This window comes from Nostoc sp. JL31 (assembly GCF_017114965.1).
Lineage (GTDB): Bacteria > Cyanobacteriota > Cyanobacteriia > Cyanobacteriales > Nostocaceae > Nostoc > Nostoc punctiforme_A.
This window is the reverse complement of record NZ_JABXKO010000042.1, coordinates 57,672-115,342: the sequence shown is the minus strand read 5'-3', so window position 1 is coordinate 115,342 and position 57,671 is coordinate 57,672. Positions and strand designations below refer to the sequence as shown.

Here is a 57,671-nt window from a genome sequence, read left to right as displayed (position 1 = left end):
TTCTAGGTTGGTGGCAATAAATGCTGCCAGTACACACCAAGCGACTCCCAATAGATCGATTAAACCAACTCCCCAACCCACAAGTGCGATCGCTACAGAAGCCACAATCCCGGCTAAAGTTCCCTCCAAGCTTACCGCTCCTTCTGTACCGCGAGGCACTGGTTGGAGTGTGGTAATCAAAAAGGTGCTTTTGCCATAAGCCTTACCGACTTCGCTGGCAGTGGTATCAGCTAGCTTGGTACTGAAACTCGCTACATAAGCTAGTAATAGTAGGGACTGGGGATTGGGGATTAGCGACTGGGGATTAGGTACGAGGAATCCCGAATTTATTATTCCTACTCCTAAAGCACACAATGCCCCAGTTAAAGCCGAACCCCAAACATTTTCTGGGCCTCTTGCCCCAGAACGCTTTTCGGCAATTCCCTCTGCCTCCTTCTGCGCCATACCGATGCGGGTAACGCCAGAACCAACCAAAAAATAGAACATTACTACTGCATATCCTTGCCAGCCTAGAGTTACCCAAATTAAGATGGCCAGGAACCAGGCGTGGAATAATCCAGCAGGGGTAAGTAGCTTTTTCGGAGCAATCCAAGCTACACCCAATAAAATTGTGTTTAATACTACTGCTACTAACCAGGGATTTACAGAATAAATTGAGGAAATTGAGGATGACATCAGCAATTAATCATGAGTAATTTTGTCTGAATATCAACAGAATAACGAATTTGTGATGCTTAGTGCTTTATTTTTGAAACCTCTCTAAGTAAAGTAATATGTTTGTATTATTAACTAAATTCCGTAGGCATTGCTCTGAAAGCTGAGTGGCAAACCATCAATGATGTCTTAGATAAAGACTGAAATATTGACTAAAGAACGTGGATTAAACAAAATGCAAAACTTCTTTTGAGTTAGGTAGACTCTTCTCCGTCACCGCAGATTATAGTGGCTGAAGTATTACTCAATCCCCAATCTTAGTCATAAGGATAAAGAATATAAGTTAATGTCAGTAAAAACTGTGTTCAAGTTAACCACAATCAAAACTTAATAGCATAAATTGTAGATAGCATCAACTACTAGTATTTGCACACAAGCTATGAGCCAAACTTTATTCCATCTAGCTTTCCCTGTAACTGACATTGCCCAAACAAAAGCATATTATGTAGATGGCTTGGGCTGTATTCCTGGTCGTGAAAACCACCATGCCCTGATTCTCAATCTCTACGGTCATCAATTAGTGGCTCATGTCACCAAAGAACCTTTGACACCGCAACAAACTATCTATCCCAGACACTTTGGGCTAATTTTTACTCAAGAACGTGACTGGCAAGACTTACTACAAAGGGCACAACAACAACAGCTACTTTTTCGTGAAGAAACCAAAAATCGCTTTGTCGGTTCTCCTCTTGAGCATCGCACTTTCTTTTTAGAAGATCCCTTTTATAATCTCATGGAGTTCAAGTATTATCGTCACCCAGAGGCGATTTTTGGGAGTTACGAATATACGCAAATTGGCGATAGGACTTAAAAAATTAAAAATTAAAAATTAAAAATCAAGTAATGCAAGCCTAACAAGCATCCTGGTTACTGACTGGATTTTTTATTCAGCAAGGGTAGCTTAATAGGCTTTGCTAAAGCTGCTGTGACTACCGCTAAACTCCTGGGATCTGTCAGCATCCAAGGATGTAGAGTAACTGGTACTATTACTTGGCTTCCTACGGGCATTTGTGAACTATTTGCTGGGACAATCATTAAATCATAAGGTGTCCAGATAGACGTAAAATCTAGCTGCCCCAACATTACAGCATCAGAATTTAAATCCTTGAGAAAAATGCTGTCGGGGCGCATTTGTAGGCAACCAGGACGCTGGGAACCATAAGCAACCACAGTTCCATAATGGGGCGAAGAGATGGTAATAAACCGCTGCACGCGGTTAATTCCTCCTAATCGCTGAACATAGTAACGGCTGACAATTCCTCCCATACTGAAGCCTACTAAATCTAGGCGTTGTTCTGGTGCAAAGGTTGCTGTAACATAATCGGCTACCTGTTTTGCCAATTCATCAAGACCCACTACACCATTATTAGGAATCAGATTCAGGCTATATACAGACCAACCCCGTTGTATGAAGTATGCCCTCATTTTATGGAAAACTGCCTCTGTATCGTCAATGCCGTGTATTAACAAAACGGGATTGCGTTGTTGAATTTCAATGTTCATTTACAAAATCTAACTGAATTAGGGGGTGTATTTCACTTTTGTAGGTGCATACTGCTCTACAAACTGAAGTTATTGCTTTTCAGATTCTTTCTTTTAAAAATATTGTGGCAAACAAAACTGAAATGCTTTGAAATATACTTTGTATGAAAATTTGTATAAAATTTAACTAATTTGTCTTGCCATCTGCGATTCGGCTATGACACTCTTCCCACTGGTTGAGAGTAAACTGCTTGTTTAACTTCAATTGGGTATTTACCAAACAAAGAAATGTTAATTCTTGTAAAGCTTGCTTTCAGAATCTTGCTCTTAGCTACAGTAAAATTTAATAATTAGTTCTCGGTGTATGCAGGTTGCAAATGCTTGCAATAGAACATTTTGCCCTGTGGTTTTACTACAATGTTAATTAAGCACAAGCCTATAAGGGTTGTCACCAGGATGGGGTGACGCCAAGTAGATAATGTAACATTTTGTCGTAATTTTTAACAATTACGGTCGAGTTCAAAATATAAAAGGTAAAAGGCAGGAGTAATTTTCATGGATTTTATCAAAAAGTTAATTTCGGGTATTCAGGGTTTTCTTGGCGGTATTCTGGGCTTCATTACCGGACTGTTACCGGGGAAGAAGAAAAGCAACGGCTACTTCTTAGAATTGGACGAAGCCAAAGATGCTGCCAAAGATGCTGCTAAAGAGGTAGCATCGAGCGCGAAGAAAGTAGCAGATACAGTTACATCGACAGTTGCATCGAATGCTAAGAAAGTAGCAGAGACAATTACATCAGAAGCACCAACTTCATCCAAGCCAGATTCGTTAAATGGAACAAAAACCGCTGCTACTAAGACTAAGGCTAAAGAAAAATCAGCTAAAAATCCCAAACCAGCTGACGTTCAATTAGTCCAGACTGCTGAAGGTCTTAAAATTGAACCAGGCAAAAAAGCAAAGGCGGCGGCAGCGAAAGTACTCAAAGAAGAGCCAACTGAAACAACCTTTGCACCAAAATATCTTGCTCCTTCGACTACTAGCTCTAATGGTCGTCGTCGTCCAGGGGCGAATATGAGTGCTTATCTAGATATGGCACGTCAGATTAAAACACCTAAATAATTCATAGAGACCGTAAATTTACGGTCTCTATAGATTAAGCGTGAAGATGCAAGGTTAAGATAACTTTGCCAGTTGTAGATGGGGGAACTCTCCAAAGTAAGAGCGATCGCTTAATTTTCTCCACTACAACTGGATCTTTTAGGGTCGAGGTTTCCTCATCCAAAACTATTCGTTCTACCCGACCTTTCTTGACGGTGAACTCAAAGACGATTTCACCACTGAAGCCGGAAGGAAAGTTTAATTGCTGAAGGTGTCTGGTTAGATCAGCAATTTCTGTATTATCCAAGCCAGTGACGCTGATGACCTCTAACTGATGGTTGATGGCTGCGTCTAATATTTCATATTGTGCCATCTCCTCTAAATCAAAGCTCAAAGATGTCTCGACTTCTTTGGCTACAGGAGATTGTGGCGATCGCTTTTGCCGGAGAAAATCTGGAGCTTCTTCTAAAGCTGGCGCTGATGGCATTGAGAGTGATGTTTTACGTGCAAAACCACCAGCCGGAGCATTGCCAAACACTCCTTGGTAACTAACTGCTTCAGGCATTTCCACTGGCACCTGCATAGACAGATATTCGTTTCCTGGTTCAACTCGCACGTCATCGCTGACAGCCACAAAAGCGGTGTATTGAGAAAGCAGTTGATAAGTTAAGGCTGTTTCTGTAACCGCTTCCACATCAGCTTTAGTTTCAAAACTCACCATTTGATTCATCAAATCTTTGATGCAAGCACGTCCCCATAACTGCGCTACAGCAAGATTTCCTGTTTCCTCAAATTTGAGGTTAAACGTTTTTTCATAGTGCTTATCGCCCGCAGCAATGCCGGAAATTTGCAGATTTCCGCTAACTCTATCCTGTTTGCGACCAAATAAAACTAATGGTTGTTCGCAAAATAAATCAGGCGCTATGGCTGGGTAAATCACAGGCGATTCTGTGTCACCTTGCCAATAAATTTGAATATTTGTGAGTACAGGATTGTTAATTTGCCTGTAAAACTTTTCGGCAACCTCTTCCGTGGGTTCATCATGACGAATAATTCTAGATATTCCCCGGCCAATTTCGGCGATGCGATTCAATAAAAAACGGTTAACTGAACTACCAGCACCGAAACTATAAAGGCGATTTGCTGGTTGGAGGTGCTGTTGTACTTCTGCTAAAATCTCATTTTCGTTGCCGATATAGCCATCAGTTAAGAGTACAACGCTGCGTAATCTTCCGACTGGTGTGGGGAAATTTATGGCTGTACGAATGCCACTGAGCATTTCTGTGCTGCCATCAGCTTGTAAATTGTTAATGTAAGCGATCGCTTTGGTACGATTTTCTAATGTATTCGGCAGAGGTGTTGGCGATAACTGTCTGACTCTATCGGAAAAATCGATAATTGTGAAAGTATCGTTGGGATTCAAACCATTGATAAATCGCCGCATCAATTCCTGACACTTTTGCAACGGATCGCCAGATTGTGAACCGGAAGTATCCACCAAAAATACGACATCTTTAGGCACAATCTCATCAGTGGAATATTCCAAAGCTGGAATCAGATATATTGCAAAATGTCCGCCGCGATCGTCGGTTTGGCTTAATACTGTGGATTGAGTTTCTTTACCAGAAACTTGATAGCGGAGAATTAAATCTTTGTTGGGAATTGTATCTTCTCCAGCTAATTGAATCCGCACAATTTGACCTGAGTGTTCAATTTTTAATTGATGGGAAGGAGAACGCACTTCGGAAATTGGCAAACCCGCATCAATTTCGACTGTGACATTAATATTGTGACGCGATCGCGTTCCTTCTAAGACTACAGGCGGTGTAATGCGAGAAGCATCAGGAACTTGGTCTGTATCACCGCTACCATCTATCGGCGTTCCCGGAATATATCTTGGCCCCACCACCATCGGAAAAACAAATTCGTAGTTTCCCGCCTCAAATTTTAAACTTTCGGTGTAACGAATTGTGACATCAATTTGTTCGCCAGGTTTGATGTTAGCCAGAGATTGCGTGAAAATGTTGTCTCGTTCCTGTTCTAGAAGTCCGGCGGTGCGTCCTTCTTGTTTTGCCTTTTCGTAGATGGCTACAGCTTCTTCACGTTTTTTAATATTACCTTTGATGATGCGATCGCCTATTTTAATTTCCATGTCATCCACCGCCGCCTCATCGGGTAACGGAAAGATATAGACTGCTTCTAAAGACTGTGTGAAGGGATTTTCAAAGCTTTGGATGACCTCAACTCGTGATAAATTACCGACAATTTTTGCGATAACTTCTGTATGCTTGAGTGGAAAAACTAGTTGTTCTCCTTGAGGTGATTGAACATACAAACCCCCTAAATGTAGGTTTTTAGGACTTACTGTATTCATAGAAAACTCCTATTTTATTTGTGAACTTACTTCTTAAAGTAGGTAACAAGTAACTTAATTACGAATTATTTAACAAACACCAGTCCACTATACAAATGAAAAGCTGAATCCCAATTAGTCTGTTCCCTACGAAACAGATCGATATGAGACTTGATATGACTCAACATTTCTGTTTGATCTAATGTTGTATCTGCAAAAGACGTGAAATCTGACCAGATTTTGACTTGAGGTAGTTGCTGGTCAATCCAACTTGATAAACTATTCCAATTAATTCTGATTGTATTTTGGCTAGCTTGAGGAATGATTTCTAAACCTTTCTGAAATTCATAGCCGTTATCATAAAGTCGGAGAATGGAACGTCTACCAGGTATGTGTAAATCACAAAACTGAGCATAGTCTTGTGTTTGAGTTTTCCATTCCAGTTTACGGCGGGCATTAACATCTACAACTTGTTCAAAAATGGGCAAAAGTCCCACTACTCTTGCTGTGACTTCTGACCAGTCAAAAGTCAGAGAACCGAGTTGATTTACCTCGTTTCGGCAAACAACAGTAACTTGTGGGGTAGATGCTTGGAAATGTTTGACTTGATAAACTTGAATTTGCTGAATTTGCGCTATTGTTGCCCAAAAGCAAGGAATACCAGCCTGCTGTAGCTGTTTCCCATAAAATTTTAGTTCTCCTACTTGGCCAGTGCGATACAATCTCCAGCCACGACTTGGGAGTACCAGCCGGGCAGTGTAGGGATCTAGCTGCATAATCTGAGCAAATTTTCGAGATGCTTCTGTTTTCATCTCGGTACTGAGTGGCTCTAAAACTAGTACGCCAAGTTCGGTGTTATTTGGTTCAGATTTTGCTTGGGAAATAGCTCTTTGTCTTTCTTCTAGTTCAATTTCTTGTAGCCGTCGCAAACCTTGGCGTGCGAGCGTTACTATTTTGGCGTTCCTTGTATCTCGTAGCAGTTGCCGATAAATTTTTTCTGCATCTTGGTGCTTTTCAGATACTTCATGGAGCCGACCGAGATAATATTGTACCCAAGGATTTTCGGGTGATTCTTTTTGCAGCTGTTTGAGTAATTTAGCTGCTGTTTGATAGTCTTTATGCTCAAAGGCGATCGCAACTTGCTCAATCATCACTTACTTTAAATTACACGCTGGAGTGATGTCTCGCGCAAAAGTAATTTTGCGTGAGCTATAAATCATTTATACTTCACAACATGCGGTAATCAAGGATAATGCTACTACTGGGGCTGTAACTGCTCTCAGGATGCGGCGACCAAGGGAAACGGGTTGAAATCCGGCTGACTTCGCATTCTCAAGTTCTTCTGTTGTCCATCCCCCTTCTGGCCCAGTAGCAATGACAATCTCCTCAGAAATGCTACTCAGCACCTTGCTTAAATGGGGATATTCTCCACGAGCCTCACAAATGTAACGGTGACTTGTCTGATTCGCGGTGACGGCAGTATTAAAAGCAACAGGTTCAAAAATTGTCGGCACGAATGAGCGCTCTGACTGTTCAGCGGCTTCCGCAGCGATGCGCCGCCAGCGTTCAAGCTTTTGAGGACTAGGATGAAGCAAAGTGCGATCGCTCAATACTGGTGCAATACAAGCTACTCCCAACTCTGTACAACACCGCACCACTTCATCAAATCCATTACCTTTGGGTAACGCCACCATCAGCGTAATTGATATAGGTAATTCTGTTTCTACTAACAGCGGTTCTAAAACCTGTGCTTGTTCCCCTGCTAGCTGCGCTAACCACCATTTTCCCTTACCATCCATTGCAATAAAGCGATCGCCTTCATGCAAACGCAACACACGCCCCAAATAATGCTGTTGTTCTTTGGTGAGAAAAATTTGTCCTTGTTGGAGTTGGGAGGGTGCGATCGCAATTCTTTGCAGTTGAGACATGGGATTTGGGAATTTCAAGAATATCAAATCAAAGATGGACACAGATAAGTCCATCTGTGTCCATTCATGGTTCAGTTATTTATTTGACTTACGAAAGATTCTGGAAGTAAGCCTCTAGCGCTTCACTCACCAACTGAGTCATCGGCTTACCTTGACTTTCTGCTACTTCCTTTAATTTGCTATAAACCTCTTCTTTCAAATTCACCCGATGGCGCGATTTGTTTGCACCATTAGCTGTTTGCGGTTCGTAGCTAGCAGCAAATTCGCGGATGGCATCAAAACCAACGCGATCGCAAAAATCACCAAAGCTTTCCTTTGATTTCCGAGATTTCTTAAAGTAAACAAAAATCGGCTCTAAGAAGCTTTCCAAGTCATTATGGTGCAGCTTTTCTATGTAAGGTTGTGCCAGTCGAGTCTGATTTGGCGAACCCCCTAACCATAGCTGGTAAGATTCTGGAGCGCTACCGACAAAAGCCAATTCTGCCAAGTAAGGACGAGCGCAGCCATTGGGGCATCCTGTCATCCTTACCACAAAATGTTCTTTTTGTAAACCTAGTTTATTCAACAGAGCGCGAATCCGCTCCAAAATACCCGGTATTGCGCGTTCTGATTCCGTGATTGCCAAGCCACAAGTGGGTAAAGCCGGACAAGCCATTGCATACCGCACTAAAGGTTCGATTTTACTAGGGTCGTCTCCGACACCGTGACGGCTGAGAATGTCTTGAATAGCTTCTTTGCTATCTGGTTCGATATCGTAAAAAATCAGGTTGTGGTTGGCTGTCAGACGGATGTGTAAGTTGAACTGTTCAACAATTTCCCGCAAAGCGGTTTTCAGTTGAAACGAACCTTCATCCTTGACTCGACCATTGTCAATAGAAATTCCTAAGAATAGCTTGCCATCACCTTGTTCATTCCAGCCGAGGAAGTCGTAATATTTAAACTCTGGCAGTGGTTTGAAGGCTTCGATTGATTTACCGAAATATTCTTCAACTTGAGTGCGGAATTTATCTAAACCCCAATCGTTGATTAGATATTTTAATCTGGCATGACGACGATCGGTGCGATCGCCATAATCTCTCTGAGTAGCAACAATCGCTTTTACAATGTCGTAGACATCATCCTTAGCCACATAACCGATGGGGTCTGCTAACCTAGCGAAAGTTTCTTCTTTACCGTGGGTTCTGCCTAAGCCACCACCAGCAAAAATATTAAATCCTTCTAATTGCTTCTTTTTATTGGTAATTACTACCAAAGTCAGGTCTTGGGAATACAAATCCACCGAATTATCCCCTGGCACTGTCACGCAAATTTTGAACTTGCGGGGCATGTAATGCGTGCCATAAATAGGTTCTTCGTTGTCATGGATAATTGTGCCATTCCCGTTGCGTTGTCGCGCCGCCTTCACCTCTGGGTCTTCTTCAGCACTAATTGCCTTTTCCCCATCTAGCCAAATTTCGTAATAAGCACCCGTTTGTGCTGACAACAAATCAGCAATATTCTGGGCATACTCCCAAGCATACTGATACTCTGGGCGATTCTTAAAAGGGGCTGGTGGTGCCATCACGTTGCGGTTGATGTCACCGCAAGCTCCCAAAGTCGAACCCAGATTGTTGACAATTGTAGCGATCGCTGCTTTCAAATTCTTCTTTAAAATACCGTGCAGTTGGAAACCTTGACGGGTAGTTGCTCGTAACGTGTGGTTGCCATACTCATCAGCTATTTTATCTAAAGCCAGATACAGCTGTGGCGGTACTAAACCACCCGGATTTTTTGTCCGCAGCATAAACTGGTAATCTTTTTCCTGTCCCTTGGTGCGGTTATCGCGGTTATCCTGTTGGTAAGAACCATGAAATTTCAAAAGCTGCACCGCATTTTCAGTAAAATGGGTAGTGTCTTGAAGGATCTCAGTTGCTACAGGTTCACGCAAAAAATTACTATTTTCCTTGATTCCTTCTACTTTGGAAGGCTTACGGCTAGCGATTGGGGAAGGAGCAGATTTAACCATTAGACTTGTATAGTATTCTCAATAAAGCATTACGTAGACGCCGAATCAGCACCCTTCGGCTACTTGATCCCCGGTAATCCGGCCGGAATAATGAGGAATGTTTTAATTTTACCACGGCAAAAGCTGGCTTTGTCAGTGATGTAATACTTAGCAAAACCAGCTTTTGGGAGTAGTGAGTTTTTAGTGCTGAGTCCTGAGTACTAAGTAAAGTATAAACTGACTGAGGACTCAATAATCTTTTATTTGAAGCGATAACCAATACCACCATTGATGCTAACAGCAGAAGCATCACTATTTTGGTAAGCACCAAGTCCTACTTTGGCATTAGTGTAGACGAGGAAATTGTTAGCAACTTCCGATTCAACGCCAGCACCTACCACTACCGAATCTCTGTTACCTATAGGAGTTGGTGAGCCATCTTTCTCTACAAAAGAATAACCACCAGTTAAATAGGCGTTAGTTCTATTAGCGATAGGCAAATCTACAGAAAGTTCTGGGATGATGGCACTTGTTTTATCACTCCAAAGAACATTACCGCGTGCAGAAAACGGCGTAGTTCCTAATTTCACACGCCCTGTGACATTACCACCAAAAGTGGCATCATCATTAATGCCTTGTCCGCCACTGGTAACGCCAGCTGCAACACCAGCACCAACATAACTAGCATCAGTACCCTTTTTGATTTCAGCAGAAGCTTGACCAGCTGATAGAACAAAAGGAGCAACTATTAAGGAAGACAATGTAGAAATTGTCACGAAAGACTTGAGTAAGCGTTTCATAATTTGGACCAAATTTTGTATTTTTTACTTGTATATTCCAGGTCGAAAATAAATTGATAATGTTCCAAATTATTCCCAATTTTTATTCAATCTCTGTTGTTATTAATGCATGACGTTTACAGGACAATTACCCATTGAAGCTGTTATAATTACATTTCAATGTCTTTTCCTTCTGGCTCTTTGTTCCCCTGATAGACGCTTTTAAAACTGTCACAATAATTGGAACTAAAACTTAATCGGGATATGGTAAATAAAATACCCGATTAATAATTTTTGCCGAGCTTTTCACAACTCATGAAAAAGTAGGCCGTAGCATCTGTTGCAACAAGCTATAGAGGGAATCTATAAAGTTAATTTTGAGCAATTATTGTGGAGATTGAATAATGCTAACCGCTGCAAAAACGTTGTCTGGTTTGATGGGTTTATGTGTCGGTGATGCGTTGGGTGTGCCAGTAGAGTTTACTAGCCGCGCTGAACGAGTAAAATCTCCAGTGACAACGATGTTGGGTTATGGCACATGGAATCAACCCCCAGGAACTTGGTCAGATGATAGTTCCTTAAGCTTTTGCTTGGCTGAATGCCTTTGTAGAGGGTATTCGTTGGAGGCTATAGCTAATTCCTTCTGGCGTTGGTACAAGGAGGCTTACTGGACTCCTCGTGGTGATGTCTTTGATATTGGTCAAACTACCCACACAGCAATTATGCGCCTGAAACAGGGAGTTGTTCCCCATCAGGCGGGTGGTAAGGTTGAAAATAGTAATGGCAATGGTTCTTTGATGAGAATCTTGCCGATGGCTTATTGTCACAGAAACTTAACTTTAGGCGAATTGCTGGCGCGGGTGCATGATGTTTCGGCGATTACTCATGCTCATGCGCGATCGCAAATGGCCTGCGGCATTTATATTAGTATTGCAGTGGCGCTCTTGGAAGGGGCTGACCTTCAAACAGCTTATTTACAAGGATTGCAAGATATCCAAACAATTTATTCTGTCCGAGAATTTTTGTTAGAAAAGCCGCATTTTGGCAGAGTTTTCAGTGGTGAGATTGCCAAGATACCAGTAGAAGAGATTAATTCTGGTGGCTATGTGATTGATACCTTAGAATCATCCTTATGGTGTTTATTAAATAGCTCGTCTTATTCTGAGGCGGTGCTGAAAGCTGTCAACTTAGGCGGAGATACAGATACTACCGCCGCCGTTACTGGTGGGTTAGCGGGAATTTACTACGGCGTGGAAAATATTCCCAAACAATGGATGAACCAAATTGCTCGTAGACAAGACATTATTTACTTGGCAGAGCGTTTTGCAAGGGCTGTTTACAGCTAGTTTGGAATTAGAAATTATCATCCCAAGCGTTTGATCGGTGGCTTTTCGCAAGTAAAATCAGTTGTAGAAAAGTTTCATGCTGGTTGAACAATGCTAACCGCTGCAAAAACGTTGTCTGGTTTGATGGGTTTATGTATTGGTGATGCGTTGGGTGTGCCAGTGGAGTTCACCAGTCGCGCTGAACGAGTAAAATCTCCAGTCACATCGATGCTGGGTTATGGAACTTGGGATGTTCCTGCTGGTACGTGGTCAGATGACAGCTCGCTGACTTTTTGTTTGGCAGAATGTCTTTGTGAGGGATTTTCACTGGATGCGATTGCTAATTCCTTCTGGCGCTGGTATCACGAAAGTTACTGGACTGCTCAAGGCGAAGTATTTGATATCGGTAACACCACATTTTTAGCAATTGTGAACTGGAAACAAGGAACTCCACCCCTGAAAGCAGGTGGTACTAGTGAAAATAGTAATGCAATGGTTCGTTGATGAGAATCTTGCCGATGGCTTATTGTCACAAAAGTTTAACTCTGGATGAATTGATTGCACGGGTACATCAAGTTTCTTCCATTACCCATGCTCATCTCCGTTCTCAAATGTCCTGTGGAATTTATATTAGTATTGCAGTGGCGCTCTTGGAAGGGGCTGACCCCCAAACAGCTTATCTACAAGGATTGCAAGATATCCAAACAATTTATTCTGTCCGAGAATTTTTGTTAGAAAAGCCGCATTTTGGCAGAATTTTTAGTGGTGAGATTGCCAAGTTACCAGTTGAAGAGATTAATTCTGGTGGCTATGTGATTGATACCTTAGAGTCATCCCTGTGGTGTTTGTTAAATAGCTCGTCTTATCCCTCTTTTGTCACTTTGGTAGAACCCAATCGCTGAAAGCCTTTCAGGGCTTACATCTCCAGGTTTTGGCTACAAATTTGAGTTACTGTTAGAAAATAAAAGCTCAAAGCTGGGCTACATAAAAGTTTCAGAATGTTGCTTCGATTATTATTTTCTGAAAGTGACAAAAGAGGGTTATTCTGAGGCAGTGCTGAAAGCTGTCAACTTAGGCGGAGACACAGACACTACAGCCGCCGTCACTGGTGGGTTGGCAGGAATTTACTATGGCGTGGAAAATATTCCCAAACAATGGATGAACCAAATTGCTCGTAGACAAGACATTATTTACTTAGCGGAGCGTTTTGCAAGGGCTGTTTACAGTTAGTAGTCTGTCAAGCGAAGTATTGAAGGGTAAAGGAACGAACCGCGAAGGACGCAAAGAGCGCAAAGGAAGAAGGAAAGAAGAGAAATTGAAGAATTTATCTACTCGTCAAAATTAATGACATGGTTAATCAGTTTTTAAATTTCTCTTCTTTATCTCTTAACTTCGTGCTCTACCCTTCGGGAAGCCACTTCGTGTCTATGTGTACTTCGCGGTTCGTTCTCTTATGTCTCAAATTTAATGGGACAGACTATTAGTTTGTAATTTTAAATTATACAAAGAGTGAGGAGTTATGAAAATCCTAACTCTTCACTCTTTACTTTTAACTTGCTGAGAAACCCACTGCAAGTAGGCTTGAGAACTGGCAACAATTGGTAAAGCAATAATTTCTGGAACCTCATAAGAGTGCAGTTCCTTGATTTTGGCCTCCATTGCAGGAAATTGCGCCAAATCAGTTTTAATCACTAATTGCCATTCTTGCTCTTTATGCAGTTCTCCTTGCCAGGTGTAAATTGAGTGGATTGGTAACAGACTCACACAAGCAGCGAGTTTAGCTTCCACAAGGGCATTTGCAATTGCTTCTGCCTCCTGTATGTTGCCAGCTGTCACCAATACCACACCATAGCCAGCGGGTGTCTCCATGACCTCTAAACCGTCGCAGACAAGGAATACACCTGACCATCAATCAGTAGTCGTGTGATGCCCTTAGCTTGCAAATGAGTCCGAGCCTTATGGAGCATTTTACTATCAGGAACTTTAATCACGCGATCGCGCTTGGTAGAAAAGCGCTTGGCTACACGATGATTATCAAACACCGGCAGAGTTCTTTGCTGAGTTTCCAGGCTGGGAATTTGTCCCAAATCACCAAAGTCCTTCAAAGGTCGCGTAATTAATTCTGAGGAACGGTCAATTACCAAATAGCAAGTTTTGGGCAAATTGGCTATCGACAGTGGTAAAACTTCAACTGATGCTTCACCTGGTTTTCTTTTTGTAACTAAAGGTCTTTCCTCATCCAGGTCATCATCATCAAAGTCTTCCTCCTCAAAGTCATCATCTTCTAAATCATCATCTTCTAAATCATCCAAATCCTCTGATTCATCGAGCAAATCATCGCCCAGCATGTGCGCGATGACAGCCGCTCCTGGATGTTCGTTCTTTAGCGGTGGGATGGGAATGCTGACTATTTCCGGCGGCTTTGGCTCTGGAGTTTCTAATTTCTCAGTGACTCGGAGTTTGGGTTTCTCCGTCGCCGAGGGGCGTCGCCGCACTCGTCTACTAGCAGCGATTGACTCAGCCGTTTCCTCTGAGTAAAGTTCCTGCTCTACACGAATTATCTTACGTGCTAGTGGCTCAACTTTCGGCACTTCCAAAGGTTGGCTTTCGATGGGTGGAGCTTCTATCTCTGGCTCCGGTTGAGTCAGCAGTGGTAACTGCTCGTAGCTTACCTGCGCCCTACCTTCAGGAGTTCTCGCAGCCCGCTTTAAAGAGACTAAGTATTCATACTCATCTTCAGGCAAAGTGCTTTTGAGCAAGCGACTAATTGTCGAGTTACTCACACCATAGCGTTCTGCCAAAGTTGAGGTTGTTTCGGCAGTCTCTCGATATAACTTCAGAATTTCTTGCTTGTCAGAGTCTGTTAATTTTCTCACGGTAGATACCAAAAATCTTTACTAAGCTCGTTTCCGTCCGCTGGTACGCCGTGTTCGTCTTAGTGATGCGTCATATTCTAAGACAGCGCCCATGCCAAATAACACTCCACTAAACACCCAAAACACTTCTAATATTTCTCCACTTTGATAATTGGGGCCTTGGGCGTATTTAAACCACATATCTGCAATGTAGAGCGAAAAGGCCGCGGCTGCAATCATTCGCCAAGACTGGGAAACTCTTCCCCCCCAAAAGGCTAGTAGCAGAGTGGTAGCAATAATTAACAAAACCACATCGCTAACTACGTAAAACCAATTCAAAATAGCGACTAGCAGTTCTGAGGGTGTTTCCTGCTGCATAGAAATCCACCATGCCAACAAACTACCGAACACTGCAATTGCTAACACAATTAGCCACTGCCATTTTTCCAGATTGATTCGCCTGGAAGCCACAGCTAAAATCATGCCTGCGCCAAGTAATAGATAAGTCAGTACAAAAAATATATCGCCTATAGACACATCTGGTTCATCTTTTAAAACTATTTCGGTATATCCGAAAATTATCCCTCCAACGAAATAGGAAAGCATACCTAACCCAATTAAGAGCCAAACATTTCGCCCACTGACGATTTGTGGACTTAGCCAGTTCCTCAAGCATAAGATACTGGCACCCAAATAAGCTAAAGCTTCAAAAATATTTGTGCCAATCACATACCACTCGGCTCGGCTTTCTATGCCATCGGCTCCGGGAACTTTGGCACTAAACAACAAAAAGTATAGCAGTGCCAGTACGGCCCAGCCAATATTAGCTAAGACAATGTTCTGAGTAGTGAAAATTGATTTAGAAAGGAACGAATTCTCGTAAGAGTTATTCATAGAGCTTGACTATGTAGATGCACTCTGGCAGTATTTTGAGTTAAAGGACTGTATATCTAGCAGTATGTCTACCAGGTAATACACAATCTGACACCAAAAGCAAGTGCCAGTGGCAGGAATTTGGTGAAAACATTTCCATGCTACTGCCATAGTTTACCCAGTGGCGATTGATTTAGCCAAGCGATAAACAGCGATCGCTCGGCTTCTGGCATATCTTCTAGCTTATAAATCACTTGTTTGGTAAAATTAGCGTTGCCAAAATAAGCTTTTCCTAATCGATGCAGTTCTTGTAACAGGATAACTACATGATTTTCTTGCCAATCAGGTATTTTAGCTGTCGGCAAAGGATTAGTAGATACCAAGTATTTAACCGCTTCTAGGGAAGATGCTTGAGGAAATTGCTTCTGCTTTAATACTTCCGCAATATCTTTTTCAAATAATGCAGCTTGTTTAGCACCTAAAAACTCTTCAATGTCGATAGAAACACCCTGTAACAGCAAAATACTGGCTTGGACTAAAATCGCCGTTTTGCCATGACCACCTGTATCACTATCCAGCTGCTCTAAACGGATTTTACCCCAGACGCTAAAGCGTTCCGGTTCCTCCAGCAAAACACAGGCTTTACCCCGGTTATCCGTTAATTCTCTCCATAAGGCTCTAGCTTCTTCTTCTTGACTAGCTTTGAAGACACTAATCAAGCGAAAAGTCTGCCCTTGATAACTGAGGATCGGCACTTGCTGATCCTTTTTTGGGTGCTGAATGCTTGATATTTCAACATCCTGCCGTTTGAGAATAAACATGGCACTAGCAAATAACTCCTCACAGGGGCACTCTTAATATGGAATATATAATGGCATTTGGCAGCATCGCCAAGGCTGAAATTACCTAGCATACTGTGGAAATGAGCCTAGCGATCGCCAGATACTTCCCGAAGGTAGCCACCCAGAGGGCGTTAGCGTTAACAGGCAAATAACCCCTTGACAACACAATATATCTAAACCAATACTCCATCTGTTTCGTTTTTAGTGTAAATTGACTAGCTAGCGACTAGCATCTTAGCCTTGCTAGTGGTAAATCTGCAATTTTTGATTGCTTCTTGGTAGGTGAAGACGATATAATAGTGTAGGTGACTCCTTCGGGAGCCATTATTTTGTTTTGGGCGCGTAGCTCAGTGGATAGAGCAATTGCCTTCTAAGCAATCGGTCGCAGGTTCGAACCCTGCCGCGCTCGTTTTAACTCAATATGAACCCTCAAGTATCGTGAAGTGATATGATGATTAAGCTGTTGCGCGTATAGTTTGCACTTTTTATGGCTTGGAACCCTTGTTTTAACAGGAACACTCTGGAAAATTAAAGACACTACAGCTTACCTCGGTTGAGGGTTCGTTATTGCTGCATCATACTAAAAATAACGTGAGTTCGACGGCTCTAAAAAACGGCAGGAGGCAGTGCAGGCAAATCTTTTGGGTAAATGTCAATTGAGGGTTTTTTGGGCAGATAGGTGTAAGCAGCCAAACCAGCCATCAAGTTGACCAAAAAGTTAAATACACTACAATGCCCTTGGGTGTTCTATTTGACACATATTTTTCAGATGGTCATTGACGACTCGGAGGACTGCTCGTTTGCGTAAAAGAATTTTATCAATCAGTTTTACCAAGCGATTTTTCATGCTCTTCTTAGATTTGGTAAGTAACTGTAATCCCCGTTCATATAATTCTTCAAATAATTTTTGACCAGATTATCCTCGGTCGCCAAATAGTTGAGCCAGTGCCTTGGGCGGCTCTGCCGACTTGAAGCAACTGGCGTTACCAATTAGATCCTTAGTCATATCTGGGACTGGCACTCTATCATCAACATTTGCCGGAGTCAGCTTGAATGCAAGCAATTCTCCACAGTCGTTAATAGTCAGACTCATGTAGTTGTGGTTTTGGTAATTGCCATGAGTTTTTGGTCATCGGACTCTGTTGTATCGGTGTTCAAAAATCTGATTCATGGCTTCGCCAGTTTACGCATAGTTTCAGAGTAAAAAACGATGTCATAGAAATAATGGTACTCCTCGACAACTACTATCCTTTCAAATTTTTAGGAAAGCAAGTTGAATACATCCATTTGGGCGATACAGTAAATTGTTCATCCTCAATTTATAGTTCAACAGGTTAAAAATATTCTCCGCAATTGACAATTAAATTTTTCGAGAGTACCTTCAGGTACAAGCAACCTTGTATATTAATGTAAGCCGAAGATAGTTTATAGGACTTACGCATTGACAGAAAAGCCTAAATGACAGATATACCTTTCAAGGCTTTTAGCTAGATTTTTCAATTATCTTTTTGCGATCGCAATTAACAAAGGATGCTTTGTAAAAGCCTGAAACAACCTATTTACGTTAATATACAAGATGATTCATTTGTACAGTGCGTAAATCCTAGTTTAGAAGATTAAATAAAGATTACTCCTATGAAAAACTTAGTTGCTGCTACTTTCGTTGAATATTTGGCTGAAGTTGGTTTACTAATGACAGGCGTATTAACAACAAAACCATTATATCCGGTCGATTTGTTGCAACAGCAACCATTTAAGATAGGAAATGGAGTAGACCATTCAATACAAAGTCAGTTATCTCCAAATAGTCAAGCTATACCACTTGAGTTCTTGCATACAGATCGAAGTGTCCAAACTGATCTATCAATGCTACTACGAAAAAAGGAAAATCTACTTCAGAAATTCAGACGAAAGAAACATTCTTTAGATTATTCTGGTTTAGTCCAGTCCAACAAGTATGCCCCATCCTTAAAAAAAGATCGTGCAAATAAGGAAACTTTACTTCAGAAATTCAGACGAAAAAACCATTCTTTAGATTATTCTGGCTTAGTCCAGTCCAACAAGTATGCCCAGTCTTTAAGCAAAGACTGTGCAAAAGCTTTAGGAGGATCAGAAAAATTTAATAGCAAATCTCTACCAACTCTCGAATTTAATAGTTCTGGTATTGCCGTTACAGTATTGCAACGGTTGTTAGTCTCTAATGGCTATCCTATTGGAGTTGATGGAGATTTTGGGCCATTGACAGAAACTGCTGTTATGGCTTTTCAAAATCAGCAAAATTTAAGAGTGGATGGAATGGTTGGTCAACGAACCTGGCGTGCATTGACCTTATAGTAAAGAGAAGCTACTGAGGTCTTTGGAGTTCTGTATTGCATATTTGCTGTTATCACAAATTTGCTTCTGCGCTTTGGATACTAAGTAATTGGTTACATACAATTAAATATTAAGATACAGCATTTACGGCTGTTATGAGGTACAGTAGCAGCAACTAGCAAACCAGTTTCTTAAATGTTGAGGATTTATTAAGTCAAGTGCAACTGAGATTAGTTTATCAACCATTTCTGTTGTAGTTGGAGCATAACTGCGTAAAAAAGATTTAAGTTGTTACCACCATAATTCAATTGGATTAAAATCGGGGGAATATGAGGATAAACAGTTGCATTAACAGATTTGAAAGATTTGACGCTTTTTGAGTTGCGAGAAGGGACAACAGTTCCTCAACGCACACCCGATGGCTGCGCCCGCCGTTCGCGGAGCGTCTCGTAGAGAAGGCATCGCGCAATTCAGTAATATTACTGAGTTCAATGTTTTATAAGTAATTTTCATTCTTCTTTATCATGTAGTCCATTTTCCTGATTAACAGACTGCTTTCTTATTTGATTTTCATCTAAGAAATTTTTACCGGAATCAAGAATCCTAGTACGGATTTGGCGCAAACGTTCTTCCAAGGAAATTTTATTTGCAGAATTTTTTGAGTAAAGGAACTCGACAAAATCTAACACTTCTTCCTGTTTATCTGCTGGAAGAAAACGCCACTTTGCTAGCATTTCTTCTTCTAGATTCATAAGATAACTTGTATGATTTTTGACTCACTTCAACTTTTAAAAATCTAGATTTTTGGAGGAGTTTTTGTGGAACTTTCTACTTTAGCTTTATGGCATAGTAATAGGCGTCTACGGCAGTAGCCATTAGATTGAGATATGCTTGCAGCTTTTGTGAGATTTACTCTAGATATAATTAATCTTGAATCTTCTACAATAGGATGACAGTTCAGTGTAGCGTCGTTTTGATTTGTTGGGGTATAATACTCCTTTTTTACCTTTTTCTTTAGATGTATAGACTTGGCTTGAAGTTCAATTACAACTGGCGTTTTTGATGATGATTGTTGGGATAACAACCATTTCTCAGTTAAATACGTCACTGCACTTAAAATCATTCCTCCACTCATACCAATCATAGTGTTTCTCCCAACATATTGAACTCCAAAATATCCAATACTTACTGCGGCAACCATTGCACCAATGCTTGCAAGGCTATTTTTCAATGGGGATTTGTTCATGGACTTTGGTACAATCTCTAACTGTGCAGGAAAAGCCAAAAAGCTCTTTTCCAATGCTTGTTGAGATACTTTCATCGGTTTGTGGCACAGTAAATCTTCTTGCTGCAATGATAAAGACCTATTTTCATTACTATCTCCAGTGAGCTTTAAACTATTTATTATAAAGGCAAATTATTTTAGCTCACAAACTCTAATCATGGCAACCGTTTTTTTACGGTATTTATCAAGAGAGTACAGGAGACTAACAATACAATTACGGAGGTATCTTTAAGAGGTGATTTATAAAGTAAATCTTAAGAAGCAAGTCGATAGTCGGCTTTGGCTAAGTGTATAAGGGGTTCAGCCGAGATACGTGCAAAATGGGGCACGTTGTAAAGTTATATTAAGCAAATTCCTATATTCTTTACTCTGACTACTTTACAAGCCCCTCAAGCCAGAGCAAAAACCCCGACCTCATCTAACATTATTGGCACAGTCTCCATATCCATCTGTAATATTTTAAGATAAAGTGCTTTTTGTCAATAAGTTAAAATATTCAAAATTACCTTGATAAGAATGATACTTGTAATCATATTACTCTGATGCTACCGGCTTAGTGGTGCAGAAAACTTTTTTGAGTTTTAAGTAGAGAAAACAGTGACTTTAGAGAACTCAACTCTGGTCTGTAATTGCTCCCGTTTTTTAAGTAACGATGGTCGCGTAACCAACGGATGAACGCACCGTGTTCAAAGCCTCGATCTGCGAATAATCTCACTTGGCATCCTGGTGGCAACATTCGCAGTGTGGTTTCCAAGACTGGACGATAATCCTCATAGCCGACTGTGGCGCTGCCATGTTCCAAAACGCTCTGTCCTAAAGGAATTGACCTTCCTCCCCAAATTAAACACACCTCTATCAGGCAATATTTATCCCACAACACGCTGGTATCAAGAACTAGTGTCATTCCCATTCCCTCCCATGCCTTAAGAAACTGCTCTACCAGAGGGTAATAGAAAGTTTCGACATTAATTTTCGGGTTACTTCCTGTCACCTCTGTCTGTTTTTAAATCCTACTTATATCTACGTTTCAAGGCTTTTCTGCACCACTAAGTGCTACCGAATTGGGTATCACTGCCTCTAGTGTTCTTTCGATATTGGATTCATCTCTAACCTTAAAGTAGTAATAGAGATTTGTAACCGCTAGGTCAGAGACTTTTTGTAAGTTGTTTGAAGCTAATGTTTTGTACCCTGCAACACTAGCTTGTTGCTTAATATAAACTTCGTAGTCACAACGCAAATAAGGCTTGAACATAAACATCAACTGGTCACGCAGGGAGTAAAAATGAGCTTTTTCAGTTAAATATTCGTACGCTAGTTGTTCCGGAGGAACTGCTAACACTTCGGTAGCTAAGTTGACATCTAGGGTATAGGCAGGTTCTAAAGTGTTAAAATCGCTGCTAACTAAAAGTTTGATTTCAGCTTTTGAAAGTGAGCGCATCCAATCAACCCGTGCCTGCCATATTTCCAGAATAGCGAAGTCATGGTTGCGAATACGGCTAATTTCAGGAAAGAGAAAATCCAGATCGTCGTATGACTCGCAATGTCCAATTACGATACAGGAGTGTTCGCTGATTTTATCGCGGAGATGCCAAAGGCATTCGCTGACAGCAGACATCTCATTCTGCACTTGATATGTAATAACAATTGCTTGTTCAATTGCCCAAGCGCATTCAAATCTGCGGATCTGTCCCAATGCAGATATCTCTTCCAGTAGGTGAGGATTGGTGTAATCTGCTAATGCCTTCAACAGCATTTTTCGCACATCAACGATTTCATCATTTCTCGAAGTAAAATCTTTTAATTGTATTACCGACTGTAAACGGTTAATAGCTTGGACAAACAGTGTATACGCTCGTACTAAAACTATGCGATGCTGTTCAAAATTAACATCTTGGACTATTTGCTCTACAATTTGCCGGATTTCAGCTTCTTGATCTTTGACAGCTTGACTCAAATTAATAAAGCCATTTTTAACTTCAAGTCGCATTTGCTGGACTTCTCTTCTAAATTTGAGTACCTGGTGCAGGTTTACAGCTTTTAGCGCGACAGTTGCTACCGTTCCTACCCCAATTAAAGCTGTGGTTGCTTGTAGCACTCCCAGGTTTGTTTGAAGTGATTGCAAACCAGTTCGTATAAAATCATTCTGCTGATAGTTTTTTTGGAAATCTATATCTATATAGGTTTGCACCATGTTTGCTCCTTTCATTAGGAACTGAACGGGTGTAATAAGCGGTGATACAAGATTATTATTGACTAGCGCACTAACTGCATAACCAACAAACTGTCCTGTTGCACTATCGCATACTATGCCGATGGAGATTCCATTACTAAATACTTCTACATACTTGCCAGATTTGATACCAGCTTCAACATTAGATGTAAATTCAAATAACATATTTTACTTTGTAACATTTAGTTTTTTCAGCCTAGCTGTTGCTTAAATTTTAACTTAAAGTTAAAGGGCTTGGCAGGACTGTGCCAAAACGGGAAAATTGTACGCTAAGGAATTAATGCAAACGCTAAAACCGTTATGAAGCTTAGATTCTAGACATTGCTGAAAATCATTTTTTATTTTCTGGCACTGCTCCCTTAGTTGACAGTTCAAGAGAAATACTAATTCTCTTAAAAAGGAAAATTAATATTGCTATTAATAGTAGAACAGTATTACTTTTAGCCAAAACTGATATTTACTTACTGCCCATAATTTGGGATTTTCTCAAAGACTCGTTGTGCTATTTCTTCCGCACGCCGAGAAGTCACTTTTGAAAATCGCAAAGTCATTTGAATCGTCTCATGTCCCATCAACGCCCGTAGTTCGTCGATACCCATCAAACCGACCCTTTTCGTGCCAAAGGTATGTCTCAAATCGTGGAAACGAATTCCTTCTAATTCGCTTACACCCTTAATGAACCAATCATATCGCTCAAATTTAAATTCTGCCCTTATTGTGGAGAATCCTATAAGCAGTCGGAAAAATTACATGTTTAACAGCAAAATATTTCAATACTTCATTGGCTCGATTTCGGGCATCTACTTTAATTAAATTAGACGGTCAAAAACTTGCCTACCCGCGAATTATTATCTAGCGAAGCTGTCACCAGGGGCAAGATAGTCTGGAAACTATTGCTATATCTACGCTATAGCATTTTTGACATCGAACTAGAATTTCTGCATGAAGGTTAAATGCACATGGCTGGTACGTTGAAAAAATAGCTACCCATTTTAACTGGACTCCGCAAACAGTGAGAGAAGTTTTGCATAAATGGGAAAAGCTTGGTATACAAGGGCTTTGGGGAAAACTTTCTTCCAGAGGGAAAACCGAAGTGCGAGGAGGAAGACAAGTTTCTTAAACACTTACCGTAATAATACTGGTATTTATCTATATTTAAATTGAAAAGTACCGTAATAGCACGGTTACAATGGCTAGAGTTTTTTATTAAAACTATTTCATTCAAACTATTGGGTATCCTAATCAGAATAGCCACATTATGTCAACAAAAAAAAATATTGTCAATAAGGTCAAAAAAGTCGCATTAATAACTGCTTATTGACACAGATTGTAGCCGTAGACTTATTGTTGATTGTTTCAACTCAAAAATATTTTCAATTAAGTCAATAAACTATAATTTAATGGTTAAATAATTATTTAGCTCATTATTAATTAAAATAATAGCAAAATGCTTAAATATAAATAAAAAACAAAGTTACTGTTATAAATTAGTTATTAGCTTTTGACTTAATATTCAAAGAAATCAGTCTATTAAATTCATAGATTACTGATTAGAGAAATGGCATTTTTAAAATTTAATAATATTATTAATCCCAAACTCAATCAATATCATAAATCAGTTTAATTACTCAATACATAAATAAGTTTTGGTTAACTAAGTTCGGAAAAACTAATAATTCAATAATCATGATGAACACATTACTAATCGGGAATCAAGTAGTTGACTTATTGTCACGTATTACGGGGCAAAAACTCACTCAACGGGATGCCACGCGGCCAGTGATATTCTTAGCTAATTTGGTTACAGTATTGCTGGGAGTAATGTTTGTTGATGGCATAGTTACAGACGAAAAAAAACAAAGGCTGCTAGCAATATTATATCGCTTTAGTACACCAGGAAGTGATGTACGGCGACTGACACATTTAATGATTAAGGGAATTAAAGAATATCAGCTTTATCTAAAAGTTAATGAGCTACTAACTTTAATAAATCCACTTACACAATCAGAACGACTCTTATTGATTGGCTTTGGTTACGAAATGTCGGCAGCTAATAGCGAGGGAAACTCCCGTAAGCAACAGTATTTGAGACTTTTAGCCAAGTATTTAGATGTTAAACCGCAACATTCGCTAGTTTTAGCAGCTGCATTTAAACCTGAAAAGCATTTTGATAAAGCAGTTTTAAATGAGGTATATATGCTACTAGAACCGGAACATTTTCAAGGAGAAGGTACTGTATTTATTAAGGGATCTGGCGATAAACTGCGGATTATGCCTGTTAAAACTATAATAACTGAACCACATGTGCCTGTATCCTATGAAGGGTTAAAAAAGTTTCATGAGCTTAACAAGCAGTTAGATAATTATTGCCAGCAGATTTTCCAAATAGTTCAAGCCTGTTCTGAAGGTAATTTTGTACCTAAAGATTTAATTGACGAAGTTAGTATGGTTTTAAAAAATCTGCAATCACAGCGGTTTCGATTAGCGGTTGTAGGCGAGTTTAGCCAAGGGAAATCTACTTTAATCAATGCTTTACTTGGTGAAGAAATTCAACCTACACGAGAAATTCCCTGTAGTGGTACAGTAACAGTTTTAAAGTATGGGATGCAAAAACGGATAGTCTGTCGTTATAAAGATGGAAGCGAAGAAGAAATTGAATTTGACGAATACCAACAAAAAGCAAGTATTTCTGAAGATACAGCAATTGGTTGTCCAAGTGATAAACTGCTACAATCTGAGATTGAGGAAATCATTTTTGAACACCCGGATTTGGAACTATGTAGTAGCGGTGTAGAAATCATTGATTCACCCGGATTAAACGAACATCCCGAACTGACTGCTGTTACTCAAAAGTTACTCCAAGATATTGATGCTGCTATTTTTCTTACTAATGCCTCACGTTCACTAACGCAAGGCGAACGCAACTTGTTACATGAATTGAAAATCAAACTGAACCATGGTAAAGATGACAAACCTGCAAATAACTTATTTATTGTGGGAAACTTTATGGATTTAGTACGTACAGAAAAAGGTCGCGAACAAGTAAAACAGAGAATTTACAACTTTGTTGAAGGTGATAACCCGATAATTACAGGTAAAAACCGTGTTCATTTTATTTCGGTGCAAGCTGCGCTTGATGCAATTTTAAACGGATACGAGGATGAGTATCGAAAAAATTTTAATAGTTTTACCAAATCAATAGAAAAGTTTTTAATGATTGAACGTGGAGCATTAAAACTTGAGCGTTCAGTCGATGAAATTAATAAATTAATTCAAAAAGTTATCAGTAGACTGAAGAAAACTGACGATACCCTAAAAGATAATATGCAGACTTATCAAACGGAAAAACAGAAAATTTTAGAACAAATTGGAGAAGCTAGTGGACGTGATGTCAAAATATGTGTATTAGCGGTTAGAATTATAGAGCAAGCACTTGAAAAAGCAAATACTTCTTGGGATGAGTGGTATCAGGGTTTAAGTGAACGTATGATATTAAGAAGCGATCATTGGTATTCTAAACATGGATCATTTTGGAGCAAAGACAAATTAATTCGAGAATATATTCCATGCTTTATGGAAGACTTAATAGATGAGATTAATGAGTGGAATAAAAATCAGATGAATGATATAATATTGCGAGACAGTTTACAAATATTAAATGAAAGTATTCAATATGAATTAAGCACAATTCAAGCTGACTTTCAGCAATTATATATAAAATCAGACACTTCTTTTAATAATCGATTGGATTTTTTTAGTGGTAATATTAATAGTGAATTTATGGGATTTAGTAGTGTTAGTATTAGTAACGCTTTAGGAGTTGAAATAGGACTATCTCCAGGAGGAATTAGTTTTATAGCAGCCTTTATAGCAGCCATTATAGCTAAAGTTACTATGATTATTAATACCTTTGAATTAGAGGAGGCGGATGATGATGAATTGTATAATCCAATCAAAATCAAAGTTTTAGAAATAGGTCTTGAAAAATTTGATCAATGCATTGATAAAGTTTATGAGAAATTATATGAAAATTTTGACACAGCTTTCGATAGTCAAGTTGAATCAGCAAATCGATTTATCGAGCAATCTATCTCACTTTACGAAAACCTTTTAGAACAGCAGGAAAAAGCGGAACAAGAAAGTATCAAAAAATATAATATATCTAAAGCGTTTATTTTGCAGCAGTGCCAACAACTTGAGCAAGTCCAAAATGGAATCAATACAGATATTGGGCTCTGGTACTCAGAGATAATTAATAAAATAAATTATTAAGAGGCAATATTATTAACTCCGAAAGCCTTACCATTAAAACAGTTAAGAAACCGTTCGTTTCTTTGACTTTTATAGTTGCATTTAATCCTGGCTCAAAGCGATGATTGCAGGTTGGTTGCAAATACAGCATTTGCGTCTGTTATGATGTACAATAAATTAAAATATAAATACCTTTAAATTAAGTCATACTCTGTCGATCTTCGAGAAAAAATAGTTGCAGCACATCTTCAAAAAAACATTTCAATCAGGAAAGTAGCTAACATATTTTCCGTCTCAAAAAGTTTAGTCCAAAAGCTTGTAAAACAACAAAAACTTGAAGGAAATTTAACGTGAGTTCGACGGCTCTAAAAAACGGCAGGAGGCAGTGCAGCAAATCTTGTGGGTAAATGTCAATTGAGGGTTTTTTGGGCAAATAGGTGTAAGCAGCCAAACCAGCCATCAAGTTGACCAAAAAGTATACAGTAATAATTTTTGGGCTAGGTTTGTAGGGCAACGTATATCAAATATAACTATTTTAAAAAGAAGCTACAGCAGCGTACTATACGCAGATATTGCAAATTAAATTGGATTACTGTTTGAAGTAGAAAATGGGAGTAGATTTATCGCTTCTCACGGATTACATGACGATTCGGATGAATTTTCAGTCATTCAGTAATCACAGATTGATAATGAAATTCGTAATCAGATCCAAGGACTTAGAGGAGAGAGCGAAAAAAGGGCGTTGCTGAATAGTAGGATAAATGTCTCTGTGGCTTATACTGAGCCTACAAAATCATAGCCAAATCATAGCCAAAAAAACAAGCTGGATATCCCAAATTCTGATCTGATAGTCAAAATAGTCACAAATACAAGTAAGAGAACTAGCTTTTCAACATCTGAATTCCTTCAAAAGCCTGAAGCCCTTGCTTTTACGTTGATTATTTCATCAATTTAAAAAGCCCGTGACGAGGATTGAACTCGTGACCTCACCCTTACCAAGGGTGTAGCCCAGAAGCCCAGAAGCCTTACCTATAAGCACCCTAGCGAGTCCTAGCACAACCTTTAAGACGGGTTTAGGACAGTGAGGGAAATCAAGCCAGTTAATAATAACGGTTCTATTCAACTAAAGTTCTCCGTAGGGGGTAAACGGTACTCATTTAACCCAGTCCCCGGCGGTCAGTTTACTAACCACAGGGACTTCAAAACGACCCAAGCGATCGCTAGCCAAATACAAAATGACATCCTAGCCAAAAACTTTGACCAAACACTAGACCGCTATCGGCTAACTCCGAAGCAACCTGTACAATCCAGTACCCAAGCCTCAAAACCTCAAACGCTTCTAGAACTGTGGGATTACTGGGTAGATAGCCTCAACCTTTCAGTAGCTACCAAGCAACATCATTACAAAGCGATTAGGCAGCAGATTATTAAAGCTACCCCTGATTTGATGGATACCCTGTGGTTGACCCAATCCAACTTAGGAGCCTCAACTTTTAATCAACGCCTGGGGTATTTGAAAAGATGTTATCGCTGGGCTGTATCAAAAACCCTGGTAACTAGTAACCCCTATGACGAGCTAAAAACCCGTAGGATGTACGCTAAGTCAATCAAACCCTTTTCTTCCAGAGAGATTAAAGTGATTATCCGGGGTTTTGAAGAGTTAGCCATACACTACGCGCCTTTTGTTAAGTTTTTACTGGCTACAGGTGTTAGAACATCTGAAGCTATTGGGTTACGTTGGTGTCATGTGGACTTTGACCAAGGTTTTATAACCATCCAAGAAAGTCTTTCTAGAGACTGGGCCGGTAATGGGTATCAGAGGGTTAGAAAGGAGACTAAAACAGGTAGCAGCAGACACCTGGGAATGACTGATGAGCTACGGTTACTCTTATGGTCAATCAAACCTCCTAAACCTGACCAAGATTCCTTAGTATTTACTACGGTTCAAGGGAAAACGATAGATGATGGTAACTTCCGAGAGAGGTACTGGGTTAAGGTACTAACTAAAGTCGGTGTAGATTACCGAAGACCTTACACAACTCGGCACACAACTGCTAGTCATGCCATAGACCAAGGCACGCCTATTACCGGGGTAGCATACTTACTCGGACATAAAGACACCCGAATGGTTATGCAAACTTATGCCCACATGGTTAACCGCCCAGATTTACCTAAAATACCTCTTTAACCCATCTGGTTATCTTAAATAGCTGAACACCCTCTAGTATTTCTAGAGGTTTTATCCTACGCACGTAGAATACGTTGCGCTATTTTTAGTACAGAGTTTCTAAACGGTTAATCAATGATAGGTTAACCCATAGTGTTGACCCAATAAGCATTTTAATGGATATAAACTATTACATTTTTGATGTATATAGGATATTCTGAGTTGCGTATAATACTTTAGACTTCCTCAATGAACTCTAGTGAGCATACCGTTAATATTTTCGGACTGGCTGAGGCGATCGCTACCCAGATTGAGAAAGACATTCTGGCGGGACATTTTGACCCTATACTAAAAAGTTATTGCTTAGTCCCTAAAACTGACCCAAGTAAACCTAAAACTTTACTAGAGCTTTGGGATCTCTGGGTAGCTAGCTTAAGTGTATCTGAGCGTACTTTAGCGGGTCATTACAGGTATACGCGGTCTATGATTACCAAGGCTAACCCTAAGCTATTAGATATTACATGGGTGTCTCGGTGGGATTTAGCCCCTAGAACTTTCCGCGATCGCTTGAGTATCATTAAGTCCTGTTGTACCTGGGGAGTTGCCAAGGGTTATTTAGATATCAATCCTTATGAGGATATTAAAGCACCAAAGGAGGCTAAGACAGCGGTTAAGCCCTTTGATGCCGAGGAAGTTAAGAAAATACTAAACGGATTTAAAGAACTTTATCCGCACTATTTACCCTTTGTTTACTTTCTGTTTGCCACCGGGGTCAGAACATCTGAGGCGATCGGGCTTACATGGAGAGATATAGACTTTATCCGAGGTGAAATAGTAATCAGGGAAAGTCTACCTAAAGACCCTCTGGGCAATGGTTACACTAGGGTACGGAAAGAGACTAAGACGGGGAATATAAGATACCTTAACATGAATGAGGAAATCCGAGGTTTACTGCTACATATAAGACCCGATGAGTTTACCTCAACCGATCTAATATTCAAAGCACCCAAGGGCGGCATAGTAGACGCTGATAACTTCCGAGAGCGATATTGGATTCCGGTTTTAGATGCTCAGGGCGTCCCTTATCGCAAGCCTTATACTACAAGGCATACAATGGCATCCACGGCAATCGAACAGGGCACACCTGTAACAGGTGTTGCTTATTTGCTTGGGCACACAGACACCACTATGGTTATGAAAACCTATGGACACATGATAAATCGTCCAGAGTTACCTAGGATGCCTATTAGCTAAAATACAATCCTCGAATATTGGGCATTGGAGATTGGGTATCAGCTAATGGGGGATCTATGGCAGCTATGCCAGAGCGTTAGCTTTGAACTCATTCCAGTCATTGTTTATGGTATTTCGGATTAGAGCTACCAACCCCTCAGCATCAGTACCGGCCTGGGGCGCTATGGTAAATGATGGGTTATAAGAGATTTGTTTAGCCCCGGCATTCCCCTTGATTTCCGGTAACGGACTGGTAGCGCCTGCGGGTTGACTGTTACCGCCTAAGATATTGGTAACGCCAACAGGTTGACTATCGGTTTCTTCCTTCTTACCGCTATTTAGTATTCCATAGATATCCATACCTGTTTTGAGAGCGCCCCCAATGCCTGGGATGGTTCCTACTGCCTGTTTGATACCGAAGTCAGCTACACGGTTTACTACCCCTTCGCCCTGACTACCTGATTGAATACCGAGAGCGCTTTTAACCTTATTGACCGGGTTAATGGAGTCCATAAAACCTACGATGCTATCTGTAATGAACTTAAACGCCCCTCTAACGCGATCTACGACCCATTGGCTATTCCTCCAGCGATAATGCTGATAGGAACTGTTATAAGGGTCTTAAAGAATACCCTAGCGACCGCGCCCCAGTCTAACTGAAAGATGCCTTTCCAAATAGCAAAACCAAGTCTGGATAAACCCGCCCCCACTTTCATCCAGTCTACGCTATCTATGATTTTTTCAATGTTCTGGTAGTTGTTATTAAACATACCAGTTATTCCTTTGACAAAGCTGTTGATAACCCCATCGATACTGATTAGGTTCTCCCCTTGGATTAGTCCATTAAAAGTATTGGTTAGGTCTGTAAACCAGTCAGTAATACCGATGAACCCAGCCATAAAAGTATCGCTATTAAAGCCCAATGAGTTAACAAGGGGAATAACAGTTTGACCTAAACTACCAAGGGTTAACATGAGGCCCTGAACGCCATCTAGCCCGGTTCTGTTACCCATAGATGGAATGGCTTTAAGGAACCCAAATAAACCAGTATCCTGATTAAAGATGTTGGTTTTCATGATCTGAATCATTGAGTCTACTGTCCCATCAAAGCTGGCTAGGGTTTCCTGGGTAATCGCTTTTTTCCTAGCAGCATCTAATATCTCAAATCTGGTCTGAGTTGACAGTTCCTTGAACTCTTTACCACCTGCTAAGAGTTTATGTTGCTTTAGGATTTCCTCTCTTAAGGCAGGGTTTCTAGCGAATATTTCAACATTAAAAGCCTCAGCAAGGGTACTACCGCCTGATAACCACAAGGAAGCCAAGAAAGTATCAGAGTTCCCTAACGCGGTTACAAAGAACTCTCAGTTTGTCTCTGAGATGGGTATAGACTTCGACAAGGAGAAGATTACAATCATCCAGTCTTCTATCGGGACAGGTAAGACCAGATCCCTTGTAGATCAAATCCGAGATATCTTAACCAATAATCCTAATGCGCGGATTAGAGTTATATGCCACCGGGTGCAACTAGTCCGCCAGTGGGAACATGATTTGGCTGAGTTTGGTTTTATTACCTATGATAACAAGGCGGCGATCGCAAAGTACCCTAATATCTCAGATGTTAGTCGCCTTATTACTACCTATGACAGCTTACACTTGCTAATGGTCAAGGGGTGGTCGAACAAAGCAGGGGTTAAGGATGTCCTGATTCTGGATGAAGCTGACCAAGCATTTAACTATACCTTAAGCGCTACTGGAACCCGAATAGCTGCCACTCGCACAAAATGCTTTGAAGCGCTTAGGGTATTAGCTACTGTCTCATCATCGGTTATTGCAACCTCAGCTACTATTTCACCTAAAGAGCTTGACCTTCTCAAATATCTATCAGGATCAGACAGCGCCCAAGTCTATGTCAATGAGCATCAACCTTATCAGAAGAACTATGTAAAAGTCGCAAGCGCTGATGAAGCTCGGAGTCAGGTTTTGAACGCTATTACCCAAAACCGAAATGTCTATGTAACCTTAGACTCCGCGTTGGAAGCCGAGGCACTTTTTACCGAACTGAAAACTAAGCACCCCGGAGTTGCCATGATTCTGTTTACTGCTGACAATAAGTCTGAGCATGACCTGTCAGATATTAATAGTTTAGTACAACAGTATCAGGTGATAGTTACCAGTCCGACCTTGGGCACTGGAACTGACATTAACTGTAAGCATTTTCATGATGTGGTTGGTATCTTTGATAACCCTAAAAATTTAGGGGCAACTGATTGTTTACAGGCGATCGGTAGGGTTCGATATCCCCTCGGTAGTGTCTATGCCTACATCAATGACAAACCTGCTGATTGGGATTATATTCAGAATACCCAGGACAAGATTATTCTATTAGAAACCAATAGCTTAAACTCGGATTGGCTTAGTCGCCCCGAAGTGCGCGGGATGGACTGTGAGGGTGTTGATGAGTACCAAGTACATATTCCTAACCACCCTGATGCTGAGGTTGCCTGTGCGTTCACTGGCGAGTACTTGGCTGCGGGTTTGGATGATAGGAAACTCAGAGGGACTCGGTTCTGGGTTAAGGTCAAAGAGCAAGGACATAACATTTCTGATGCTGAGTCCATAGGCAAGACCATTACCCGCGAGGTGATAAAAGCTACAAAGGATAACTTGAAAGCTGCTGATGCCCAAATCATCCTTGATGCCCCTGAAATCTCTGATACAGAAGCTGATCTTCTATACTCAATGGTTAGGCAAGATCAGGCATTAACAAAGACTCAGCAAGCCTCATTAAGTAAATATCATTTCACAAGGATATTTGGAGTTGATGTGTGCGTCGAGGATATCCTCTGGTTCAAAAAGAAGGGGAAGAATGCCTTGGAAGTCCATAGCATTGCCAAGATGTGTAAGCAGAAGGCATTTGATAGAGATATTAAAGGTCTAGGGCAGATTAATAACATCAGTGCTGAGAATAACCGGGAGATTAAGAATACCATGCTAACCCTAGCTGCCGCCCTGACTCCCATTATCGAAAGGGGTAGCTTTACTAAAGCAGACCTTGGGGACTTTGTAACAACCATTCAAGCCTTGGGTTCAACAAAACTCCGAATGTTAGGGGTAAAGGTTGATATGACCAAACCGGGATTAGTAGCTCAGGGTATTTTAGAGTTGATGGGATATGAAGTGGACAAGAGTAGCAACTTCTTCTGAGTATCTATCTTCTTCTTCTTTAAGGGGAAGTTCAAAAGATAGATACTCAACAGAGCAAATCAACCTCTACGCAATATCCATCGGTGAGTATAAGTACTTATTTAACTACCTTTTAGTTCCTCAGTTTTCCTTTGAGGATTTAGTAGACCAAGATTACCTAGATAGTCTAGATGACTCCTAAATCACTTATGACTGTTAAGTAACCACCAAGCCCCCCATGACAACACTGGGGGGCCTTTTGCATATCAAGGTAATCCCTAAACGCATAAGGTAAAAACCAGTGATCACCTCGCGCCAGCCAGGGGTCTTAAGGTTACAAAGGATGCCCACAGAGTATATCTGAGAGTCTAAGACAATGATTAGTCCACCTAGAAATCTGAAATCTCCTCTGTCAGACTAATGAGAATCCTAAGACTCTAATAGGAATCAATACACATCACTTCTTACTCACAACAAAACCCCAGTAAGTAACAAGACCTACGGGGCTAAACTATGACTTACTACACGGTTTAGAAACCACCCATTAGACTTTGGATGAGAAAGGAATCCTCGGTTGTCAGGCTGTCAAGGTCTGGAAGGCTAACAGAGTTATTAGCCTCCTCTACCAACTCTTGCAACTTGGGTACAAATCTAGTTCTCCATTCTTCCCGCTTAACCTCTGCTGGGAGAAAGGTAGGATCAGAAAATACCTGAGTCAAAATATGATCAAACCATACTTGAGAGTCTAGAGGGTCAAAGTCTGCCATAAAGGAAACGAAGTACTCATACAGTTCCTTTGAGTCTTTGTAGGATTCCCCTTTGAAAATCAAACCGCCATTGCCCGGTCTAAAAGTATTTGACTCGACCCCATAAAAATCATGGGTTAATAACCGAGTTACTACAGATACATACTTACAAATGGTGGCTTGATCACCATAGGCTTTTCTGATTTGGGTTAAGTATAGTTCAACCTGGGATGAGTTGAGACTGCCTACACGGATAGAGGCATCCATAAATCTTTCTAAGAAAAGCATAGTTTGATGGTTTGACTCTGCCTTAAGTCGGGCTTGGTCAGCCTCAGCCTGTTGCTTTTTAGCCTGTTCTGCAAATAACTCATCAATCATTTTTTGATGGTTAGCGATCTCTAGTTTAAAGTTACCAGACATTTGTTTAATCCTTGGTTTATTTGGTCTTGTACTAACTACTTAGTCAAATACAAAAATCACCTGAAATGCCAAAAACTCATAAAAGATGTATTTGACTAAATCAGGTAAATGGGACAAATAAAATGAAAACCAAAGCATTGTCATTTCGAGTTGAGGAAAGCACTTACAACTATCTGGCTGACTTATCCGCTAAGTCAGAACTACCAATATCAGAAGTAGTCAGAGAAATACTGAAAACTAATCAGATGACAGAGGGTACTAGACGCGCCTATGGGGAATGTTTAGAGTATTTGGCATCAGTAGACTCCAATGATTTCTTAGAAGGTCTAGACGCGCTTGTAGAGGCTATTAAGGAGGTCAAGACCAATGGCTAGAAATATCACTTGCCCTATTTGTGCGCTTAATGCTGAGGCTAGGCAAAGCTTTGCGGCTAAGGTCAGCCTGGGGCTACCAGCAACCGCCCTAGTTGATCACCTGATAACTCTGGGGGTTCATGTAACACCCCAGATGGTTTATAGCCATAAAAAGCACAGTTTACCCCAGAATCCCCAGGCAACCTACCGGACTACCCCGGTAGCCCCAAGGTTAACTACTAATGCCTCAGCCGATGGCTTAACCACTGATGCCAGACAAGAAAGGCTCCTAGCGATCGCTCTAGAGGCTGTTGACTCCCTAGCCGCCCAGTTCAATGCTGATAACAATCTGAGGGTTGCCAGGATGCTTAAGGAGATGGGGGAATGGGCCAGCCAGTTAGTTAAGGATCGGATGGTTAGAGAGGTTATCCCTGACCCTGTTGTAAGTGTAAGTATCAACCTCAAATCGCTAGAGGCTGAGTTGGGATTACCTGAGACTCATTTTCCAGAAACTAATCACACAAAGGAAAACCAATGATTAACCGCAACCAAGTATTTATTAAGTTTGATTTGAATGCTGACCAAAGGAACATATTTGATCGGTTGACCCCCGCACAGCAACGGCGCTTAATAAAAGTCCTTGAGACTAAACAAAGGACAGGTAATCGCAGGGTTATTAAGGCATCATCCAACCCTAGACGCGCCAAGATTCTACAGGATGACCCCCAAGACATTGTTAACCAGTACCAAGACCGCCTGATTTAACCTTTATCGAAATGTTTCGATAGTCTGGGAAATATTTCGATTTACCCGCACCAGCCAGGTAGTCTAAGGACACATAGAAGATTTTACAGGTCTGCATCTAAGTTAAAGATTTGAGATATCTCTGGCAACCCCTCATCAGACTGTCCTATGCTTAAGACACGTTTAGGACAATCTAGGATGTTTTAGGACTGCTAAGTATCTCTGGAGAAAGCCTAAAGCCCTTGCTTTTACGTTGATTATTTCATCAATCTAAAAAGCCCGTGACGAGGATTGAACTCGTGACCTCACCCTTACCAAGGGTGTGCTCTACCACTGAGCCACACGGGCGAAATTTGGTTTCGATTTTCCAGCTAAAAGTTAAAATGCTGGGAGTTTTGATGCTTACCCAGTCATTATAACTTATAACTTCGTAAGTGGTGGGCCGGGCTGGATTTGAACCAGCGTAGGCGCAAGCCAACGGATTTACAGTCCGTCTCCATTAACCACTCGGACACCGACCCGATTTGTCTCACGATTTAAAATCTTAGCACCACCTTTTATAATTAACAAGTGGCTAGAAAAAATAACTTTGTAGGTAGAGATCGCAACAAAACTGCGTCTCTAACTTATGGATAAAAAATACTGGTTACACGCTCATCTCCAGCATTCTTTGCATTGGTCGCAGTGCAGCCAGCCGAATATCCTCTGACATAGTAATTTCGGGAGTGCGATTTTTCATTGCCCAGTAAAGCTTTTCTAGGGTGTTTAACCGCATAAAGGGACATTCGTTACAAGCGCAGTTATTCATCGGCGGGGCAGGAATAAAATGCTTGTCAGGAGCTAGTTTTTGCATTTGGTGAATGATTCCCGGCTCTGTAGCAACGATAAATTCTTTCGTGGGGCTGCTTTGACAATACTTGAGTAAAGCGGCTGTAGAGCCAATAAAGCTGGCGTGGCGCAATACACTACTTTCACATTCTGGGTGTGCGATCGCCTCTGCTTCGGGATGGGCAATTTTTAACTGGACAATTTTCTTTTCTGAAAAGGTTTCATGGACAACACAGCTACCTTGCCATAGCACCAAATCTCGTCCCGTCTGTTCCATCACATACCGCCCCAAATTCCGATCTGGGGCAAAAATAATCGGCTGTTCTTTCGGTATCTGCTGCACAATTTTCACAGCGTTGGAACTTGTGCAAATAATATCGCTCATCGCCTTGATATCAGCAGAACAGTTGATGTAAGACACCACCAAATGATCTGGATGCGCTGCTTTAAAAGCTGCAAACTCATCTGCTGGACAACTGTCTGCTAAAGAACAACCAGCATTCAAATCTGGTAAAAGTACTAATTTATCGGGATTAAGTATCTTTGCTGTTTCTGCCATGAAGTGAACGCCAGCAAAGACAATCACATCCGCATTGGTTTTTTCGGCGGCTCTTGCCAGTTGTAATGAATCCCCAATAAAGTCGGCAATATCCTGAATATCTGGCTCTTGATAATAATGTGCCAGGATAACTGCGTTGAGTTCTTTTTTGAGACTCTCAATGGCGGCAAACAAATCTAGTGGTAGTTCACCCGGTTGGGTTTTTTCTCGTTGAGCTAATGCAGTAGTAAACACAGTTTAGGGGTGCTTTATGTTGCAAATGTATGTCCTGTGGATTCAATTATAGTAGTTTTTACCAAAAATAGTGGACGGTTGATATTTTGGGGTTGTGTCCAAATCGGGCTGAGTTTCATATCCTGGAGATAGACGGCAAGGAAAGTGGCATGACCAGTCAGAAAACTCAATCGATAAACCTCAAAATTGCTGTAGTTGGAGATATTCACGACCAATGGGAAGTGGAAGATGGCGTTGCACTCAAGCATTTGGGTGTTGACTTAGTGCTGTTTGTCGGGGATTTTGGCAACGAGTCGGTGGAAGTGGTCAGAGCGATCGCCTCTCTCGATATTCCCAAAGCAGCCGTGATGGGCAACCATGATGCCTGGTACACCGCCACCGAATGGGGACGCAAAAAGGCTCCTTATGACCGATCTAAGGAAGACTGGGTACAGGAACAACTCGATTTATTAGGCCCGTCCCATGTTGGTTATGGTAAGTTGGATTTTCCCGCTTGGAATTTAACTGTCGTGGGGGGTCGTCCCTTTACCTGGGGTGGCCCAGAGTGGAAATTCGCGGAAATCTGTCAAGAACGTTACGGTGTGACGAGTTTGGAAGAATCCGCCGATCGCATCGTGAAAGCGATCAAAAGCGCCGCCTACGAGACGATTATATTTTTGGGTCACAATGGGCCTAGTGGGTTAGGCGATCGCCCCGAAGATCCCTGCGGCAAAGACTGGCACCCAATTGGCGGCGATTTTGGCGATCCAGATTTTGGCGAGGCGATTTCTCATGCCTTGACTGCTGGTAAAACCATTCCTCTGGTGACATTTGGTCACATGCACCGAGATTTGCGCCATACCAAGAAGGTGCAGCGCAAACCCATCTTTAGAAGTCCAGAGGGGACAATTTACTTAAATGCGGCTAGTGTCCCCAGGATTGTGGAAAATGATGGCGAGAAGTTGCGTAACTTTTCTATTGTCACCCTAGAGGCGGGTGTGGTTTCGCAAGTTTCCCTAGTTTGGGTGGGGAATGACTTTCAGGTGGCTAAGGGGGAAATTTTGTATGAGCGATCGCGTATTGTGTCGTAGACATTCGCATCCAGTAGTGCAATCTGCGTAGATAATAGGGTATAGTATGATCTGTCAAGTTTAGTGCTAACCAACAAAAGCGCCTGAATAGCGTCTGAAACTAGGATCAGCACAAGTTTGACAGATTTACTGGAGAGGTGGCAGAGTGGTCGATTGCGTCCGACTTGAAATCGGATGAGGCTAAAACCTCCGGGAGTTCGAATCTCCCCCTCTCCGTTGAAGAAAAATTAGATTTTACAAATGTTATTAACGACGTAAGCCATTGATTAGATTTAATCTGAGCAACGGCTTAACTGTGATTTATTCTTGATAAGCGCCTATTGAATTCTTAAAGTTAGCAAGAGCTTCAAAAAACTTAACTAAAAGAATGCCGGCATAGATTCATTGATGGACTCATCTGCTTTTTCATAAAGAGCATTAAGGTAATCACGTTGTCGCACGCCTTTAATGTTACTACCTCTCAATAATTGGTGAAATAAGAGTCGAGCAGAATCTTCATGTAAAAGTACATCATTTCCTTCTTGTAATTGTTTGTTTTGTGCAAAATTTCTGGCTTCCATTTTGGCCTGTTCCAAGTAGAATTTGAATAATTTTACGGCTTCCTCTTCATTTCTTATAGGTGAAAGTTGAACTTCATTAGCAAGACGACCTCTAATAGCTGGAAGCATCTCACGGTAACGTTCAAGGGCATCTGTAGTTAAAGCAACCATTAAGAAAAGATATTTAGGTAGTGCATCAATTAAAGCCCGCAGAGCAGATAAATATCTTAAAACAATAGTTTTTGATAAGCTACCATTCTGTTTTTCCAATTCATCAAGAAGAATAAAAATACCCTCTAAAGTCTTCATTTCTGAACCAAAATATACAATGTCTCGCAATGCTCTTGTTTTCGCTTCTACAGTATCTAGACGAAAATTTACTCCCAGTTCAGTTTGATGAGTTTTTCTTACAGGTAATCCTAAAAGCCATTGATATGCTAAAGATAGGCGCTCATTTAGTTTTTCTTCGGAATTAATAACACTCAAAAGAGCCTTAAGCATTATTTTAATTTCGCTCATTCGCACAAATTCTAATAATTTATCAATATCATCTATCTCTTGCTTCCTCTTTGCAAGTGCATCAATTGAGCGACGTAAGTAGTCTTCTCCCAAATTTTCAAATATAGACCTAATGAGTGGATCAAAAAATGGTTCTGGATCTGGAACGTATCTAATAACGAAAAAACCATGTTGAGAAAGTTTTTCACGCAAAGCATTTTCATAAGCATTCAGAAGGTTAGTCTTTCCAATTCCCTGACTAGCAGTTATTGAAATTACATGAGACTTGCGATCTGAATAAAATGTCTTGACCGCAGCATCAACTTGCTTATCTGCTTCTGTTGACATATGCGGATGACCACTGGTTTGCCCAGCACTGGGAAAAGGGTTACTCAACACACCAAACTTTTTATAGAGTAATTTGGGTTGTTCTTCTGGTGCGTTAGCAGTCGCCTCATTTGTAAATAGATTTTCAAGAGGCATTTTTAACTCCTTCTAGCTTGATACGTACAGCAGATGTACCAGGTATAAGAAAATCTCCATGATACAGATAAACTTTTTCTAACTGTGGAAGTCTGTCACTTGTCTTAATTATCCACAAATCGTGCTGTTCAAAACGAGTATCTGGAGTAGATCCTTCAGCATAGACATTGACTAAGTTTTGTTCTTGTGCTTTTTTCACTAGTTTTCTAGCCAATATGGGATGAACAGCATATTTAATAGCTAATTCTTCTAACCAGCGACCAGTAAGTATCCACTCTGTGTCTTCCTGTGAACGAATTAATTTATAAACCTCTACTGCTAAATTAGCAAAATCTGGTAGATCAGGTATGTTATCAGTGGTAACAATTTTTTTGTTTTGTATATTCAACCAAGCACATGCTGCCTCACCGAGCTTGATATAAGTTGATTTGGCGTTATTGAAAATTGGTAATGTGCTATATTCAACAGCCCTACCTTGATTTACATGGTTATATAGTGCTTCAAATGATGGTATTTTCTTCAAATAAAATAAAATTTTAATATGATCTTCATCCAGTACACTTTGCCATAGAGATTTAAGTAATTCTGTACAGATGATTTTGCTATCATTAATTTCAACGAATGAACCACTCTTCAGGAAATTTTTATACAAATTATAACGTTCTTGATGTTTTAATCCTAATTTATCTTGAGCTTCTTGATTAGTTAATTCTCCCTTGTCTACTAACATTTTTATCAGCAAGAACATCTGATCTGGACTAAATGCATATGCCTTAGCTGTAGCTATTTTTTCTATATTTTCGCTAGAGACTGCATCAGTATGACCTGAGCTTTCTATGTCGGTTGATAGCGCAATAGAGGTATTATCTGTTGTTGTAGAGGATGTTCCAGAGTTAAAAATTCCCCAAAGAAGATCATCTTTAACGTGAAGTGGTTGCCAAGTATATTCACCACTAGGTATGCCCCATAGCTCTAATGACTCGTTAGTGTTGTAATTTTGCAAGCGCAGGCAACCAAAAGATACAGCTAATTCCCAAAGGACATCTGTTAGTGGTACTGTATATATTTTTTGACTGAAAGGATGAAAAAGAGAGCCAGTGAGTTTTCTACTATCAAATTTAGGAAAGGAGCGAGATTCAAAAAAGAACACATCCATTCCTTCAGCCATTGTCATTCTGGCTAGACCTTGATCGCTAGTTAGAAGAGCTAGAGCATGATCCGGGCGAACTTGAGTTTGAAAGCGTCGTGCAGTTTCTAAAATCAGACGATCAGCAAAACTTCTAACAATCTCTTGTAGTTTAAGATTACCATCTTCAGGATCGCTACTCGGTGTCACAATACCCCGGAGGGGATCTGCACCTAAGTCACCACGTTCTATTTCTGCATCTGAAAATTCTAGACGAAGTAAAGTTCGTTGACCACCCTGGCTGAGAATATGTTCTCGAAGTGCCGCAGCAACAGGTTTGTTCTTTTTTTGACTCTCTCTACGAGTTGCAAAGTACCTATCTACCTGATTAATTATTTCCATGTGAACAATAGCTGGTACTTTTATTTTTGCCCAAGGACTAAGAAACCGACATATAAAATCAAGTCCTCCTTGGTGAATAGCTGATGTATCTGTAACAATAGTTATCGGTTTTTGCAAAGGTATTTTGCCAATAGTTTCAACATCAAAAATAGGTAAAAGTAATAATGTTCTCCGGAGTACATCCTGCAATCCTTCCCTAAAAGCTTTTTGAACTCTATCTTTACTCTGTGAATTCTCCAGAGCTTCAGTAATATTATTATTGAGTTTCTCTAAGGATAGTATTTGCCATTCAAACCCACCAAATTTAGCTGCACAATACTCATCATATCTAGTTTCATTTTCAATATATTGCCCTCCTGGTTGTAATGTAATAGTTCCGACATTCACCCATTTGTCACGTCCAAAACAAATATCTTCACCAAGAGATATTTCAAATGGCTCCCCATTCTTACCTATTTGGGCGATACATTTTAGTGCATCTTCTTTACTAAACAATTTTAATGTCATAAGGTTATTCTTTTAATGAAGGGACACATTGACATTTGGAACATTAACAAAGGTATCACACACCCACTGAATATGCTGGCGTAAGGCCAAAAGTTGATGTTGACGAAGGTTGACACTATCACTATTAGATAAGCGTCCAAGCTCTTCTAAATCACTCCAAGATGATTGATCATTAGACAATATCTCGTCTATTACTTGGATGACTTGCTTAAACTGTTCAATTCCACGCTTTTCAGGTTTTATTACTAGTGTAAATTTTTCAATTAATTCTTCTCTTAGTCGCTGAGTTTGCTCACTACTAGTCACTGAACCAAAGGGATCTCCAAAGGGTTCCCAAGAATAAATTTCTTCTTGATAAAATGTCGGTTCAACTAAAGCATTTGTATTGGTATCTAAGTATTTTTTACCCCAGCGACAAGGTTGCCAAAGAACAACCTTTAATGGACTTGAACTATTGCTGCTCACAAGAATTAATTCTCCAAAGTAATTATTTATGAATATCTAGATTAAATCTAACTGTCAAATTACTTTTTATTTATGAATCATAGGTTTTGAGGGTCAAGCCACAATTTGACTGATTTTTTTGGGTATTATAATCATAATTGGAACTTAATTAAAATTTATCAAAAGTGAGATACATCACCCCACTCCGCCCTTTTGCTTGCATAATGCTATCATAATCATAAATCCTGCTTCGAGGTAAAGCGATGGCTACCCTTTATGTAAGAAATTTACCCGATGACTTGTATGCAAAGCTGCAAGAGTTAGCGGCATCTGAACACCGTTCCATTAACGCCCAAGTTATAACTCTGTTAGAACAAGCTTTAAAAACTGAAGCACAGCGAACAGAAGACGAAAGACGAAAAAATGTCCCAAAACTTTTAGAGGAAATTCGCCTTCGCCGTGAGAGTCGCCAGACTGATGTGGAATGGCCTGATAGTACTGCGTTAATCCGAGAAGACCGAGACAGATGACTATCCCTCTCAGGTGTGTTGTAGACGCAAGTGTAGCTATTAAGCAATTTATACCAGATGATCCACTAACTCCGAAAGTTAATCAACTGTTTGCTCATCTTGGCAATCCTCAAACTGCAATCTTTGTCCCAGACCTGTTTTACATTGAGTGTGGCAACATCATTTGGAAGTATGCCCGCGCCAAACTTTATGCTGTTGCTGATGTGCCAGCAGATTTAGCAACTCTCAAAAGCTTCCCTTTGCGTGTCGTCTCTACAGCTGACTTGATGGCGGATGCAGTTGCGATCGCATTAAATTATGGAATCTCTGCCTACGATGGCTCTTATGTTGCACTTTCACAGCAGGTAGGTGCTACTTTGCTGACTCTCGACGGTAAGCTGGTGAAAGCTCTAGCAACTTCGTCTTACAATGTTTCCTCGTTTAATGACTTTGAGGTTCAGGCGTTTGAGTCGATGTAGAAGCGATCGCCTTTCCTCACCATATATTTAACCCCAAAGCATTGAATGAGGCTAAACAAATCGATACAAATTCAGAATTGGGGAAATTAAATTTTTATCACTGACTTATCTTAGTTGCAATAAAATTAGTTTGTAAAGCAGGGAATAAACCTGCTGTTTTTTAATATTCAATTGTCAAAAATGTCTTTTACTTATAAACGCACGGTTCGCTTTCAAGATACTGATGCTGCTGGGGTAGTTTATTTTGCTAATGTTTTGGGTATTTGCCATGAAGCTTATGAAGAATCTTTAGAAGCATCAAGTATTAATCTCAAAGATTTTTTTACTAATCCGTCTGTGGGGTTTCCCATTGTTCATGCTAGTGTTGATTTTTTGCGCCCTATGTTTGTTGGGGACAAGTTGCTGATTAGCTTAATTCCGCAAAAAATAGGTGTTGAGAAGTTTGAAATTACTTATGAAATTACTGTGGCTGAGGTGGTAGTTGCTAAAGCTATTACTCGTCATGTTTGTATTGATGTGAGTAGTAGAAGTAAGCAGGAATTACCTGATGAGATAGTTCAGTGGTTGGAGACGAACCGCAGAGACGCAGAGGACGCAGAGAGAAGAAGGTCGAGAGAGATTATGTGATGGAATTTTGGAGGAATTCTGTGGCGATTTGCTGTAACTGTTGACGGTTAATTTTACCTTGGGAGTTGCGGGGTAAGTTTTGCTGGGGAATCCAATATTTAGGGATTTTAAATTTGCTGAGTTTGTCTTTGAGTAGAGTTTGGATTTTTAAGGCAGAGATATCTGATTTTTTGGGAATGTAAATCGCTGTTAAGGCTTGTCCCCAGTGTTTATCTGGAATGCCAATGACACAAATATCGGCAACCATTTGAGTTGCTTGTATTGCGGATTCAATCTCTGCTGGGTAAATATTTTCGCCACCTGTAATAATTTTGTCGCTGTCACGTCCGACTATATTTAAATGACCTTGGTCGTCTAAAAAACCTAAATCATCTACTTGGAAATCAGTTTGATTTTCTTTAGCTATAGGATAGTAACCAAGGGCTAAAGATTGAGCATGAATGGTGATATTCCCGATTTGATTGGAATTTAAAATCTCACCTTGCTGATTGCGAATAGTTACTTTTGCATGGGGAAGAATTTGACCACTGCTAATTTTACCGCCGAGAAAATCATCTGGTTTGAGGGTAGCAATTTGAGAGGCGGTTTCTGTCATACCATAGGTAGGTGCTAACCGGATGCGGTGAAATCTGGCTTTTTCTAGTAGTTCGTTCCATGCTGGCGCACCTCCCAAAAGTACAGTATTAAATTGGGATAGCCATTCAGTTAATAGGGGATTTTGCAGGAGACGTTGTAACTGTGTTGGTACTAAAGATATGAAAAATTTTGATTGTTTAATATTTAATATTTGACCGGATTCTACGGCTTTAAATAGTTGAATAGCTAGTTTACCTGCGGTGGTAAAAGAGCGCATAAATTGCATTAAACCGCTAACGTGATATAGCGGTAACACGCAAAATGAATTGACTTGTTTGATTTGAAAGTATTCTGTAAATCCTTGTACCGATGAGATGAGAGTTTCCCAAGTGTGAATGGCAAATTTAATTTCTCCTGATGAACCACCCGTAGGAATCAGAATCAGTGCTGAGTGCTGAGTGCTGAGTGCTGAGTGAGAGAGTAAGAGATGGGGAGAGACGCGATTAATCGTGTCTGTACTTGGGAGTAGGGGAGTGGGAGAGTGGAGTAGTTCTCCCAAAATAATGTCTGGCTGTACTAAATCAAACACTTGTTGCCATTCTTGTGTTCCCCAGTCGGGGTTACACAGAAAAACTTGGCAATTAGCTGCACAAGCAGCAATAAAACTTGCTAAAAATCGCAATGGTTCGCGTTCGGCTAAGATAATTTTTGGTGGTGTTCCACACGCTGATCGTTGTGTTAGTTCTAAATATAATTCTTGAGCTATTTGATTAAATTGACGGCTGTTGTAACCAATAAACCAATCATTCTGAGCCAGGTTATTAAGACAGTCTAAAGGTCGTTCCATAAACTTTGAAGCCAGGTTTCTTCTTGTTCAAAAAAATGGTCTATGCCAAAACCAATTGCCCTGTTGTTTCGGGATAATTCGGCTGCTAGTTGGAGTGCTGCAAGTCTAGCGATCGCAGTTTCAAATACTGATGAAAATACAGTATCAATTTGATGTTGGTGACAAAACTTTCTCAGACGAGATGGCGAGCCAACTATCCCAGGCTTGATCACAAAAATCCCTCGCCAACCTTGTTGATGACAAGCAGCAAGTTGCCCAAGTGTGGCGACAGATTCATCTAAAGCGATCGCAGTTTCATAACTCGTACTCAATTCCAACATCTGCTGAAATTGCTCAACGGGTAGCGGTTGTTCGATAAATTCAATTTCTAGGGGTAGTTCTCCATTTGCCTTGAGATTGTCGCAAGTCGACAGCCATAAGTTTGCTTCCTCATAGCTGAGTCCACCGTTGGCATCTAATCGCAGTTTGGTAAAGGCTGGTAAGGTTTGTATCAGTGACTCAAAAATTTCTAGTTCATCAGCGATCGCATTCACACCAATTTTCCACTTAAACGTGCTATATCCCTGCTGCCACAACGTTTCCCATTGATTTAAAGCCGCTTCACCAGATGGTAATAAGGCACTGAAAGATTGGGCATTGGGCATGGGGCATGGGGCATTGGGCATTGAGAAGAATTCATTTCCCCACTTCCCACTCCCCCACTCCCAAGCTGACTCAAAGCCAAACTGACAAGCAGGTAACTCATCTGGGATAGAGAAAATTATCTCGTCTGTGATTTCTTCTGGGAGTTGGCGACAAAAATCTAAGGCTTGTTCTAGGGTTTCGGAACCAAACCAGCTAATGGGGGCGATTTCTCCCCAGCCGACTTTACCTGATTCATCGGTGAGACGGAGGATAATACCTTCACGAATATCCCACTTACCATGATTGGTAGTCAGCGATCGCAAAAATCTTCGCTGATATGGACGAAATTCAAATCTGTAGTCATTAGTCATTAGTCATTAGTTATTTTCCCTCTGTTTCAATGCCCAATGCCCCATGCCCAACTAAAGAATAAATCCTAAGCCGAACAGCAAGCAAGCCCAGAAATGCACGGCTACGGCGATGAATTTACAGTTACTAACTTTGTCGGGCTGGTTGTGATTTTGTTGGACGTGGCGACATAATTTGACAGCGAAGGGTAAACTTACCCAACTCAGTAACGTCCAAACTGGAGAAATTCCCAATAGCACAAATAGCAAGGTGAGGGGATAAATGCTCGCAGTGAACCAAACTAGGACTTGGGCCCCTCTTTGGGTTCCGAGACGGACGATCGGCGATCGCTTTCCTGCGGCGATGTCATCCTTAACTTGGTGAAAGTGTGAGCAAAATAAAATTAAGGTTGTGGCAATCCCGACAATCACTGAGGCTGCTAAACTCGTTATTGACCAAGTTTGGGTTTGGCTATAATATGCTGCCTCCACTGCTAAGGGGCCAAAGGCAAAAAAGCAAATAATCTCGCCTAAACCCTGATATCCTAAGCGAAAGGGAGGCCCTTGGTACGTGTAGCCTAAACCGCAGCACAGCAGTATTATACCGATAACAGTTAGGTCATGTTGCCAAAACGCGATCGCTAGTATGCCCAGCAATCCCAAACCTAAACACAAATTTCCTATCCAAAATATTAATGGCTTATTGCCTGTTAAGTTCACCAGAGAATGGTGCTTATTTTTATCGATACCTGTTTCGGAATCAAAGACATCATTACTGATATTTTCCCAGGCAAGAATTAAGATTGCCGAAGCTACAAAAGTAGAAAATACTACACTATTGAAAATTTTAGTTTCGGCAAATGCTACTGCTGTTCCTACCCAAATGGGCATAATGGCAACGCTATACATTGGTGGTTTAATAGCTGCCATCCATAACTTGGTGTTGGGATATAAAATTTGCTTGGTAGTCATCAGTTGTGATTAATTAAAGTACCGGAATATTACTCACACTTTAGATTTTATGATTTAAAGAGACGCTAGATATGGCTGATATACAAACAACTGTCACTTTTACTATGACTTGTTAACTTTGTGTTGTTAACACTCAACCTCACGTTGCAATCTAAGACTGAAACTGTCTTATCATAGTCTGAGAACACCACGAATCAGGCAAACCCTACGCTGGTGAAATGGCAACTTAATATGTTACCTGTAAAAATACGACCACGATTAATTACACTTTAGGAAGTTAACTTAAAAAAATTTACTATCGTTAAATCCATGACAGTTTCACCATGTCGTAGCAACTTCTTTGTAGAGCACAAAGATTTATATCAATTTCTGGTAGCAGTGCAAGAAAAGTGCGTCAAAAATAATTGCAGACAAATTGTCAGTATCTCCCAAGAAATTGATTTAGTTGATCCTTTACTTGTATTGGATAAACTTACACAAGCAAATGAAATAAATTTTTACTTTGAGGACAGAGTTAAAGGAGAAGCGATCGCAGCAATTGATGCTGTAGCAAAATTACAGATTGATGGCTCAGACCGTTTTAATCAAGCAGAATATTTTATCAAATCTTGTCTAAAAAATATAATTAATTTTGGTAACGCAAACCAACCTTTTTCTGGTCCTCACTTTTTTTGTTATTTCAGCTTTTTTGATAAAAATGCCCAAGTAGATTATCCATTTCCATCTGCTACCATTTTTCTTCCACGTTGGCAAGTAGCCGTAAAAAATCAGCGTTGCGTATTAGTAACAAATCTAATTATCAATCCAAATGTAAATATTGCAAGATTGTTGGAGAATGTGCAAAATAAAATTCAATTTCTCCAAGCTTTAGAAAAATACTCTGCTAATATTGATTATTTTCCTAAAAACTTATATAAAAAATCTATCACAAACTCTGCCCAATTTAAACGTTCAGTAGTATCTGTTTTGGAAAAAATTCAGTCTACTCATTTAAGTAAGATTGTCCTAGCAGATATATTAGATGTAAAATCAAGTAACAACTTTAGCTTAGTTAAATCCTTAAATAATCTTAGACAAAACCATCCTAATTGTTATATCTTTTCTACAAGTAATGGCAAAGGACAAAATTTTATTGGTGCAAGTCCAGAAAGATTAATTAGTATTAATAATCAACAGTTAATCACTGATGCTTTAGCTGGTTCTGCACCACGAGGTAAAACCCCTGCTGAAGATGCAGCTAATGCCAATCGCTTACTAAATAGTGAAAAAGAAAAGCATGAACATTCGCTAGTACTTAATTTTATAACTCAACGTCTATCCCAGCTAGGTTTATCACCTCAAATATTAGCACCACGGCTGCGACAATTATCGAATATCCAGCATTTATGGACACCTATAAGTGCGATAGTTCCTACTAACATCCATCCATTAAAGATTGTCGGACAATTGCATCCTACGCCAGCCGTTGCGGGTGCATCACAAGATGTAGCTTGTGCCGAAATTCGTCGTTACGAAAGCTTTGAGAGGGGTTTATATGCTGCACCTTTAGGTTGGATAGATTCTCAAGGGAACTGTGAGTTTATTGTGGGAATTCGTTCAGCATTAATTAATGGCGATCGCGCAAGATTGTATGCTGGTGCTGGTATCGTGGCTGGCTCCGATCCTGACAAGGAGTTTGCTGAGGTGCAACTTAAACTTCAGGCTTTACTGAAAGCGTTAGTTTAACATTCAAAAAAGGACGTTTTTAAACAGACTATTTGAGTTGATTTTAATTATCCAAAGAATTGTAGGCTTCATTCAGTTTGGTGGCTGACTCTTCTAATAAGCGTTGTTCATGAGGATTTCTTGGTAACACCAGTTGGCGCTCAATACCTTGGGAACTAATGATACATGGAAGTCCAAGAACAACTTCACTACCAACTCCATAGTTAGAATCTGCTCTCACCGATACTGGAAATATCTGCTTTTCATCCCGCAGGATGGTATCAACTAACTGACAAACTACTATTGATATGCCATAGCTAGTATTTCCCTTACGTTCAGAAATGTTATAACCTCGCTTACGGGTTAACTCTGCATACTCTTGCTGAATTTGTTCCAGCGTTGCTCCTTGTGGTATGGGGAATTCAGCTAACAAAATTCCCCCAATAAATGCACTAGACCAAACGACAAATTCACTGTCTCCATGCTCTCCAATCACATAAACATGAACGTCTTGTTTACTAACGTTCAGTCGCTTACCAAGTTGATATCTCAGTCTAGCAGTATCAAGAACGGTTCCTGAACCGAAAATTAGGTTTTCTGCTCTAGTGGAATTGGCGATCGCAATCCGTGTTAGTATATCCACTGGATTGCTAACGATAAGTACGATTGAATTCGGTGCAACTCGATCCAATTCTTTTATTGTTGAACGCATGATTTCTGCATTATCGCTCAATATATCTAATCGGCTTTGTCCTTCTTTTTGCTGCACCCCAACAGTCACGACAATAATATCAGAATCCGCTAAATCTTCATACTGATTTGATGGTATAATCTCCATGTCTTTAAGTAGGGGAATGGTGTCTTCAATATCCCATGCTTGCCCCTCAGCTTTTGATAAAGTTCGGTCAAAAAGGACGACTGTTACACATTTACCAAGTAGCACTAAATCATTTGCTACATTTGCACCCACATTACCTGCACCAATAATACCGACCTTGGATATTTTGCTACTCATGCCAAATCTATTTTTTTGTAACTGGCTTGATAGGTTAATGTTAACTCCAGAACTAACCCTTTCGAGTCAAGATTCTTGAAGCGATCGCTTCATCTCAAAGATTTAATATGTTGACGCAAGACAGAATTTATGAGGGTTTTGTATTCGACACCCTGGAATTGAAACCAAGCTATGATTCTGGATCAATCTGAATTAATTTCTGTGCTTGAGTTCCTGGCAATTTCAACATTGCCTTCTCGAAAAACTCATCGTTTAATAATGGAATATTCAGAATAATCAACGTTGTCATCTGACATCGAGTCCAATGCTTCCTAATTAGGATGTGAGATATTGTTCAAATAGTTGGCGCTCATTATGTTTTAGTTTCAGTATCGTAGATGCTTTATGAAAATCGAAGTGATAAAAGCTACTCAACAACAAAAGTCAGTGCTGTGTAATTTAATGGAACTATACCAGTATGACTTAAGTGAGATAGAAGCTAAAGATGTAGATGCCTGCGGCTTATTTGGCTATCGATATCTTGATTACTATTGGACAGAACCTAAACGACACCCATTTCTGATTAAAGTTGATGAGAAACTGGCAGGGTTTGTACTTGTTAATCAGCATATCTACCTTCATCAAGATAACCATGCTATGTCTATTGCCGAGTTCTTTATCCTCAAGAGGTATCGAAGTCAGGGTATTGGGAAACAGGTAGCTATTCACATTTTCAACAAGTTTCCTGGCAATTGGGAGGTACGGCAGACTGCTTTGAACTTAGGCGCACAAGCTTTTTGGGGTAAGGTAATTAGTCGATACACTAATGGAGCTTTTAACGAGGTTTTCTTAAACGATCATCGATGGCATGGCCCAATTAAAACTTTTGATAACTCAGACAAACTATTAACATAAAAAATACACCGGATAAATCGGTGTATTTCTAGCGTTACTAGAGCATATACTTTTGTTGATATTTTACACTAAATCCTGATGAGTAAAAGCTTTAGCATTCGCCCCAGTGTAAGTAGCTACAATATGTCCATCGCCAGTCATTTGATATTTGTATGTGACTAATCCTTCTAAACCAACGGGGCCGCGGGGAGGCATTTGTTGTGTACTAATTCCTACTTCTGCACCAAAACCATAGCGGAAGCCATCAGCAAATCTGGTAGAACAATTGTGGAATATATTAGCTGAATTTACTAGTCCAAAGAAAGTTTCAACAGATGCTGAATCTTCAGAGATAATCGCGTCAGTATGGCGAGAACCATATTCGTTAATATGAGCGATCGCATCTTCTATAGAGTCTACAATCTTTATGGACAAAATAAAATCGCTATATTCTGTTTCCCAGTCTATCTCTGTTGCAGCTACAATGTTAGGTAAAATTTTCAAGGTGCGTTTATCGCCTCTTAATTCCACATGGCGTTCTTGCAAAGCCTCAGCAACTTTTGGTAAAAATTCTGTAGCAATTGATTGGTGAACTAGCAAAGTTTCAATCGCATTACAAACAGCAGGATATTGCGCTTTAGCATCGACAGTAATCGGAACTGCTTTCGAAATATCGGCGGTTTTATCTATATAAAGATGACAAATACCGTCAGCGTGACCTAGTACCGGAATGCGCGTATTTTCCTGCACAAATCTGACAAAGGAATTAGAACCTCTAGGGATAATTAAATCTACATATTTATCTAACTTCAAAAGTTCTAGAGTTTCTTCTCTAGTTGTGAGCAACTGTACCGCATCTGGATTAACAGCAGTTTGAGATAATCCCTGTTTAATTGCCTTAACTATCGCTTCACAAGAACGGACAGCTTCCTTTCCACATTTGAGGATTACACCATTTCCCGATTTGATTGCTAAAGAAGCAATTTGAATCGCCGCCTCTGGACGGGCTTCAAAAATAATTCCCAAAACACCTAAAGGACAAGTAATTCGTTTGAGAATTAAGCCAGTGTCAAGTTCGCGGTGAATTTGGATTTTACCAATAGGATCGTCTAGCTTACCTACATCTCGTACCCCAACGATCACATCTCTTAATTTATGTTCATCCAACTGTAAGCGCTTATAAAGTGGTTGGGAAATCCCTTCGGCAGTAGCAGCTTTACAATCAGCAATATTTGCTTGTAAAATTTCATCTCTAGCTGATTCTAAAGCTTGTGCGATCGCTTCAATCGCCTGATTTTTTGTTTCAGTAGAGAGAATCGCTAGCTTACTTGCAGCTTGGCGAGTTTGTCCGGCGATCGCAATTAGGGGAGAAGCTATATCAAAAATAGTCATAGTAGAAATCTTTACCTTTTCCTCATCTTATCAATCTCAGGTTATGTTCATCATTCGTCTTCCTCCAATCGGGTGAACCATTTGGGTAATCAATAATTACTCTAATCGGGTGAAGCAAGACTGGCTTAAAAACATTATTCTTTAAATATCAAACCCGGACAAAGAGGTAGTAAGTTTACCGCAGCAAAAATATTATAAGTATTATTACCGTTTTTATTTGAAAATCTTAAACATGATTTATGCGTTCCCCAGGCTAGAGAGACATAGCAATATATGTTTCTCTAGTCTTTTACTTAAGTAGATATTTTATACTGTCATTATTTAAATTTTTACGAAATTGCAGTGACGATCACTGGATCTATTGAGTATTGATAGATCAAATACCACTCCTTCAGTAGGGAGATCCTATGTCATTGCAATCTGCATTAAATGCCTTAAACCAAAAACGTTATCAAGAAGCGGTTGAATTACTCGAACAATTCTGCTGCGATTCTGTTGAACACAATTCTTCAGATTATCTTTCAGCACAGATGTGGCTGATGAAAGCTTATCAAGCCACAGGCGAAACCGAAAAAGCCAAGGCGCTGTGTCAAAAGTTAATCATGAGTGAAAATCCACAGGCTCGCAGTTGGGCAGAACAAGCTAGTCAATCCTTCCGCCAAACGCCACCTAAAGCTAGCCAAAAAGCTGGTCGTGCCGTTACCACTGGGATGAAATTAGCAATGGGGGGAGTGGGTGGTAGTTTGGCGTTAGCTTCTGGTGTCACCATGACCTTGCTCTTTGGCATGGTGTTGGCTTTAGGTTTAAGCTTAGTATTTATTTTGGGTAACGATAATCCACTCCAAGGATTAGCGATCGCTATTGGTATTACCCTAGTTTTTAATATCGCCGCCTTTTTCATATCTCCATTCATCATGGACTTAACTCAAGGCTAGCTTTACCAAACTCGCTGGGTAGAGTTGGCAGAAGTTGAAACCCTCAGTCCAGAAACAGCTAAAGTTATTCGCCAAGTCTGTAACCAGAAAAAGCTGAAAACGCCCCGTTTGGGAATTATTAACGACCAAAACCCTACGGCTTTTACTTATGGCTCATTGCCGAACAGCGCCCGTCTAGTCGTCAGTCAGGGACTTTTCACATACCTCGATGACGATGAAATTGCTACCGTTTACGCTCACGAATTGGGGCACATCGTCCACTGGGATTTTGCAGTGATGACAGTAGCTTCTACCTTAGTGCAAATTTGTTACTTGATTTACAGCACAGCTAGAAGATTTGGGCGTGGTGGTGGCGATAGCAAAATCAAAGATGCGATGCAAACTGCGGCCCTAGTTGCTTACGTGTTTTATGTCGTCGGTACTTATCTAGTGCTGTACCTCTCTCGCACACGAGAATACTTTGCCGACCACTTTGCAGCCGAAAGTACGGGTAATCCCAATGGATTATCCCGCGCTTTAGTGAAGATTGCCTACGGAATTTTAGAAGAAGGTTCGCGCACACAAGAACCCAGCCGTTTAATTGAAGGGACTCGCGCCTTGGGTATCTATGATCATAAAGCCGCCGCTTCCACAGGAACCGCTTACCGCATTGCATCCGATACTCAAAAAGTTGGTCGCGTCTTTCTGTGGGATATGTTTAACCCTTGGGGCTGGTGGATGGAGTTAAATTCCACTCACCCATTGACAGGTAAGCGAGTTCGTGCGTTAAGCAACTACGCCGAACAATTGGGTTTACCGACTGAGTTTGATATGGGGCGAGTTATTGGAGAAGGAAAAACTCTTAATAAAAGTAGGCTTTACGGCAACTTCTTTTTAGATGTTGTACTATACGGCGCTGAAACAATTGGTTTCTTAGTTGGCTTGGTAATAGGTGTAATTTTGTTGTCAAGTTCGCCAAACACAGGTTTGGTAATGGGTGTGCCACTTATTGGCTTAGGGATTGGAATTGTGGTCAAAGCCTTGGTGATGTTTCCCGACTACAAGCAAGCACCAGAAACCGATATTCTCACCCTGATGTCAGACCCTTATGCCAGCCCGTTACGTGGACAACCTGCAAAACTTGAAGGTCAACTTATTGGTCGTGGCGACGCTGGTTATAAATTTGGTTCCGATTTAAAAATTCAAGATCGTAGCGGAATGCTTTATTTACATTACGCCTCACGCTTTGGCCCTATCGGCAATTTTTTGTTTGGGATGAAGCGAGTCCAAAGCTTGATTGGCGAACTAGTTGGGGCTGTGGGTTGGTTCCGTCGAGGTGTTGCGCCTTGGATGGATTTAATTCAACTCCAGAGTGAAAATGGCACCATTGTCAACAGTTATCATCGCTTCTGGTCATTCATCCTTGGCGGTGGATCGATTATCCTGGGAGTGGTCTTGATTATGTTTTTGAGCCGCAGCTAGCAAAGTTTCTAGGCTGCTGTGAAAGCATTTCTCAGCCCATCCAAGCTTTAATTTGTCAGGAGGTAGTTAGTAACTGCCTCTTTTTTTAATGCAAATTATAAATCATACCAATTCACGAAAACCCTGATATATATACATTTATCGTAGGTGCATGGCATTGTCCATACGTATCAACTTAAGTTAAAACGCTTATTCCACAGGCGTTTTACCCCAACCTCAACCCCTCCCCTGACCAAGGCTACGGTGTACACACAAATCGAATTACCCCCCTTAATCCCCCCTTGCAAAGGCGGGAAACCGGAAATCTAGTTCCCTCCCCTTTGCAAGGGGAGGGTTAGGGTGGGGTAATCGCATTTGCTATTTCGGGGTACGCATTTGCTATTTCGGGGTACGCAATTGCTATTTCGGGGTACGCAATTGCTATTTCGGAGTACGCAATTGCTATTTCGGGGTACGCAATTGCTATTTCGGGGTACGCAATTGCTATTTCGGAGTACGCAATTGTTGATTCGGGGTTCGCATTTGCTACCAAAAGCTTAATTGTGCATTAAACTTATTTACTACGTTTGGTAAGGTTCGCTACCACTGTCACCAACTCTTCTGGCTCAATTGGCTTGGATACATGAACTTGGAATCCAGCTTGCAGAGCTAGCCTGTGTTCTTCTTCTCTAGCAAATGCCGTTAGTGCTATAGCTAGAATCTTCTCCCCTTGCTCTGCTTCCTGCGCCCGCACTTTCCGAATCAGGGAATAACCATCCTCATCAGGCATTCCGATATCACTGACTAGAACATCTGGTTTTAATTCTTCTAGTGCTTCCAGAGCTTCACATACTGAGCTAGCTGCCGCCACTTGCCCTCCAGACTCTTCAAGAATGAAGACGATTAACTCCCGCGTATCGGCATTGTCATCTACAACAAGTATTTGCAAGCCGTTGAGTATTGAGAGGTTATCGACTTTTTTTTTACTCTCTTTAATTAACTGCTCTGGTTGCGGCTCTAATAAAGGTAACGACACTGTAAATTTCGCTCCCCTTCCTTCCCCTTCACTAAATGCGGAGACTGTGCCTGAGTGCATTTCTACTAAATGGTGTACAATTGTTAGCCCCAGCCCTAAACTATTGTCTACTCTAGTAGTTGTACTATCAGCTTGACGGAAGCGCTCAAAAATATAAGGTAGAAAGTCAGCGCTAATTCCCTTACCTGTGTCAGAGACAGTTATCTGGACATTTGAGTTTACCTGTTCCAGATGTACTTCAACTCGCCCTCCGTTAGGTGTGAACTTGACGGCATTAGAGAGCAAATTCCAGACAACTTGTTGCAGACGTTCGGCATCACCCATAACTTGACTAACTGAACAGTCAAGATTAAATTCAACTTGAATATCCTTAATTTCAGATGTGGGATGTACAACTTCAATTGCCGCTTGAATTATCGGCACAAGGTCAATTTTACGGATATTTAGGCGAATTAGTCCTTGTACAATGCGTGAGACATCCAGGATATCTTCAATCAGTTTTCTTTGAAGTTTGGCATTCCGCTCGATTGTCTCTAATGCCTTACAGGTAGTTGCTTCGTCCCATTTACGAGTACGTATTACTTGAACCCAACCCAGCATAGAATTGAGAGGTGTACGAAGTTTGTGGGAAACGATCGCTAAAAATTCTTCCTTGATGCGGTTAGCTTCTTGGGCTTGCCGATAAAGACGGGCATTGTCAATGGCGAATGCTGCTCGTTGAGCAATTTCTTCAGCCATTTCTAGGTCTACAGTAGTGTAATGGCGTCCTGGTTGTGCAGAGGCAAATAGAATTGTCCCCAGCTTGCGTTCGCGTACTAACAATGGTACTACCATCTGAGACTTAACTTGGAGTTGGCGCAGCAGACTAAAGTGTTCCTCGTTTGAGGACTTTTTCTGTAATGAAGACTCAAGAATGTTTGTCACCAGTTCCGGCTTACCAGTCCGTAAAACCTTCGGTGGTCCATAATCAGCATCAACAGGAATTGGATAGCATTGTTGGAGTTCTCGTATCAGTTCTTCCTTCGCTGGTTCAGATGCAGCGATAACTGGGTTAGTGAAGACTGGCAAATTATTTTCGACGACATCCACAATACACCAATCAGCAAGGGTAGGCACTGCTAATTGCGCGAGGCTAGTTAGGGTAGTGCGATAATCTAAGGAAGATACCAAAACACGACTTGCTTCAGCCAAAAAATTAGAGCGCTTTTCTGCGGCTTGGGCTGCGATTCGGGCAGCTTGCTCATTGGCAAATAACTGCTCGCGCTGCAACTCTAAAAGCTTACGCTGGGTAATGTCACGCATTAGCCAGCGCAGAGCAACTGCCTTACCTTTTTCGTCACGGACGGTAACTACTGTCAATGCAACATAAAAACAGATTTTTTCTCGTGGTTGTAAACACACTTCCCATTCCCCGCCTCGGTCGAGCTGCTGCAACTGAGTTAGGTAATTAAAAAAAGCTTGATGATCTGACTGGGCGATGAAAGTAAGAAGCGGTTTGCCAATCAAAAATCGCTGTGAAACATTGAGGTGTATAATAGCAGCATGGTTAGCTTCCAGGATAATGCCGAATGTATCAGTTACCAAGTAACCATCAGGCGCAAAATGAAATAATTCATGGTAGCGCTGACGCTCCTTCTCTATTACGATTCGTGTTGCTTGTAGTTCCTCGGAGGCGATTTTTAGTTCTTCTAAAGTAATTTGAAGTTCCTCAAAAGCTTCTGCTGTTAGCTCATGCTGTAAATACGGCTCACTTGTAGTCCTTTGCACTAATCCCGTGACCCGTGAGCGCAATGTCTCTACTTGTTGACTAAAATCGTCTACATTCATATTGCTCACTTTGCTAAGACTAAGAAGCGCACGCCAGAATAAACATCATCAGGCTAAATATAAACTCAAATGTACGCTCAAAGCTGATCTCAAAACTATTGCTCAAAAGATAGAGGTTTGTCTTGACAAGGCAAGTTCTACAAAGTGAATCTAGACACAATACAGTTCTTAACCTCTAACTACCATCATAAAATAAAAAATTCATCAATAAATCTACCTAGAGTGTTGTACAGCAAGAAACATAATAGGTAGATTTCAGCAAATATTATATTTTTATAGCTTAAGGGGGACCTGGTGCCAGGGGAAAGGCATCTAATTTTAATTTGTTTTGACAAAATGTAACTTACTATGTAGCGAAAAAAAGGAAGTATTATGAGGTTGATATCAATGCAATATAAGTCTTAGATTTTTTTGTCTAAAAGTCTCAACATTAGTATATAGAAACTAACAATATAGATTCATTAGAGAAAACAAATAATTACTATAGATTTATTCAACTTTTAGGTTTGGGTTAAAGGTTTTTTCTTTCCCCTTTACCATTCCCTTTTAACCGACAAGTATTGGGCCTGATGCTTACAGCAACATTACCACCTACTTCAGGCGAGGTTTATCTATACTTC

The 57,671-nt window shown here is 40.6% G+C and carries 47 protein-coding genes, 4 tRNA genes and 5 pseudogenes (1 of these 56 only partly in view); 24 read left to right on the top strand and 32 right to left on the bottom strand.

Annotation, left to right across the window (positions count from 1 at the left end):
- Positions 1–675: the 5' portion of a TIGR00297 family protein gene (locus tag HWQ43_RS09985; protein WP_292732546.1), read on the bottom strand. 132 nt of this gene lie to the left of the window's left edge; the window shows 675 of its 807 coding nt (coding positions 1–675); it begins with the start codon at positions 673–675; its stop codon lies off the left edge, out of view.
- 418 nt (positions 676–1,093) lie between these two features.
- Between HWQ43_RS09985 and HWQ43_RS09980 the strand changes: the two genes are divergently transcribed.
- Positions 1,094–1,525 carry a VOC family protein gene (locus HWQ43_RS09980; protein WP_292732544.1) on the top strand — a complete coding sequence of 144 codons (432 nt, stop codon included), beginning with the start codon at positions 1,094–1,096 and terminating at the stop codon, positions 1,523–1,525.
- A gap of 56 nt (positions 1,526–1,581) precedes the next feature.
- Here HWQ43_RS09980 and HWQ43_RS09975 read toward each other — a convergent pair whose 3' ends face one another.
- Complete coding sequence (locus HWQ43_RS09975; protein WP_292732542.1) at positions 1,582–2,217, bottom strand: triacylglycerol lipase; 636 nt, start codon at positions 2,215–2,217, stop codon at positions 1,582–1,584.
- Between the two features lie 534 nt (positions 2,218–2,751).
- Here HWQ43_RS09975 and HWQ43_RS09970 point away from each other — a divergent pair.
- Entirely contained in the window at positions 2,752–3,315 is a 564-nt protein-coding gene (locus HWQ43_RS09970) for a hypothetical protein (RefSeq protein WP_292732540.1), read from the top strand.
- Between the two features lie 34 nt (positions 3,316–3,349).
- Here HWQ43_RS09970 and HWQ43_RS09965 read toward each other — a convergent pair whose 3' ends face one another.
- The 5 genes from HWQ43_RS09965 to HWQ43_RS09945 form a co-directional block, all read right to left on the bottom strand.
- Positions 3,350–5,668 carry a VIT domain-containing protein gene (locus HWQ43_RS09965; RefSeq protein ID WP_292732538.1) on the bottom strand — a complete coding sequence of 773 codons (2,319 nt, stop codon included), beginning with the start codon at positions 5,666–5,668 and terminating at the stop codon, positions 3,350–3,352.
- A gap of 65 nt (positions 5,669–5,733) precedes the next feature.
- On the bottom strand, positions 5,734–6,798 hold the full coding sequence (locus HWQ43_RS09960; RefSeq protein ID WP_292732536.1) for a tetratricopeptide repeat protein: 1,065 nt from the start codon (positions 6,796–6,798) through the stop codon (positions 5,734–5,736).
- Positions 6,799–6,867: 69 nt separating this feature from the next.
- Positions 6,868–7,575: a 16S rRNA (uracil(1498)-N(3))-methyltransferase gene (locus HWQ43_RS09955; RefSeq protein ID WP_292732569.1), complete on the bottom strand. Its 708-nt coding sequence runs from the start codon at positions 7,573–7,575 to the stop codon at positions 6,868–6,870.
- Between the two features lie 88 nt (positions 7,576–7,663).
- Positions 7,664–9,580: a sulfite reductase, ferredoxin dependent gene (gene sir, locus HWQ43_RS09950; protein WP_292732534.1), complete on the bottom strand. Its 1,917-nt coding sequence runs from the start codon at positions 9,578–9,580 to the stop codon at positions 7,664–7,666.
- Positions 9,581–9,819: 239 nt separating this feature from the next.
- Positions 9,820–10,359, bottom strand: coding sequence for a hypothetical protein (locus HWQ43_RS09945; protein ID WP_292732532.1), 540 nt, complete (start codon positions 10,357–10,359; stop codon positions 9,820–9,822).
- A 383-nt stretch (positions 10,360–10,742) separates the two neighbouring features.
- Here HWQ43_RS09945 and HWQ43_RS09940 point away from each other — a divergent pair, with 383 nt between their 5' ends.
- The 3 genes and pseudogenes from HWQ43_RS09940 to HWQ43_RS09930 form a co-directional block, all read left to right on the top strand.
- Entirely contained in the window at positions 10,743–11,684 is a 942-nt protein-coding gene (locus HWQ43_RS09940) for an ADP-ribosylglycohydrolase family protein (RefSeq protein ID WP_292732530.1), read from the top strand.
- Between the two features lie 90 nt (positions 11,685–11,774).
- A pseudogene (locus tag HWQ43_RS09935) lies at positions 11,775–12,529 on the top strand (ADP-ribosylglycohydrolase family protein); the annotation flags it as partial.
- A gap of 175 nt (positions 12,530–12,704) precedes the next feature.
- A pseudogene (locus HWQ43_RS09930) lies at positions 12,705–12,893 on the top strand (ADP-ribosylglycohydrolase family protein); the annotation flags it as partial.
- A gap of 306 nt (positions 12,894–13,199) precedes the next feature.
- Here HWQ43_RS09930 and cutA read toward each other — a convergent pair.
- From cutA to HWQ43_RS09910, 4 genes are all read right to left on the bottom strand, one after another.
- Positions 13,200–13,532 (bottom strand): divalent-cation tolerance protein CutA, encoded by a 333-nt coding sequence (gene cutA, locus HWQ43_RS09925; RefSeq protein ID WP_292732528.1) that lies wholly within the window; start codon positions 13,530–13,532, stop codon positions 13,200–13,202.
- A gap of 5 nt (positions 13,533–13,537) precedes the next feature.
- The gene (locus tag HWQ43_RS09920) at positions 13,538–14,539 is read right to left on the bottom strand and encodes a transposase (protein WP_292732526.1); all 1,002 of its coding nucleotides are present in this window, start codon (positions 14,537–14,539) and stop codon (positions 13,538–13,540) included.
- 21 nt (positions 14,540–14,560) lie between these two features.
- Entirely contained in the window at positions 14,561–15,412 is an 852-nt protein-coding gene (locus HWQ43_RS09915) for a hypothetical protein (RefSeq protein WP_292732524.1), read from the bottom strand.
- Positions 15,413–15,552: 140 nt separating this feature from the next.
- Complete coding sequence (locus HWQ43_RS09910) at positions 15,553–16,212, bottom strand: Npun_F0813 family protein (protein ID WP_292732522.1); 660 nt, start codon at positions 16,210–16,212, stop codon at positions 15,553–15,555.
- 357 nt (positions 16,213–16,569) lie between these two features.
- Between HWQ43_RS09910 and HWQ43_RS09905 the strand changes: the two genes are divergently transcribed.
- Positions 16,570–16,642, top strand: a tRNA-Arg gene (locus HWQ43_RS09905).
- A 318-nt stretch (positions 16,643–16,960) separates the two neighbouring features.
- On the opposite strand, the pseudogene HWQ43_RS09900 reads toward HWQ43_RS09905, so the two are convergent.
- Positions 16,961–17,326, bottom strand: a pseudogene (locus tag HWQ43_RS09900) (transposase).
- A gap of 542 nt (positions 17,327–17,868) precedes the next feature.
- On the opposite strand from HWQ43_RS09900, the gene HWQ43_RS09895 reads away from it, so the two are divergent.
- Positions 17,869–18,567: a peptidoglycan-binding domain-containing protein gene (locus HWQ43_RS09895; RefSeq protein ID WP_292732520.1), complete on the top strand. Its 699-nt coding sequence runs from the start codon at positions 17,869–17,871 to the stop codon at positions 18,565–18,567.
- A 488-nt stretch (positions 18,568–19,055) separates the two neighbouring features.
- On the opposite strand, the gene HWQ43_RS09890 is transcribed toward HWQ43_RS09895, so the two are convergent.
- The 5 genes and pseudogenes from HWQ43_RS09890 to HWQ43_RS09870 all read right to left on the bottom strand — a co-directional run bounded on the left by HWQ43_RS09890 (position 19,056) and on the right by HWQ43_RS09870 (position 22,660).
- Complete coding sequence (locus HWQ43_RS09890; protein ID WP_292732519.1) at positions 19,056–19,298, bottom strand: hypothetical protein; 243 nt, start codon at positions 19,296–19,298, stop codon at positions 19,056–19,058.
- Positions 19,299–19,342: 44 nt separating this feature from the next.
- A complete protein-coding gene (locus HWQ43_RS09885) occupies positions 19,343–19,900 on the bottom strand; it encodes a hypothetical protein (RefSeq protein ID WP_292732517.1) in 558 nt (185 codons plus the stop codon).
- A gap of 589 nt (positions 19,901–20,489) precedes the next feature.
- Positions 20,490–20,810, bottom strand: a pseudogene (locus tag HWQ43_RS09880) (IS4 family transposase); the annotation flags it as partial.
- A 48-nt stretch (positions 20,811–20,858) separates the two neighbouring features.
- Positions 20,859–22,226, bottom strand: a complete 1,368-nt coding sequence (locus tag HWQ43_RS09875) for a hypothetical protein (RefSeq protein ID WP_292732515.1) — start codon at positions 22,224–22,226, stop codon at positions 20,859–20,861.
- Between the two features lie 296 nt (positions 22,227–22,522).
- Positions 22,523–22,660, bottom strand: coding sequence for a hypothetical protein (locus HWQ43_RS09870; protein WP_366932809.1), 138 nt, complete (start codon positions 22,658–22,660; stop codon positions 22,523–22,525).
- A gap of 359 nt (positions 22,661–23,019) precedes the next feature.
- Between HWQ43_RS09870 and HWQ43_RS33745 the strand changes: the two are divergent.
- The 4 genes and pseudogenes from HWQ43_RS33745 to HWQ43_RS09855 all read left to right on the top strand — a co-directional run.
- Positions 23,020–23,181, top strand: a pseudogene (locus HWQ43_RS33745) (helix-turn-helix domain-containing protein); the annotation flags it as partial.
- 566 nt (positions 23,182–23,747) lie between these two features.
- A complete protein-coding gene (locus HWQ43_RS09865; protein WP_292732513.1) occupies positions 23,748–26,333 on the top strand; it encodes a dynamin family protein in 2,586 nt (861 codons plus the stop codon).
- A gap of 1,060 nt (positions 26,334–27,393) precedes the next feature.
- A complete protein-coding gene (locus HWQ43_RS09860) occupies positions 27,394–28,500 on the top strand; it encodes a site-specific integrase (RefSeq protein WP_292732511.1) in 1,107 nt (368 codons plus the stop codon).
- A gap of 228 nt (positions 28,501–28,728) precedes the next feature.
- A complete protein-coding gene (locus HWQ43_RS09855) occupies positions 28,729–29,733 on the top strand; it encodes a site-specific integrase (RefSeq protein WP_292732509.1) in 1,005 nt (334 codons plus the stop codon).
- 63 nt (positions 29,734–29,796) lie between these two features.
- Here HWQ43_RS09855 and HWQ43_RS09850 read toward each other — a convergent pair whose 3' ends face one another.
- A complete protein-coding gene (locus HWQ43_RS09850) occupies positions 29,797–30,225 on the bottom strand; it encodes a hypothetical protein (RefSeq protein WP_292732507.1) in 429 nt (142 codons plus the stop codon).
- Positions 30,226–30,275: 50 nt separating this feature from the next.
- Positions 30,276–31,025 carry a hypothetical protein gene (locus HWQ43_RS09845; RefSeq protein WP_292732505.1) on the bottom strand — a complete coding sequence of 250 codons (750 nt, stop codon included), beginning with the start codon at positions 31,023–31,025 and terminating at the stop codon, positions 30,276–30,278.
- A 64-nt stretch (positions 31,026–31,089) separates the two neighbouring features.
- Between HWQ43_RS09845 and HWQ43_RS09840 the strand changes: the two genes are divergently transcribed.
- Positions 31,090–32,916, top strand: coding sequence for a DEAD/DEAH box helicase family protein (locus HWQ43_RS09840; protein ID WP_292732503.1), 1,827 nt, complete (start codon positions 31,090–31,092; stop codon positions 32,914–32,916).
- 509 nt (positions 32,917–33,425) lie between these two features.
- On the opposite strand, the gene HWQ43_RS09835 is transcribed toward HWQ43_RS09840, so the two are convergent.
- Positions 33,426–34,061 (bottom strand): hypothetical protein, encoded by a 636-nt coding sequence (locus HWQ43_RS09835; RefSeq protein WP_292732501.1) that lies wholly within the window; start codon positions 34,059–34,061, stop codon positions 33,426–33,428.
- Between the two features lie 122 nt (positions 34,062–34,183).
- Here HWQ43_RS09835 and HWQ43_RS09830 point away from each other — a divergent pair, with 122 nt between their 5' ends.
- From HWQ43_RS09830 to HWQ43_RS09820, 3 genes are read left to right on the top strand one after another with little or no spacing between them, the layout of a single operon-like run.
- Positions 34,184–34,435 carry a hypothetical protein gene (locus HWQ43_RS09830; RefSeq protein ID WP_292732499.1) on the top strand — a complete coding sequence of 84 codons (252 nt, stop codon included), beginning with the start codon at positions 34,184–34,186 and terminating at the stop codon, positions 34,433–34,435.
- Positions 34,428–34,952 carry a hypothetical protein gene (locus HWQ43_RS09825; protein WP_292732497.1) on the top strand — a complete coding sequence of 175 codons (525 nt, stop codon included), beginning with the start codon at positions 34,428–34,430 and terminating at the stop codon, positions 34,950–34,952. Before HWQ43_RS09830 ends, HWQ43_RS09825 begins: the two co-directional genes overlap by 8 nt.
- Entirely contained in the window at positions 34,949–35,179 is a 231-nt protein-coding gene (locus HWQ43_RS09820; protein WP_292732495.1) for a hypothetical protein, read from the top strand. Before HWQ43_RS09825 ends, HWQ43_RS09820 begins: the two co-directional genes overlap by 4 nt.
- Positions 35,180–35,434: 255 nt before the next feature.
- Here the strand turns inward: HWQ43_RS09820 and HWQ43_RS09815 are convergent.
- The 3 genes from HWQ43_RS09815 to nadA all read right to left on the bottom strand — a co-directional run bounded on the left by HWQ43_RS09815 (position 35,435) and on the right by nadA (position 36,779).
- A tRNA-Thr gene (locus HWQ43_RS09815) sits at positions 35,435–35,506 on the bottom strand.
- Between the two features lie 87 nt (positions 35,507–35,593).
- A tRNA-Tyr gene (locus HWQ43_RS09810) sits at positions 35,594–35,679 on the bottom strand.
- A gap of 125 nt (positions 35,680–35,804) precedes the next feature.
- Positions 35,805–36,779, bottom strand: coding sequence for a quinolinate synthase NadA (gene nadA / locus HWQ43_RS09805; RefSeq protein ID WP_292732493.1), 975 nt, complete (start codon positions 36,777–36,779; stop codon positions 35,805–35,807).
- A 149-nt stretch (positions 36,780–36,928) separates the two neighbouring features.
- On the opposite strand from nadA, the gene HWQ43_RS09800 reads away from it, so the two are divergent.
- The gene (locus HWQ43_RS09800) at positions 36,929–37,849 is read left to right on the top strand and encodes a TIGR04168 family protein (RefSeq protein ID WP_292732491.1); all 921 of its coding nucleotides are present in this window, start codon (positions 36,929–36,931) and stop codon (positions 37,847–37,849) included.
- A 131-nt stretch (positions 37,850–37,980) separates the two neighbouring features.
- Positions 37,981–38,065 (top strand) — tRNA-Ser (locus HWQ43_RS09795).
- Positions 38,066–38,208: 143 nt separating this feature from the next.
- On the opposite strand, the gene HWQ43_RS09790 is transcribed toward HWQ43_RS09795, so the two are convergent.
- The 3 genes from HWQ43_RS09790 to HWQ43_RS09780 are packed head-to-tail and all read right to left on the bottom strand — an operon-like array spanning position 38,209 to position 41,869.
- The gene (locus tag HWQ43_RS09790; protein WP_292732489.1) at positions 38,209–39,369 is read right to left on the bottom strand and encodes a P-loop NTPase fold protein; all 1,161 of its coding nucleotides are present in this window, start codon (positions 39,367–39,369) and stop codon (positions 38,209–38,211) included.
- Positions 39,359–41,404: a hypothetical protein gene (locus tag HWQ43_RS09785; RefSeq protein WP_292732487.1), complete on the bottom strand. Its 2,046-nt coding sequence runs from the start codon at positions 41,402–41,404 to the stop codon at positions 39,359–39,361. Before HWQ43_RS09785 ends, HWQ43_RS09790 begins: the two co-directional genes overlap by 11 nt.
- Before the next feature lie 12 nt (positions 41,405–41,416).
- Positions 41,417–41,869 (bottom strand): hypothetical protein, encoded by a 453-nt coding sequence (locus HWQ43_RS09780; protein WP_292732485.1) that lies wholly within the window; start codon positions 41,867–41,869, stop codon positions 41,417–41,419.
- Between the two features lie 242 nt (positions 41,870–42,111).
- Here HWQ43_RS09780 and HWQ43_RS09775 point away from each other — a divergent pair, with 242 nt between their 5' ends.
- The 3 genes from HWQ43_RS09775 to HWQ43_RS09765 all read left to right on the top strand — a co-directional run bounded on the left by HWQ43_RS09775 (position 42,112) and on the right by HWQ43_RS09765 (position 43,463).
- Positions 42,112–42,378 carry an Arc family DNA-binding protein gene (locus HWQ43_RS09775; protein ID WP_292732482.1) on the top strand — a complete coding sequence of 89 codons (267 nt, stop codon included), beginning with the start codon at positions 42,112–42,114 and terminating at the stop codon, positions 42,376–42,378.
- Positions 42,375–42,836 carry a type II toxin-antitoxin system VapC family toxin gene (locus tag HWQ43_RS09770; protein WP_292732480.1) on the top strand — a complete coding sequence of 154 codons (462 nt, stop codon included), beginning with the start codon at positions 42,375–42,377 and terminating at the stop codon, positions 42,834–42,836. Before HWQ43_RS09775 ends, HWQ43_RS09770 begins: the two co-directional genes overlap by 4 nt.
- Positions 42,837–43,016: 180 nt before the next feature.
- On the top strand, positions 43,017–43,463 hold the full coding sequence (locus HWQ43_RS09765) for a thioesterase family protein (protein ID WP_292732478.1): 447 nt from the start codon (positions 43,017–43,019) through the stop codon (positions 43,461–43,463).
- Here HWQ43_RS09765 and HWQ43_RS09760 read toward each other — a convergent pair.
- Genes HWQ43_RS09760 through menA form a run of 3 tightly spaced genes read right to left on the bottom strand, consistent with a single transcriptional unit; the run spans position 43,456 to position 46,829 of the window.
- Positions 43,456–44,886, bottom strand: coding sequence for a 2-succinylbenzoate--CoA ligase (locus HWQ43_RS09760; RefSeq protein WP_292732476.1), 1,431 nt, complete (start codon positions 44,884–44,886; stop codon positions 43,456–43,458). The two genes, HWQ43_RS09765 and HWQ43_RS09760, sit on opposite strands and share 8 nt — an antisense overlap.
- Complete coding sequence (locus HWQ43_RS09755) at positions 44,871–45,881, bottom strand: o-succinylbenzoate synthase (RefSeq protein WP_292732474.1); 1,011 nt, start codon at positions 45,879–45,881, stop codon at positions 44,871–44,873. Before HWQ43_RS09755 ends, HWQ43_RS09760 begins: the two co-directional genes overlap by 16 nt.
- Positions 45,882–45,932: 51 nt before the next feature.
- Complete coding sequence (gene menA / locus HWQ43_RS09750; protein ID WP_292732472.1) at positions 45,933–46,829, bottom strand: 2-carboxy-1,4-naphthoquinone phytyltransferase; 897 nt, start codon at positions 46,827–46,829, stop codon at positions 45,933–45,935.
- A 309-nt stretch (positions 46,830–47,138) separates the two neighbouring features.
- Here menA and HWQ43_RS09745 point away from each other — a divergent pair, with 309 nt between their 5' ends.
- Complete coding sequence (locus tag HWQ43_RS09745) at positions 47,139–48,554, top strand: isochorismate synthase MenF (RefSeq protein ID WP_292732470.1); 1,416 nt, start codon at positions 47,139–47,141, stop codon at positions 48,552–48,554.
- A gap of 43 nt (positions 48,555–48,597) precedes the next feature.
- On the opposite strand, the gene HWQ43_RS09740 is transcribed toward HWQ43_RS09745, so the two are convergent.
- A complete protein-coding gene (locus HWQ43_RS09740; RefSeq protein WP_292732468.1) occupies positions 48,598–49,548 on the bottom strand; it encodes an L-lactate dehydrogenase in 951 nt (316 codons plus the stop codon).
- Between the two features lie 384 nt (positions 49,549–49,932).
- Here HWQ43_RS09740 and HWQ43_RS09735 point away from each other — a divergent pair, with 384 nt between their 5' ends.
- Complete coding sequence (locus HWQ43_RS09735; protein WP_292732466.1) at positions 49,933–50,442, top strand: GNAT family N-acetyltransferase; 510 nt, start codon at positions 49,933–49,935, stop codon at positions 50,440–50,442.
- Positions 50,443–50,505: 63 nt separating this feature from the next.
- Here the strand turns inward: HWQ43_RS09735 and HWQ43_RS09730 are convergent, their stop codons facing one another.
- Positions 50,506–51,813 carry a glutamate-5-semialdehyde dehydrogenase gene (locus HWQ43_RS09730; protein ID WP_292732464.1) on the bottom strand — a complete coding sequence of 436 codons (1,308 nt, stop codon included), beginning with the start codon at positions 51,811–51,813 and terminating at the stop codon, positions 50,506–50,508.
- A 407-nt stretch (positions 51,814–52,220) separates the two neighbouring features.
- Here HWQ43_RS09730 and HWQ43_RS09725 point away from each other — a divergent pair, with 407 nt between their 5' ends.
- Together HWQ43_RS09725 and HWQ43_RS09720 are read left to right on the top strand one after the other, a co-directional pair.
- On the top strand, positions 52,221–52,748 hold the full coding sequence (locus tag HWQ43_RS09725; protein WP_292732462.1) for a tetratricopeptide repeat protein: 528 nt from the start codon (positions 52,221–52,223) through the stop codon (positions 52,746–52,748).
- A gap of 24 nt (positions 52,749–52,772) precedes the next feature.
- Positions 52,773–54,209, top strand: coding sequence for a M48 family metalloprotease (locus HWQ43_RS09720; RefSeq protein ID WP_292732459.1), 1,437 nt, complete (start codon positions 52,773–52,775; stop codon positions 54,207–54,209).
- A gap of 553 nt (positions 54,210–54,762) precedes the next feature.
- Here HWQ43_RS09720 and HWQ43_RS09715 read toward each other — a convergent pair.
- Positions 54,763–57,051, bottom strand: coding sequence for an ATP-binding protein (locus HWQ43_RS09715; protein ID WP_292732457.1), 2,289 nt, complete (start codon positions 57,049–57,051; stop codon positions 54,763–54,765).
- Positions 57,052–57,671: the final 620 nt, after the last annotated feature.

Bases quoted from the DNA above. Each gene is read 5' to 3' on its own strand.
- HWQ43_RS09980 (WP_292732544.1), top strand. From the start codon at position 1,094: ATGAGCCAAACTTTATTCCATCTAGCTTTCCCTGTAACTGACATTGCC.
- HWQ43_RS09975 (WP_292732542.1), bottom strand. From the start codon at position 2,217: ATGAACATTGAAATTCAACAACGCAATCCCGTTTTGTTAATACACGGC.
- HWQ43_RS09970 (WP_292732540.1), top strand. From the start codon at position 2,752: ATGGATTTTATCAAAAAGTTAATTTCGGGTATTCAGGGTTTTCTTGGC.
- HWQ43_RS09965 (WP_292732538.1), bottom strand. From the start codon at position 5,668: ATGAATACAGTAAGTCCTAAAAACCTACATTTAGGGGGTTTGTATGTT.
- HWQ43_RS09960 (WP_292732536.1), bottom strand. From the start codon at position 6,798: ATGATTGAGCAAGTTGCGATCGCCTTTGAGCATAAAGACTATCAAACA.
- HWQ43_RS09955 (WP_292732569.1), bottom strand. From the start codon at position 7,575: ATGTCTCAACTGCAAAGAATTGCGATCGCACCCTCCCAACTCCAACAA.
- sir (WP_292732534.1), bottom strand. From the start codon at position 9,580: ATGGTTAAATCTGCTCCTTCCCCAATCGCTAGCCGTAAGCCTTCCAAA.
- HWQ43_RS09945 (WP_292732532.1), bottom strand. From the start codon at position 10,359: ATGAAACGCTTACTCAAGTCTTTCGTGACAATTTCTACATTGTCTTCC.
- HWQ43_RS09940 (WP_292732530.1), top strand. From the start codon at position 10,743: ATGCTAACCGCTGCAAAAACGTTGTCTGGTTTGATGGGTTTATGTGTC.
- cutA (WP_292732528.1), bottom strand. From the start codon at position 13,532: ATGGAGACACCCGCTGGCTATGGTGTGGTATTGGTGACAGCTGGCAAC.
- HWQ43_RS09915 (WP_292732524.1), bottom strand. From the start codon at position 15,412: ATGAATAACTCTTACGAGAATTCGTTCCTTTCTAAATCAATTTTCACT.
- HWQ43_RS09910 (WP_292732522.1), bottom strand. From the start codon at position 16,212: ATGTTTATTCTCAAACGGCAGGATGTTGAAATATCAAGCATTCAGCAC.
- HWQ43_RS09895 (WP_292732520.1), top strand. From the start codon at position 17,869: ATGAAAAACTTAGTTGCTGCTACTTTCGTTGAATATTTGGCTGAAGTT.
- HWQ43_RS09890 (WP_292732519.1), bottom strand. From the start codon at position 19,298: ATGAATCTAGAAGAAGAAATGCTAGCAAAGTGGCGTTTTCTTCCAGCA.
- HWQ43_RS09875 (WP_292732515.1), bottom strand. From the start codon at position 22,226: ATGTTATTTGAATTTACATCTAATGTTGAAGCTGGTATCAAATCTGGC.
- HWQ43_RS09870 (WP_366932809.1), bottom strand. From the start codon at position 22,660: ATGGGTATCGACGAACTACGGGCGTTGATGGGACATGAGACGATTCAA.
- HWQ43_RS09865 (WP_292732513.1), top strand. From the start codon at position 23,748: ATGATGAACACATTACTAATCGGGAATCAAGTAGTTGACTTATTGTCA.
- HWQ43_RS09855 (WP_292732509.1), top strand. From the start codon at position 28,729: ATGAACTCTAGTGAGCATACCGTTAATATTTTCGGACTGGCTGAGGCG.
- HWQ43_RS09850 (WP_292732507.1), bottom strand. From the start codon at position 30,225: ATGGACTCCATTAACCCGGTCAATAAGGTTAAAAGCGCTCTCGGTATT.
- HWQ43_RS09840 (WP_292732503.1), top strand. From the start codon at position 31,090: ATGGGTATAGACTTCGACAAGGAGAAGATTACAATCATCCAGTCTTCT.
- HWQ43_RS09835 (WP_292732501.1), bottom strand. From the start codon at position 34,061: ATGTCTGGTAACTTTAAACTAGAGATCGCTAACCATCAAAAAATGATT.
- HWQ43_RS09830 (WP_292732499.1), top strand. From the start codon at position 34,184: ATGAAAACCAAAGCATTGTCATTTCGAGTTGAGGAAAGCACTTACAAC.
- HWQ43_RS09825 (WP_292732497.1), top strand. From the start codon at position 34,428: ATGGCTAGAAATATCACTTGCCCTATTTGTGCGCTTAATGCTGAGGCT.
- HWQ43_RS09820 (WP_292732495.1), top strand. From the start codon at position 34,949: ATGATTAACCGCAACCAAGTATTTATTAAGTTTGATTTGAATGCTGAC.
- HWQ43_RS09800 (WP_292732491.1), top strand. From the start codon at position 36,929: ATGACCAGTCAGAAAACTCAATCGATAAACCTCAAAATTGCTGTAGTT.
- HWQ43_RS09790 (WP_292732489.1), bottom strand. From the start codon at position 39,369: ATGCCTCTTGAAAATCTATTTACAAATGAGGCGACTGCTAACGCACCA.
- HWQ43_RS09785 (WP_292732487.1), bottom strand. From the start codon at position 41,404: ATGACATTAAAATTGTTTAGTAAAGAAGATGCACTAAAATGTATCGCC.
- HWQ43_RS09775 (WP_292732482.1), top strand. From the start codon at position 42,112: ATGGCTACCCTTTATGTAAGAAATTTACCCGATGACTTGTATGCAAAG.
- HWQ43_RS09770 (WP_292732480.1), top strand. From the start codon at position 42,375: ATGACTATCCCTCTCAGGTGTGTTGTAGACGCAAGTGTAGCTATTAAG.
- HWQ43_RS09765 (WP_292732478.1), top strand. From the start codon at position 43,017: ATGTCTTTTACTTATAAACGCACGGTTCGCTTTCAAGATACTGATGCT.
- HWQ43_RS09760 (WP_292732476.1), bottom strand. From the start codon at position 44,886: ATGGAACGACCTTTAGACTGTCTTAATAACCTGGCTCAGAATGATTGG.
- HWQ43_RS09755 (WP_292732474.1), bottom strand. From the start codon at position 45,881: ATGACTAATGACTACAGATTTGAATTTCGTCCATATCAGCGAAGATTT.
- menA (WP_292732472.1), bottom strand. From the start codon at position 46,829: ATGACTACCAAGCAAATTTTATATCCCAACACCAAGTTATGGATGGCA.
- HWQ43_RS09745 (WP_292732470.1), top strand. From the start codon at position 47,139: ATGACAGTTTCACCATGTCGTAGCAACTTCTTTGTAGAGCACAAAGAT.
- HWQ43_RS09740 (WP_292732468.1), bottom strand. From the start codon at position 49,548: ATGAGTAGCAAAATATCCAAGGTCGGTATTATTGGTGCAGGTAATGTG.
- HWQ43_RS09735 (WP_292732466.1), top strand. From the start codon at position 49,933: ATGAAAATCGAAGTGATAAAAGCTACTCAACAACAAAAGTCAGTGCTG.
- HWQ43_RS09730 (WP_292732464.1), bottom strand. From the start codon at position 51,813: ATGACTATTTTTGATATAGCTTCTCCCCTAATTGCGATCGCCGGACAA.
- HWQ43_RS09725 (WP_292732462.1), top strand. From the start codon at position 52,221: ATGTCATTGCAATCTGCATTAAATGCCTTAAACCAAAAACGTTATCAA.
- HWQ43_RS09715 (WP_292732457.1), bottom strand. From the start codon at position 57,051: ATGAATGTAGACGATTTTAGTCAACAAGTAGAGACATTGCGCTCACGG.